We start from the raw sequence: 56,475 nt of genomic DNA, 5'->3' as shown, positions 1-56,475 counted from the left end.
GGCGAAACCCGTATCCGGGTTCGCAAGCGGGGGAGGGTGGCGATTTGTTGATGACACAGACGATGCGGTGGTTCGGGCCGTCCGACCCCGTGACGCTGGCCGCCATTCGCCAGGCGGGGGCGACCGGGGTCGTCACCGCGCTGCACGACATTCCCAACGGGTCGGTCTGGCCGCGCGAGGCGATCGCCGCGCGCCGGGCGATGATCGCGGATGCCGGTCTCGACTGGAGCGTGGTGGAAAGCCTGCCGGTCCATGACGACCTGAAGACGCGCGGCCCCGGCTGGGACCGGTATATCGACGCTTATCGCCAGAGCCTGACCCATCTCGCGGCGGAAGGCATCACCGTCGTCACCTATAATTTCATGCCGTTGCTCGACTGGACGCGCACCGATCTGGCGTGGCCGCTGCCCGATGGTGCGCGGGCGCTGCGCTTCGAATGGGAGGCGGTCGCGGCATATGACATCCATATCCTGCAACGCCCCGGTGCCGCGCAGGACTATCGGCCGGCACTGGTCGACGCCGCCGCGCGGCGGTTCGCGGCGATGGACGATGCGGCGCGCCGCGCGCTGGAGGCGACGATCCTCGCCGGCCTGCCGGGGGCGGAGGAAAGCTTCACCTCGGCGCAATTCCGCGACGCCATCGCCGGCTATGCCGGGATCGATGCCGGCGTGCTGCGCGACAATCTGATCGCGTTTCTCAAGGCCGTGTGTCCGCATGCCGACGAGCTCGGCATCCGGCTGGTCGTCCATCCCGACGATCCGCCGTTCCCGATCTTCGGCCTGCCCCGCGTCGTCAGCACCGAGCGCGATGTCGCGGCGCTGTTCGATGCGGTACCCAATGCCTCGAACGGTCTGTGCCTGTGTACCGGATCGTTCGGGGTGCGCGCCGACAACGACCTGCCCGGCATGGTCCGGCGACTGGGCGAGCGCATCGGCTTCCTCCATCTGCGTTCGGTCGATCGCGAAGGCGGTGACAGCGCGTTTCACGAGGCCGAGCATCTGCGCGGCGATGCCGATATGGCCGCCGTGGTGGCGGCGGTGCATGACGTGTCGCGCCGCGAAGGGCGCAGCATCCCGATGCGCCCCGATCACGGTCACCAGATGCTCGACGATCTCGGACGCCGGACCAATCCGGGCTATTCGCTGCTCGGGCGGATGCGGGGGCTGGCGGAGTTGCGCGGGCTGGAACTGGGCATCGCCCATGCCGCCGCCGGCTGAGCGCCGCCTATTGTAACGGACGGACGGCTATGGGATCGGTCGCGGTATGAAGCAGCGCGGTGAAAATCGCCATCAGCGGGTCTCGACCGCCATCGCCGCGATCAAGGTCGAGGTGCTGCGCCGGGCGCGGACCGGGATCGAGGCGCAGCGCGGGCTGGTCGCACGGCGGCTCCGCGTCTGACGCCGGTGACCGGTCCGCCTGCCGGCACCACCATCGCCGATGTTGCCGCGCGCGCGGGGGTGTCGATCCGCACCGTGTCGCGGGTGCTCAACCGGTCGCCGCTGGTCAATGCCGCTACCCGCGAAGCGGTCGAGGCGGTGATCGCCGGGCTGAATTTCCGCCCCAGCGCGCGGGCGCGCGGGTTGGCGACCGGGCGCTCCTATCTGCTCGGGCTGGTCCATAACGATCGCAATGCGCTGGTGCTCGATCCCCTGCAACGCGGCATGGTCGGTACGGCGGCGGCGCGCGGCTATGAACTGGTCGTCCATCCGGTCGCCATCGCGGGCGATCCGGCGGCCGACGTCCTCGATTTCGTGCGCCGCTCGCGGGTCGATGGCGTGGTCGTCGTGCCGCCGGTGTCGGGACTGGCCGGGCTGGCCGATGCGCTGGCCGGCGTCCCGGCGGTGGCGTTATCCTCGGTCGCGCTGTCGGGATATGACGCGGTGCTGGTGTCCGACGAACGCGGCGCGGCACGCACCGTCGCCGACCATCTGGTCGCGCTCGGCCATCGCCGCATCGCGCTGTTGTCCGGCCCCGCTTCCGCCCATTCGGCCTGCGAACGGCGGGCGGGGTTCGTCGATGGCCTCGCCGCGCACGGCATCGCGCTGTCGGGCGAGGCGGAGGGCGATTACGGGTTCGATGCCGGGGCGGCGGCGGCGCAGGCGCTGCTCACCGCCCGGCCGCGCCCGACCGCGATCTTCGCCGCCAACGACGTGATGGCGGCGGCGGTGCTGAAGGTCGCGGCGGGCTTGGGCGTGTCGGTGCCGGGCGACCTGTCGGTGATCGGCTTCGACGGCAGCATCCTCGCGCGGATGCTCACCCCGGCGTTGACGACCGTCCATCGCCCGATCGCCGACATGGCCGGCGCGGTGACCGAACGGCTGATCGACCGGATCGAAGGTATCGCTGCCGATGCCGCGCTCACCGCCACCCTGTCGCTCAGGATCGGCGGGTCGTGCGGTCCGGTCCGCGACGGATGAGGTCGAGGAACCGCACCGCCGCGCGATACTCCGCCGCGCGGACCGCGCGGGTTTCGGCGGCCAGCGCATCCTCGCCCCATTGCTCGGCCTGCCAATCCTCGTCGACATGCGCCGCCGCCCATGCGCTATCGGCATCGATCGCGCGCTCGACCAGTGCCAGCCCCAGCAGCATCGAGCCGGTCAGGCCGACGATCGGCGACAGCGGCGCCAGCACCCATGGCGACAAGGCCACCACCGCCTCGCGCAACCGCGCCAGCGTGCGCGGCGGCTGTTCGACCGGCATCATCCCGTCGGTGACGACGAAGGTCACGTCGAACCGCTCGCGCGCCCAGTCGAGCACCGGATTCCAAGCCGCTGCCTGTCGTTCGGCCAGCGGCTCCTCACCGCGATAGCAGAGCAGGTCGCTGCCACCATAGACCGCCAGTCCGCCGGCGAACCCCGCCGGATCGGCCGCGACCCGTTCGATCGCGGCGTTGGCAAGGCCGGTCAGCGGCATCGCGCGTGGATCGACCGTCTCGCCGACATCGCGCCATTCCTGCGCGATCGCCGCCGCCAGTTCCGGATAGGGCACGATCAGCGGCAATCGCCCCGGCGTCCGCACCGGCCGTCCGTCGAGCGCGATCTCGCCCTCGGGCGAAACCGCGACGGTCTTCCAGAACCGCCTCACCGGCTGCGCCATTTCGCGGCCAGCCCGCGCGGCACCACCGCCATCGCGTACAGCGCCGATAGTACGATCGCGACGCCCAGCACGCGCATGCCGGTATCGGGTGCCCGCGCCAGCACGATCACCCCGAACACCGCCCCCATCGCGGTGACGATGCGGATGACGACCAGCGTCAGCCAGCGATTGCGCGCGACAGGATCAGGGGTCATGGCAGGTCCAGCAGGGCGGGGAGGAGCGACGCATCGTCGCACAGCCGGTCGGCCCCGGCGACGGTCAGTTCGTGCGGGGGATGATAGCCCCATTCGACGCCGATCGCACGCACGCCGGCGGTCCGTGCCATCGCCATGTCGTACCCGGTGTCGCCGATCATCACGGTCGTCGCCGGTGCCGCGCCGACCTCGGCCATTGCCGCCTGTAGCATCGCCGGATGCGGTTTGGACGGGTGGCGATCGGCGGTCTGGAGGGTCACGAAATACTGGTCGATCCGGTGATGCGCCAGCAGCAGTCGCAAGCCGCGATCCGATTTGCCGGTCGCGACGCCCAGCTGCCAGCCACCGTCCAGCAACGTCACCAGCGTTTCGGCGATGCCCGGGAACAGCGGCTCCTCCTGCAATCGCCCGTCGGTGCGCATCGCCCGAAAGTGTCGCTTATACCCTTCCGCCACCGCCGCGTGCAGGTCGGACGAGCGATAGGGTACCAGCCGCGCCACCGCCTGCGGCAGGCTCAGCCCGACGATGCGGCGCACCTCGCGCGGGTCGGGCGGGGCCAGCCCCGCATCGGCAAAGGCCAGCGCCATGGCGGTACAGATGTTCGCCTGCCCATCGGCCAGCGTCCCGTCGCAATCGAAGACCGCCAGCCGGGTCATGCCGCCTGAATCCAAGGTGCCAGCGGATGGTCGCCCAGCGCGGCCGTCACGCGGGCGCGGACCTCGGCCGGCTTGTTCTGGTTCAGCTTCGCCGTGCCCCGCAATGCGGTCGGTACCAGTTCGAACCCGGCGATCGCGTCGAGCATCGCTTCGGCCTTGTGCGGATCGATCTGGTCGATCGACCATTGCGGCGCGCGTTCATAGGTCGCGGCGAGCGCGTCGATCTGTTCGCGCAACGCGGCACGATCGATCCCGTGCGCCGCGCCCTCGACCTCGACCGACAGATAGTTCCAGGTCGGCACCTCGTCCGGCCCGGCTTCGCACCAGCGTGGCGAGATATAGGCGTGCGGCCCCTGCACGACGAACAGCACGGTCGCCCCCTCCAGATGCGCCGTCACCGCATTGGTCCGCGCGACATGAAACCGCAGCGCGCCGTCCGCGGTCGTTACCACCGGCACCTGCGCCGCGCGCGGTCCATCGGGCGTGCCGACGAACAGCACGCCGAACCCTTCGTCTCGCACGAACGTCCGTGCGGCATCGTCGGCCATCCGAAAGACCCGGTCGGGATGCATCAGTCGCGCGATCCCCGGGCGCGACGCTCACCCCGCCGTTCCTTGCGATAGGTCTTGGCATGCGCCTTCGCCTTCGCCTTCAGATCGGCCTTGGTGACGGGCGGCGGCGCATCGTCGATCATCGCATTGCCCAGGCTCATGTCGAACCCCAGCAAATCGATGCTCTCGGCGAAATGGTCGGGCAGTTCGGCGGTGACGTCGACCTTGCCGCCATCGGGATGATCGATGCGGATGCGCCGTGCGTGCAGGTGCATCTTGCGGCTGACCCCGCCGGTCAGGAACGCGGCCTGCCCGCCATATTTGCCGTCGCCGACGATCGGATGGCCGATCGCGGCCATATGCACGCGCAGCTGGTGGGTGCGCCCGGTAAAGGGTTGCAGTTCGACCCAGGCCGCGCGATTGCCGACCCGTTCGATCACGCGATAGCGCGACCGCGCCGGCTGGCCCTCCTCCTCGTCGACATGCATCTTCTCGCCGCCCGTGCCGGGCTGCTTGGCGAGCGGCAGGTCGACGATCCCGTCGGAGATGTCGGGGATGCCGACGATCAACGCCCAATATACCTTCTTCGCGGTCCGCCCGGAAAAGGATTTGGCGAAGAACGCCGCCGCCCGCGCCGTCCGCGCGATCAGCAGCGCGCCCGACGTATCCTTGTCCAGCCGGTGGACCAGCTTCGGCCGGCTCTCGCCGTCGAACTGCAATGCGTCGAGCAGCCCGTCGACATGGTCGTGGGTCTTCGTCCCGCCCTGCGTCGCCAGACCCGGCGGCTTGTTCAGGACGATCGCCTGCTTGTCGCGGTGGATCACCAGCGACTGCGCCAGTTCGATCTGTTCCGCGGACAGCGGCGGGCGCTCGGCCTTCGCCTTGGGCTGGGCGACGACCGCCGATTCGGGCGGCGGCACCCGCAGCACCTGTCCGGCCGCCAGCCGCGCGCCCGGCTGCGCCCGCCCGCCATCGATGCGAAGCTGCCCGGTCCGCGCCCAGCGCGACACGATGTTGAAACTGGTATCGGGCAGATGCCGCTTGAACCAGCGGTCGAGCCGGATGCCGTCGTCGTCGGCCCCGACCGTGAATTGCCGGACGTCGTTCTCGCTCATGCCGCACCCCGTGTCAGTTGCAGCCCGACGAACAGCGCGATGCCCGCGCCGATCACCGATACCAGTATATATCCCAGCGCGCTGACCATCGCGCCGCGTTCGATCATCGTCACCATGTCGAGCGAGAACGCCGAAAAGGTCGTGAAGCCGCCCAGCACGCCCACCCCGACCGCCAGCCGCACCGGCTCGCTGCCGCCGCTGCGCAGGAGCAGGCCGGTCAACAACCCCATCGCCAGCCCGCCGATCAGGTTCACGCCCAGCGTACCCCATGGATAGTCGGGGCCGAACGAAGCGGTAGCGAAGCGACCGAACAGATAGCGAAGGCCTGACCCCAGCGCGCCGCCGGCCATGACGATAAATATATTTCCCATTATTGATCCGCGCGTAGCCGATTGCGGCGCGGGAGGAAACCGGTGCTGATGATACGAAAGTATCGGCCTGCTCGCAAAACCGCAGAAAACTCGCGCCGTATTTCCGGTCGTTCCCGGAACCGTGCAAATGGTCCCACCGTCGCCCGATCGCCGGACGCTACGCTGTCGGTACGCGCCGGCTCACGCCTGATCCGTTGCGATCAGAACAACTGCCTGCCGACAGGGGGCCGGTGTCGGGCGAATGGATGATGCCATCCCCCTTGCTGCTGGCGGTTACGATCGCTACTAAATGCTGCGATGCACAACGATGCCGTATCCGAGTCGAAGATGGACACCGCGCCCGACACCGTGACGGAAGAACAGCGCGCAACGCTGAGCGATATCATCCGCTTCGCGCTGATGCAGCGCATTTGCCTGTCGGTGCGCTACAACAACATGGACATGCTGCTCGCGCCGCACATGCTGTGGACCAAGCATGGCGACCTCCATGTCGATGCGGTCACCGTCGAACGCGCCGGCAGCGCGCCGAAGGTCTTCAAGATCGGCACGTTCAAGCTCGCCGGGCTCGGCAATGTCGCGCTGACGTCGCGCACCTTCCTGCCGCAGCCCGAATTCGACCCCGCCGACCCCAAATATGTCGAGGCCCCGATCGCATCGGTCCAACGCTGAGCTGAGGGCGTCTCCGCGCACGCAATCGCTTGCACATCCCCGGTCGCCGGGCCATGGCTTTACCGAGCCGGGGACGCGATCGGGCGGCCAGCCGGACGCTAGCGGGCGGGGATCAGTGACCAGCATCGGTATCTTCGGTTGGCAGGGCCGGATGGGGCGCGCGATCGCGTTGGAGATCGAACGGCTGAGCGAAACCCTCGCCGGCGGTGTCGATCAGGGTGGCGATGCGGTCGCGCTGGCCGCGACTGCCGATGTGCTGGTCGATTTCTCCGCACCCGTCGCGCTGGAGGGCAATCTTGCCGCTGCCCGCGCCGCCGCGACACCCGTCGTGATCGGCACCACCGGCCTCGTCGAACGGCATCATGCGATGATCGACGATGCCGCGCGCGACATCGCGGTGCTGCAGACCGGCAATACCTCGCTCGGCATCGCGCTGCTGTCGCGGCTCGTCCGCGACGCCGCCAGCCGCCTCGGCCCCGACTGGGACATCGAAATCGTCGAGAGTCATCATCGGCTGAAGGTCGATGCCCCGTCGGGCACCGCGCTGATGCTCGGCGACGCCGCGGCGGAAGGGTTGGGGACGACGCTGGCCGATAGCGGCGTGATCGGCCGTGCCGGGCTGGTCGGGGCGCGGGCGGGCGGTACGATCGGTTTCGCCTCGCTGCGCGGTGGTACCATCGTCGGCGATCATCAGGTCGTCTTCGCGGGTGAGGGCGAGCGGATCGAGCTCGGCCACCGTGCCGACGACCGCGCGCTGTTCGCGCGCGGTGCGGTGCGCGCCGCGCTGTGGCTGGCGGGTGCGCCTCCCGGCCGCTACACGATGGATGCGGTGCTCGGCGTTTGAAGAAGGCGGATATCTTCGAATTCTTCCGCCGGTTGGCCGAGGATAACCCGCACCCCGAAACCGAACTCGAATCGGTCAACGACTATACGCTGCTGGTCGCGGTCGTGCTGTCGGCGCAGGCGACCGACGCCGGCGTGAACAAGGCGACGCGCGCACTGTTCGCGCAGGTCGACACGCCCGACAAGATGGTCGCGCTGGGGCTTGACGGCCTGAAACATCATATCCGCACCATCGGCCTGTTCAATACCAAGGCCAAGAACGTCATTGCTCTGAGCGAATCCCTGATCGCCGACCATGGCGGACAGGTTCCTGAAGACCGCGATGCGCTGGAAAAACTGCCCGGCGTCGGCCGGAAAACGGCGAACGTGGTGATGAACGTCGCCTTCGGGCACGAGACGTTCGCGGTCGACACCCACATCTTTCGCGTCGGCAACCGCACCGGCCTTGCGCGCGGCAAGACGCCGAACGCGGTCGAGGCGGTGCTGGAGCGGGTCGTCCCCGCACCGTTCCGCCTGCACGCGCATCACTGGCTGATCCTGCACGGTCGCTATGTCTGCAAGGCCCGCCGTCCCGAATGCTGGCGCTGCCCGGTCGCCGACCTCTGCGCCTTCCGCCCCAAAACCCCGCCGCCGGCGCAAAAGGCGACGCTCGCCTGAAAACGGCTGGCCATGCCGGCAAAGCTTTGCTAGTCGCTGCCCCCACGGCCAAGCACCCGTAGCTCAGCTGGATAGAGCGCTGCCCTCCGAAGGCAGAGGCCACTGGTTCGAATCCAGTCGGGTGCACCATTTCCCAAGGACCTGGTACGGAGCGCGGCAGGCAATCGTCCTGCCGATCATGCCGCTTCAGCCCGCCCCGATCCCCGCCACGAACGGATCGCTGCTGCTCGCGCGCCCCGCGCGGTCGTGCCGCCCGGCGATACAGCGGTGCCAGCCGGGGGCGGCGCTGCTCGACAGCGTCACGTCATACCAGCCGAGCGCGCCGTCGAGCGACCAGCGATGCCGCCCGGCGGGTAGCGCCTCCTCCGACGCACCGCCGCCCGGCGTCAGCCGACGGGCACGCAGCCCCGGCGCGGTGCCGACGCGCAGTGCCAGCCCGGCATCGGACAGGCTCCATGCGACTGCCATCGCCGGATCGCCGCGGTGCCCGACGAACTGGCGGTGAAATCCGTTCGGTCCCAGCACCCACAGGTCATAGCCGCCATCGGCGGTATAGGGCCAATGCCCGTCGATCCGGTCGCCGGCACCCACGCTGTAGCGGCGCGGCGGCTGGTCGAGCGCATGGCGGTCATAGACGTGGAAGACCGCGCCCGCGCCGTCGGCGGCAAAGCGCAGATTCAGGCCGGTCGCATCGCCGCGCTCGGTCACGTCCAGTCGATAGGGCAGGGCGCGCGACCGGCGGATGCCGCTTTCCTGCCACGGGGCGCTGGCCGCCGGCGCATCGGGGGTGACCTGCCCCTTGATCGCCGCCGCCCGCCGCGCATCGCCGGCGGGATCGGGCAGCACCGGCGTTGCCGCGTCGGTCGCCGTAAAGTCGAACGCGGAGGTCAGGTCACCACAGATCGCGCGTCGCCACGCGGAGATATTGGGTTCGTGGATGCCGAAGCGCGTCTCCAGAAAGCGGATCACCGACGTGTGGTCGAACGTCTGCGAATTGACCCAGCCACCCCGGCTCCATGGCGAGACGACATAGAGCGGCACGCGCGGCCCTAGGCCGTAAGGGCGACCGCGATAGGCGGGCAGGTCGATCGCGGCATCGCCGCTGCTCGGCACGTCGTGATATTCGCCGGTCAGGTCGATGCTGGATCCGCCGAACATAGTGCCGTCCGCGCCGCGCGCGGGCGGGGCGGGGGGCGGCATATGGTCGAAGAACCCGTCATTCTCGTCGAACATCACCAGCAACACGGTGCGCGCCCACACTTTCGGATCGGCGGTCAGCGCGTCGAGCACGCGGGCGGTATAATCCGCGCCCTGTGCCGGGCTGGACGGGCCGGGATGTTCGGAACCGGCGGCAGTGGCGATGACGTACGACACCTGCGGCAACCGCCCGGCGAGCACGTCGGCCTTCAGCAGGTCCGGTCCGCGCGTGGTCAGCGCGCGGTCCTTCAGCACCGCATCGCCGTGCCCGGCATGGGCGTCGCGGAACGCCGCGAAGCCGGCCAGCGGGTTGTCGGTGAAATTGTCGTCCATGTCCTGATAGATGCGCCAGTCGACGCCGGCCGCCTGCAACCGTTCGACCGTCGTCGTCCAGCGATAGGGATCGGCCGCGCCGCCCTGTTCGACGAAATTGTCGTGCGAATTGCCGATCGCCGGGCCGCCACGTTGGCCGGCGGGGTCGTTGGTGCCGCTCCACAGGAACAGGCGGTTGGTGTTGGTCCCGGTCTGAACCGCGCAGTGATAGGCGTCGCAGATCGTGAACGCCTCGGCCAGCGCGAACTGGAACGGGATGTCGCTGCGCCGGTAGTGCCCCATGGCGCGCGGATGCTTGGCCTCGGGCCAATGCGCCATGCGGCCCTCGTCCCATGCGCGCTGGGCATCGGGCCAGCTATGCGGCGTGCCCTCCATCCGCATCAGGTCGAACTGCCGCGCGGTGTCGAGGTGGAAGGGGCCGACGATCCGCGGGCCACCGGTGCCGGTCCGGTCGGTCTGTTGCCAGACGGTGCCGGCGGGCGTGGGAATGGGGAAGCGGTCGGCAAAGCCCCGCACGCCGCGCAACGACCCGAAATAATGGTCGAAGCCGCGATTTTCCTGGGCAAGGATCACGACGTGCTCGACGTCGGCGATGGTGCCGCTGCGCCGGTCGGGGCCGATCGCCGCCGCGCGCGCGATCGACGCGGGCAGTGCCGCCGCCCCGGCAAGGGCGGCACCGGTGGACAGGAGCGTGCGGCGCGACAGGTCGACCATTGGAAAGTCCTGTAAAGATGATCCTCCCCTCCCTGACAAGGGAGGGGCTGGGGGGTGGGTAGGCCGGTTGTGGAACGCTTCCGTTCCCTCGCAGGCCGACCCACCCCCAACCCCTCCCTTTCAGGGAGGGGAGTTTAGGTCAGAAATCGAACGTCAATGCCGCCGTCACCGTTCGCGGCGTGCCGAGGAACGCCGACCCGCCATCGGCCCCGGCCAGATACCGCCGATCGGCGAGGTTGGTCGCCTGTACCGTCAGCGCCATGCCCTTCATGACCGCGTTCACTTCGCCCAGATCGACGCCGGCATAGGCATCGACGGTGGTGAAGCTGGGTGCGGTGGCCGTCCCGTCGCTGCCGATGAAGCGATCGCCGACGAACTTGGCCGCCCCACCGATCTTGAACACGCCGCGCGCATAATCGGCCGCCGCGACCCACATGTTGCGCGGGGAATTGATGACCTGCCGCCCCGGCGTCACGCCGATATCGGCGTCCTGTGCTGCGTTGCCGGTGCCGATATAGGTCGCGTGGTTATAGGTATAGTTGCCTGACAGCGTCAGCCCCTGCGTCACGCGATAGGCGAGCGCCGCCTCGATCCCCCGGCTCTTGATGCCGCCGACGTTCAGATAGACGCTGTCCTGCTCCTCCAGATAATCGATACCGGTGACGAGGTTGGCCGAGATCGACTGGATGCGGTTGTCGAACTTGATGTCATAGGCGGTCAGCGATGCCTTGACGCGCGGCGTCGAATAGCGTGCGCCGATTTCGATGTTGTTGGCGGTTTCGGGCTTGATCCGGTCGATCACCTCGCGCGGTTCGCCGAGCGGCCCGTTGCCGATCGCGGCGAAATTCTGCGAATAGCCGGCGAACGCTTCCAGCCCGTCGATCGGCGCGTGATAGACGATGCCGGTCGAGATCAGCGGGCGGCTGTTCGAATTCAATTCGGTCACGGTGCGGCTGTTGAACAATTCGGCGCGACGCTGGTCGAGGAAGAACTGCTTGACGCCGAACCGCGCGGTCAACGGCCCGAAGGTCACCGCGTCCTCGACATAATACATGATCTCGTCGAGGCCATAGTCGGTGCTGAACTGCTGGTAATAGGGCTTGCCGTCGAACGCCGGGCCGACCAGCGCATTGGTGATCTTGTGCCAGTCGCGCAGCTGGTTGGCGCGGCCGCGTTCCCACCACAGGCCGCCACGCAGCGTGTTCTGAACCCCGCCGAAATCATGCGTCCATGCCGCATCGGCGGTCAGCCCGCCGCGATCGTTCTCATAATGGGTGTGGCGATAGGACATGACCGGGGTCGATCCCGCCGCATAGCAGCTCGGCGCATAGAGTGCCGGGATCGCCGCCGTGCCGGTGCAGCCGGTCAGGAACGTCGCCTTCGCACCGGTCGCGGTGACGAAATAATAGCGACCCAGATTGCCGCCGCCGATCACGGTCGGCAGGCTGCCGGTGAACTCGCTCTCGGGATTGCCAAGGCCGTCGTTGCGGACATCGACCAGATAGGGGGGCGCGAAATCGCCGCGCCCGCGCATCCGGTGGTAATAGGCGGTGCCCGACAGCTTCACGTCGCCCAGATCGGTCTCGCCGCGCAGATAGCCGAACAAATTGCGACGCAACGCCCGCGAGGTCGAGCGATAGCCCTGATCGATATAGGGGATGCCGGTCCAGTTGTCGGTATAGGCATCGTGGTTCGGATCATTGGCGAACATCTCCGGGCTGACCGATCCGAATTCGGCTTCGTCGGCGTCGTCATAGCTGACCCAGCCGGTCAGCTTCACCCGGTCGATGTTGCTCACGATCTTCGCATCGACATGGTCGCGGCGGGTTTCGCCCGATCCGCCGATCCAGTCCTTCACGCGGCTGGTCGAGGCGCTGACGAAGGCGCGGGTGTCGCCGGCGAACTGGCCGGTATCGACCCGACCATAGAGCTTGCGCGCACCGAAATCGCCGCCTGCCAGCGTGAAGCGATAGCGGGTGTCACGCGCCGGATCGGTCGTGACATAGTCGAGCGTCGCGCCCAGCGCCTCGTTCGACCGCGACGAGATGTCGGCGGTGCCCTGCGACACGATCACCGTCTTCAGGTTCAGCACGTCGAGATAACGGTTGGCGCGCGATCCGCCGCCATAGCCCGAGCCACCATTGGGCAGCCCGTCGATGGTCGATCCGATCTGCTGACCGCCGCCGCCGCCCGAGCTGAACCCGCGAATGCTGATCGAGGTCGCCCAGTCGGACGAACCGAAGGCGTCGCCCTCCGCCACGAACACGCCGGGCAGTTCCTTGATGACGTCGTTGACGCTGGTCAGCGCCGACTGGCGGTCGAGCATCGGCTCGGTCACCTGCGTGTTGGCGAAGGTCGTGGCGCGGCCGGTCACGACGATCTCGCCGCCGCTGCGCGCTTCGTCCTGCGTGCCGCCCGACATTTCGGTCGTCGTCGCATCGGCCGGGGCCGTCTGCGCATGGGCGTGCGTCGTCCCCGCCGCGATCGCGAGGATCGCCGCACCCGTGATGAACTTCATGATGTCTCCCTTGGCGGACGTGCCGCCGTGTCCCGGCCGGTTCCCGGCCCCCGCTGCGCCTTTGGCGGATCTTGATGACGGGTGTGTGACGGATGATGAAAATGACGTTCAGATCGGCGATACTTGTGGAGCGAGGGCCAAGATCAACGTGATATCATCACGTATCGGCCGAAAATCGCCGCGAGAACCACAGTCCCGACAGGCATGCGCCGCAAATTAACACCAGCGCGGTGGCCAGCGTCGCGCCGGTGAAGAACCCCAGCCACGGTGCGCGATCGTCGGCCAGTTCGCGCAGCAGCAGCAGCGCGACGCTGCCGGCATAGCCGAACGAATCGGCCAGATAGATCAGGAAGCCGGCATTGCCCGGCGACTGGCCCAGCGCCATCATCCGGTCGAACAGCACCGCACTGAACGGCGCATAGGCGCTGTAGATGCCGATCCCGATCCACACCGTCCATGCGACCGGCCCGATCCAGCCCAGCCGGAACAGCAGGGTCGCGCCGCCCAGCGCCACCGCGCCGAACAGGATCGCGCCATGGATCGCCAGCAGCGCGCGCAGATTGCTGCGGATCTTGGCCAGCAACGCCATGCCGATCAGCACGACGACCGTCACCGGCACTTCGGTGATCGAAAAGATCGTGGCCGGCGCACCGTTGCCAAGGTCGCCCCAGATCTCGGCGGCGAAATTGTCGCGGAAATCGCGCAGGCCCGTCAGCAGCGTATAGCCGAGAATCAGCAGCGTCAGCGGCAGGGCGTGGGCGCGGACATAGGCAAGGCGCGCCGCACCATCCATCGCCACCCGCGTGCCCCGCGCCGCGCGGTCGGCGGTGTCGGGCGGCGGGGTGCGGGCCAGCACGACCAGCGCGGCGATCAGGACGGGCGCGAACAGCAGCCCGGTCACCGCCGGCATCCAGAAGGGCGACAGTCCGCGCTGCACCAGCAGCGCCCCCGCCGTCTTGGTCGCGCCCGACGACAGGATGAAGCTGGCGGTCAGCATCGCCGCCAGCATTTCCGACACCCGCCGCCCCTCCAGATAGCTGAACACCAGCCCCCAGATCATGCCGAGCGGCAGCCCGTTCAGGAACAGGCAGATCGGCCCGAACCGTGGCGGCAGGATCGCGAAGCCCAGCAACGCCACCCATGCTGCCGCGACCAGCGCGAGGATCAGTCTGGCCCGTGCGCCGGTCGCATGTTCGGCGACGACCTTCACCCCCAGCATCTTCGACAGGGCATAGCCGATCGCCTGCGCAAGGATCAGCGTCGCCTTGTAATCGAGCGCGGGCCACAGCGCCGCCTGATCGGCGAAACCGACCGCCATCACCGGTTTGCGAAAGGCGTACATCGCGAAATAGACGCAGAACGCCGCCAGTCCCGCCGCGAACAGGCTGAAACGGGGTGGGGCAGGCGTCGGCAAGGTCGGGCAATCGTTGCGAATATCGTCGGTCTATCGCACGGATATGTCGGTTCGATGACCTTGGCAGGCCCGGCCATCCGCCCCATGTGTCGGTCATGGCTCTCGCGCGCTGGATCACGCCGCACCCGACCGGCATCCATATTCCGGCGATCGATATGTGGATCGACCCTTCCGAACCGGTCGCGCGCGCGCTGGTGACGCACGGTCATGCCGACCATGCGCGCGGCGGGCATCAGACGGTGTGGGCGACGCCCGAAACGCTGGCGATCATGGACGCGCGCTACGGACCGCAGAACGGCATCGGCGTCGCCTATGGCGAAAGCCTGACGGTCGGCGATGTCGGCATTTCGCTCGTTCCCGCCGGCCATGTGCTGGGATCGGCGCAGATCGTGCTCGACCACCGGGGCGAGCGGGTCGTGGTGTCGGGCGATTACAAGCGGCGCGCCGACCCGACCTGCGCAGCGTTCCAGCCGGTGCCCTGCGACGTGTTCGTGACCGAGGCGACGTTCGGCCTGCCGGTCTTTCGCCATCCCGAAACCCGTGACGAGATCGACAAGCTGCTGGCCGCGCTGCGTACCGAACCCGAACGCTGCGTCCTGGTCGGGGCCTATGCGCTGGGCAAGGCGCAGCGGGTGATCGCCGAGGCGCGGGCGATGGGGTTCGACGATCCGATCTACCTGCACGGTGCGCTGCAGCGGCTGTGCGACCTCTATGTCGAACTGGGCGTCGATCTGGGCGAACTGCGCCCGGCGACCGGCGCGACCAAGGCCGAGTTGCAGGGCCGGATCATCATCGCGCCGCCCTCCGCCTTGAACGATCGCTGGTCGCGCCGGCTGCCCGATCCGATCACGGCGATGGCCAGCGGCTGGATGCGCGTCCGCCAGCGCGCGCGCCAGCGCGGCGTCGAACTGCCGCTGATCCTGTCCGACCATGCCGATTGGGACGAACTGACCCGGACCCTGACCGAGATCGCGCCGAAGGAAGTCTGGGTCACGCACGGCCGCGAGGACGCGCTGGTCCATTGGTGCATGACCCGCCAGATCAAGGCACGCGCGCTCGATCTGGTCGGCTTCGACGACGAGGACGACTGACCGCGCGTCAGCGCACCGCGAACGTTCCCGTCACCTCGACGCCGTCGCCTGCATGAACCCACAGGTCGAACGCCCCCGGCTCGATCCGCCACGCGCCGTCGCCGGCGACCAGCGCCAGATCGTCGCCCGCGATCCTCAGATCGACCCGCGCCTCGGCTCCCGCCGCCAGCGTCACCCGTGCGAACGCCTTCATCTGCCGCACCGGTCGCGTCCGGCTCGCGACCCGGTCATGGACATCGACGCGGACCAGCGTCGTGCCCGCGCGTTCGCCGATATTGCGGACCAGCACCGACACCGGCACCGCCGCCCCGGCCGGGACCACCGCCGGCACCCGCAGGTCCGACACGGCGAACCGCGTATAGCCCATGCCCGACCCGAACGGGTACAGCGCCCGGTCCGGCGCATCGCGCCAGCGACTGCGCCCCGCCAGCATCGGGTCGGTGTCGGGCGCGGGCCGCCCGGTACTGCGCCGGTCGTACGACCAGGGCTGCTGCCCGCTCGCGATCGGAAAGCTGACTGGCAGTCGTCCGGTCGGTTCGACCACCCCGAACACGATGTCGGCGATCGCCGCCCCGGTCTGCTCCCCCAGAAACCACGTCGCGAGCAAGGCCGGCGCATCGCGCACCGCCCCGCTCAGTGCCAGCGCCCGGCCATGCCGCAACAGCACGACCACCGGCGTGCCCGTCGCCGCCACCGCCTCGGCCAGCGCCTGTTGCGCCGGCGGCACGGTGATCTCGGTCCGGCTGTTGCCCTCGCCCGACAGGTCGGCCCCCTCGCCGATCGCCAGCAGCACCACATCGGCCGCCCGCGCCGCCGCCACCGCACGTTCGATCCCGCCGACCAGCGGCTCGCCGATCCCCGACCCCGCCTCGACCGTCAGCACCGCCGGATCGCGCAGCATCGCCCGCAATCCGCTGGCGATATCGATCCCGTCCATCGCATCGCCCGCGAACGACCATGGCCCGTTGAGATTCGTCCGGTCCGCCCCGAACGGCCCGATCAGCGCGATGCGTTTTCCCGTCCGCGGCAGCGGCAACAACCCGCCGTCGTTGCGCAACAGCACGATCGACCGCGTCGCGACCTCGCGCGCGACCCGTTTGATCGCGGCGCTGCCGGTCTCGCGCCGCTTGGCTTTCGCATCGATCGACCGGAACGGATCGTCGAACAGCCCCAGCCGCTCCTTCAGCGTCAGCACCCGCCGCACCGCCCGATCGACCGCCGCCATCGGCACCCGGCCGGTTTCGACCAGCGCCGGCAGATGCCGGACATACAGCCCGCTCTGCATCGACATATCGATCCCGGCCAGCATCGCCAGCCGCGCCGCATCGGCCTCGTCGGCGGCGATCCCGTGCGCGATCAGCTCGCGATCGGCATCGTAATCCGACACGCACACCCCATCGAAGCGCAATTCCCCGCGCAGCAGATCGGTCAGCAGCGCGCGGTTGGCGCTGACCGGTATCCCGCCGAAATCGGTGAACGACGCCATCGTCGCGCCCGCGCCGGCGGTAAAGGCGGCGGCGAAGGGCGGCACGAACGTCTCGCGCAGCTCCGCCTCGCTCATGTCGACCGCGGCATATTCCATGCCGCCGCGCACCGCGCCATAGCCGACGAAATGTTTGGGCGTCGCCAGCAACGCATCGGGCCGCGTCAGGTCCGGTCCCTGAAACCCCTCGACCCGCGCCGTTGCCAGCACCCGGTTGAGCAGCACGTCCTCGCCCGCACCCTCCGCCACCCGGCCCCATCGCTGGTCGCGCGCGACGTCGACCATCGGCGCAAAGGTCCAGTGGATGCCGCCCGCCGTCGTCTCGCGCGCCACCGCCCGTGCGGCGCGCCGCGACAGGTCGGGGTCGAACGCCGCCGCCTCGCCCAGCGGGATCGGAAAGATCGTCCGGCACCCGTGCAGCACGTCGGCGGCGAAGGCGAGGGGGATGCGCAGCCGGCTCGACAATGCCGCTTCCTGCGCCCGCCGTGCCCCGGCCACGCCATAGCCGTTGAACACCATCCCGACGCGCCCGGCCCGGATATCGGCCAGCATCGCGCCCAGCCCGCGTGGATCGACCACCGGATTGAAGACTGCGCCGACCGGCCGGATCTCGTCGTTGAAACAGCTGAGCTGCCCGGCCTTTTCCGCCAGCGTCATGCGCGCCAGCAGCGCCTCGACCGGTGCCGACGCTGCCGGCGCCGCAGCGGCCCGTCCCGGCAGGACCGCCGCTGCCGTCGCGAGCAACGAAACCTCCAAAAGGGTACGACGGCGCAAGCGTATTTGTTCTACAAAATGTTGCCTGATCGCCACAGTCCGGCTCGCAAATACTTGGGTCCGTTAACCAACATTGCAGCCCTATCGGCCGGGGTCTAGTTGTAACCGGTTCCGGCAGCCCCGGAGCCAAAGAATATACCGTGGAGAGGATCATGCTGACATTCCATCGCTTCGGCGCGCGTGCGGCGTTGCTGGCTGGCGCGACGCTGCTGCCGGTCGCTGCCTTTGCACAGACGCCGCCCGCCGATCCGGCGGCCATGCAGGGCACCGATGCCGCGACGGCCGACGACGAACAGGACGTCATCGTCGTCACCGGCACGACCACCCGCGACCGTCCGCTCATCACCGCATCGGCCGACATCACGCTCGCCGACCGCGCCGATATCGACCGGCGCGCGCCGCGGTCGACCGCCGACATGCTCGAACTGGTCCCCGGCATCTTTGTCGAGGCGACGGCGGGTCAGGTGTCGAACAACTACTCGGTCCGCGGCCTTCAGGGCGGTGGCCAGCGGTTCGTGCAGTTGCAGGAGGACGGCATGCCGATCCTCTACGGCGGCGGCGGTGCCGACTTCTTCTTCGATCAGGATCTGACCATCGATCGCCTCGAAGCGGTCAAGGGCGGTTCGTCGGGTGTGCTGACCGTCAACGGCGCGGGTGCGACGATCAACTTCATCTCGCGCCGGCCGAACTTCAACGAAGCCGAAGGGGCGGCGCGCGTCACCGCCTATAATTACGGCATGAAGCGCGGCGACTTCTATTATTCGCAGCCGCTCAGCGACAAACTCGCCTTCAACATCGGTGGCTATGTCCAGTCGAGCCCCGGCGTGCGCGACAATCCGTTCGACTATGCCGGCTGGCGGATCAAGAGCATGCTCGAATATCGCTTCGACGGCGGCGGCTATGTCCGCCTGTCGGCAAAGGGCGGCGATGTCGAGAACGCCTATTACGCGACGATGCCCTACCGGCTCGACGATGGCGAGGTGAAGGGGATACCCGGCCTCGATACCCAGTTCGGCAATGTCGGCGGCGACGCGTTCGCCAACATCGCCGTGCCGGTATCGACGCTGGCGCACCCCAGCGGCTTCCGCGAATTTCGCTACCGCGACGGGATCAAGGCGAAGACCGCGCAAATCCGCTTCGATGTCGAAAAGCCGCTGACCGACACGATCGACCTGTTCGCCCACGCCCGATATCTGAAATATTCCTACGACTTCAACGGCCTGTTCCCCGGTTCGGGGACCGGTAACGGCGGCCTGACCAGCGCGCAAAACTATCTGACCCCCGGTGGCAATTCGCCGATCGACGGGCTGCTGACGCTGGGTGCTGCCGCCTTCCCCAACACGGTACGCTTCGGCATCAAGAATCTGCGCACCGGCGTGGTGCTCGGCTCGAACCAGACGGCGGACCTGAACGCGCTGAACGGCAACGGCTTCCTGCAACGTACCGTGCTCAACCACGACTATATCGACGGGCGCGATTTCGGCGCGAATGTCGGCGGCCGTTGGGAATTCGAGAACGATAATTTCAAGAACTCCCTGACCGCCGGCGTCATGTATTACAACGTCAAGCGGTCGCAGGATCAGTCGGCCACCGCCAGCGTCGTCAACGGCGTGCAGACCAACAGCGACATCTATGACATCGTCGCGCTCGACGCCGGCAACCGTGTCATCGGCACGCTGTCGGACAACGGCCTCGTTTCCTATGGCGACTGGGGTGCCGGCATCCGCGAGCGTCTGGATTCGACCGTCTCGCTCTACGCGAACGACGAAGTCGCGATCGGCGACCTGCGCATCGACGGCGGCGTACGCTGGGAAAGCGACGATGCGACCGCGCGCGACGGTGGCGAACTGGCGGGCAGCCAGCCGGTGCCGGCGGGGGTCGGCGGCGTGGTCCGCACCGTCGGGTCGGCGTATAACGGCGTGCTCGCGGTGCGCGAACGCACGCAGCGCAAGGCGTCGTGGACGGTCGGTGCCAACTATCTGCTTACGCCGAACTTCTCGGTCTATGCCCGCTATGCCAACGGCTTCCAGACGAACAACGTCGATCCGATCACCACGATCGAGCTGTACGAAGCGGGCGTCCGGTATCAGATGGGCCGTTTCTTCTCCGGTTCGGCCACCGTCTTCCGCACCAATTTCGACAATCAGAACTATAATTTCGCCAACCCCACCAACCCCTCCCAACAGCAGAATCTGAACGCCGACCTGAAGACGAAGGGCGTCGAGATCGATTTCGTCGTGCGTCCGACAACATGGTTCTCGGTCGATTTCCAGGGTGTGTTTCAGGATCCGCAGCTGCTCAACCTGCAACTCGACGGCGTCGATCAGGGCGCGTCGTTCGAGGGCAATCGCCCCGAACGCACGCCGGCGCAGCTGTTCACGATCCTGCCGACGCTCACGCTGCCCAATGGCGCGGGCGAGGTGTATGCCCGCTACAAGTTCGTCGGCAAGATCTTCGCCGACAACGGCAACGGCATCGCGCTGCCCAGCTATGGCGTCACCGGTTTCGGCGTGAACCTGAACCTGACCAAGCGAGTGCAGCTGAACCTGAACGCCGACAATGTGTTCGACGTGGTCGGCTTGACCGAGGGCAATCCGCGACAGGGGCAGACACAGGCGATCACCGACGGCTATTTCTACGCCCGCGGTATCGTCGGCCCGACCTATGGCGGATCGCTGACCTTCCGGTTCTGAAGGGGGGAACCGGTCATCCTTCCGTACCCCCGCGCAGGCGGGGGGCCAGGGTCACGGGCACCGGACGTCGTTCTGCTTGGCTCTGGACCCCCGCCTGCGCGGGGGTACGGTGAGGTACGAAATAACGCGGGCCTTCCTGAAGCCCCGCTCTTCGCGGAAGAGAGTAAGCGATGAAGACCGTGATGCGGTGGATGCTGGCGGGCGCGATGGTGGCGGGAACGGGACTGGCGGCGGCACAGCGCCCCGCGAAAACTCCCGAACTCGCCTTCCAGCTGACCGAGGGACAGAATCTCAACGCCTTCGTCCGCGAAGGGCCGGTCGCGGCGCATCTGCTCCTGCGCAACGGCACCGATCCGCGCATCCTCGTCGCGTTTCCGGCGGGCAATAGCGGCGTCGGCCTGTGGTTCGAACCGGTCGGGCGCGCGGCGACGTGGCGGCTCGAACAGGTGCCACGCCCGACCACCGCGCCGGGCATCGCCGGGCCGCAACCGGCGGTGCTGACGCTTGCCAGCATCGACGCGCCCGAACTGCGCATCAGGCAGGCGGTATTGTCGTCGATCCGCTTCCTGCGCGACTATCAGTCGGTCGGTCGGTTCCCGGCCGAAGTCGCGGTCGATCCGGTCGTCACCGGCAACACCATCCGCTGGAGCCGCCCGCGCCTCGACGGCAAGCCGGGCTATCTACTGCAGATAAGGTTGCTGTCCGGCGCGATCCGCAACGGCGCGCTGGTCGCCGAACCCGGCCGTCCGCTGCGCATGGAGATTTTGGCGTCGAGCGGGGAGAAGCCGTTGACCGGCCTTGCCCGCGACGAATTGCTGAACGCACGCGCCGCCGATGATCCCACTGCCCGTAACGCGCTCCGATTCCTAAGCTATCGTGAGAAATTCCTCGCGGGGTCGTGGCGGTTCCAGACCTATTTCGGCCGCGATACGCTGATGTCGGTGCGCCTGCTGATGCCGGTCTTGCAGCCGCAGGCGATCGAGGCGGGGTTGGGGTCGGTCCTTGCCCGGCTCGATGCGCGCGGCGATGTCGCGCATGAAGAGGGGATCGGCGAATTCGCCGTGGTCGATCGGCGTAAACTTCGGGAGCGCGGCGATGCGGCCGTGCTCGATTATGCGATGGTCGACGACGACTATATGCTCGCCCCCGTCGCCGCCGCCTATCTCCTCGACCACGCAAGCCCTTCTGCGGCAAAGATATTTCTCGCCCGCCCGCTGGCGAGCGAAGGCATCCCCGGCACCACCGCCCCCGCGGGAATGGCGCTAGTGCGTAACCTTCGTCACCTTATCACCACCGCCCAACCCTTCGCCGAAAATCCCGCTTTTTCCAGTCTGATAGCGATCCCGAAGGGCCGTCTGACCGGCCAATGGCGCGATAGCGAGGAGGGACTGGGTCGCGGTCGCTACGCCTATGACGTCAACGCGGTGTTCGTCCCCGCCGCGCTGGAATCCGCCGCCCGGTTGCTACGCGCCGGCCTGCTCGATCGCTATCTGACGCCCGCGGATCGCACCGCGCTGACCCGCGCCGGTGCGATGGCCGGCGTCTGGCGGACCCGCGCCCCGGCGCTGTTCCGCGTGTCGCTCCCCGCCGCGCAAGCCAAGCCTCGTATCGATGCCTATGCCCGGACGCTCGGCATCCCCGCTGCACCGGCGCTGGCGTCGATCGGGGCCGACCCGATGGTGTTCCACGCGATCGCGCTCGACGACAATGGCCGGCCAATCCCGATCGTGAACTCGGACGAAGGCTTCGCGCTGATGTTCGCCGAACCTTCGCCCGCCGATCTCGAAACCTATGTCACCGCCGCGATGCGGCCGTTCCCGGCCGGGTTGATGACCGATATCGGCATGCTGGTCGCCAACGCCGCGCAGACCGATGCGACGGTGCAGTCGCGCTTCACCCCTGCCGCCTATCACGGCGCGGTCGTGTGGTCGTGGCAGCAGGCGCTGTTCGCGGCCGGTCTGGAGCGACAGCTCGCCCGCCGCGACCTGCCCGCCGCGATCCGCGCGGTACTGACCCGCGCACAGGCGACGCTGTGGCGCGCGATCAGCGCCACCCGCGCTACGCAAAGCTCCGAACTATGGTCATGGGCTTATCGCGGTGGCCGATATCAGGTCGTGGCATTCGGTGCGGGCAAGCAGGACGTCGACGAATCCAACGCCGCCCAGCTGTGGAGCACCGTCTTTTTGGCGGTAAAGCCGCCGCGGGGGCTCAAGTAAGCAACAGGAACGCGGTGACCGTCAACCGCCCACGCGCCGGATCGTCGCTGAGCGTCGCGCCGGCCGGGATCGCGCCGCTATGCAGCAGGGCGCTGCGATAGATCACCGCACGATTGAACCGGGCATCGACCGCCGACACCTGCTCGAACCGCCCCGTCGACCCGTCGATATAGGCGGGCGCGGGCGGTTCCTCGCGCACCTCGGCCTGTACCGCCGCCAGATAGGCGGGTGCCCGCGCGGCATCGACCGTCTCATACCCCGTCGCGCGGTGGCGATAGAAGGCGGTGCCGCCGCTGTTCTCCGCACCCAGATAATGGACCAGCGCGATCCGCGCCGGATCGATGGCGTCGAAATGCGGTAGCCGCTGTTCTACGGTCAGTCGTTCGGGCGGCTTCGTCACCATCGAGAAACTGGCGTCGAGTAGCGAAACCCCGCCGCGATGACCGAAGACATGCGTCAGCACGCCCGTCAACGCTGGCCGGATCGCGTGAAAATACGTGTCCGGCAGGTCCGCGCGTACCCCCGGATATTGCCGTCGGGCCGGCTCGAAATGTGCCGCGCTGGCGAAGTCGCGCAGGCCGTCCGGATCGGGATAGAAATGATCGACGATCGCGATCGGCTGTCGCTCCCCCCCGATCCGTCGTGCGACGATGTCGGGTGCGGTCATGTCGCGCCCATCGCCTGCGCGAGCGCGACGTCGTGCAGGGGAAGGGTCGGTGCGGCGCGCGCGATGACGTCGGCGATCTGACGCACCTGCGCCCGGTTGCCATCGGCATCGATCGCGTCCGCCAGCGGGTTATACCCTTGCGCCACGATGCCCTGACCGTTCAGCACCGCCAGCCAGCTCGCGTCCCGGAACAGTTCGTCGCCGTCGAGGATCAGCCGGCCCGATCGGCGATATTGCGTCTCGCGCGCGACCAGCGTGGCGGGCAATTCCATCGTCCGGCAATGTTGCCATAGCGGTTCGCTGCGCCCACTGGTCGCATGATAATGGAGGATCAGGAAGTCCTTGATCCCGTCCATGTCGCGCGTGAACACGTCGTTGAACCGGTCGGCCAGTGCCGGATCGCAGTCGCGGTTAGGGAACAGCGTCAGCAGCTTGGTGATGCCGCTCTGGATCAGGTGGATACTGGTCGATTCAAGCGGTTCCAAAAACCCCGACGACAACCCGATCGCGACGACATTGTCGCGCCACGGCCGCCGCCGCGTGCCCGCCGTGAAGCGCAACAGTCGCGGTTCGGCAAGCGCTTCGCCATCCAGATTGGCCATCAGCGTCGCGGTCGCTTCGTCCTCCGACACATAGCGGCTCGCAAAGACATAGCCGTTGCCGGTGCGGTGTTGCAGCGGGATGCGCCATTGCCACCCGGCGGCCCGCGCGGTCGATCGGGTATAGGGCGTCGTTGCGGGGAGCCGGGCGCAGGGTACCGCCACGGCCCGGTCACAGGGAAGCCAGTGCGACCAGTCCTCGAACGGCTCACCCATCGCTTCGCCGATCAGCAGCGCGCGGAAGCCCGAGCAATCGATGAACAGATCGCCGTCGATCCGCTCGCCGCGTTCGGTGGTCAGCGCGGTGACGAAGCCGGTCTCGCCGTCGCGATCGACCGCCTGCAGCTTGCCTTCGACCCGCCGGACGCCGCCCGCCTCGCTCATTTGCCGCAGATAGGCGGCATAGAGTCCGGCATCGAAATGATAGGCATAGCCGAGCGTCGAGAGGATCGACCGCGCGTCGCCGACCGGTTTGGCGAAGCGCCCCTGCCTTGCCAGCTGCGCCGCCAGCGACAGCGCCGGCAACGGCACGTCCATCCCGTCCGCCCGCGCCTTCAGCCAGCGATGGTGAAAGGCGACGCCCGGCAACGCCGCGCCGAATTGGCCGAAGGGATGGAAATACCGGTGGCCCGGTGCCGTCCAGTCAACGAATTCGATGCCCAGCTTGAACGTCGCCTTGGTGGCGCGCAGGAATTCCCGTTCATCGAGACCGATTAGTTCGTTGAACCAGTGGATGGTCGGGATCGTCGCCTCACCGACGCCGACCGTCCCGATCGCTTCGGATTCGAGCAGCGTGACGTCCACCGCGCGGCCGAAACTGCGCGACAGCGCCGCTGCCGTCATCCATCCGGCGGTGCCCCCGCCGAGGATGACGACCCGCCGGATTCGATCCCGTGCTTCCATGGCGATGTCGTACCGCAGCGTCGCCTGCCGGAAAAGCCTGCCCTGCCACGATGATCGCTCACACCGGCAGTCGATAGGGTGCGCGGTAGCGCGGGGTGATCAGCGCATTGGCGTCGGCGTCGCCCGTGAATTGACCCGTCGCCGCGTCCCAATGGACCTTCCGGCCCGTCCGCCAGCCGATATTGCCCATCTGGCATACGATCGCGGTGTTGGCGGCGGATTCGATCGGGCAGGCGGGGGTTCGCGTGCGATCCTTGACGCAAGCGACGAAGTCGGCGGTATGGCGGTCGATGCCGTTGTCGGTCGATCGGGTGACCGGTACCTCGCGCGTCAGCGGCTTGCCGTCGCTGACCTCCGGAAATACCTGCCACTGGCTGCGATCCACGACCAGCGTGCCCGTTTCTCCGACGAATGCGACGCCATGATCGCGCCCGCCATAGGGGCCGTGGCTGATGCCGACCGCATGTTCCCATTCGACCGAATAGTCGCCGAAATCGAAGATGGCGGTCTGTGTGTCGGGCGTCTCCATCGCCGAGTCCGGATAGCCATAGGCACCGCCCAGCGCGCTGACCGATTTCGGCACCGACGCCTTCATGCCCAGCAATGCGATATCCATCAGATGGACGCCCCAATCGGTCATCAGCCCGCCGGCATAATCCCAATACCAGCGCCAGCTGAAATGAAAGCGATTGGGGTTGAATGCCCGCGCCGGTGCCGGCCCCAGCCAGCGGTCGTAATCGACGCCTGCCGGTGTGGCCTGATCGGGCTGCGGCGCGACCCGCTTCATCCAGCCCATATAGGCCCATGCCTTCACCTTGCGCACCCGGCCGATGCCGCCGCCCTGGACCAGCGCGATGGCGTCGGCCCAATGCTGGTTGCTGCGCTGCCATTGACCGACCTGTACCACGCGGTTGTGGCGCTGTTTGGCGGCGACCATCGCCCGGCACTCGGCGATCGAATTGCCCAGCGGCTTCTCGCAATAGGCATCCTTGCCGGCCGACATCGCATCGGTCAGTTGCAGCGCGTGCCAGTGATCGGGGGTGGCGATGATGACCGCATCGACCGAGCGGTCGTTGAGCATCCGGCGATAATCGTCGTACAGCCGTGGTGCCCGGCCCGTTGCCTTTTTCAACTCCGCGCCGCGTTCGGCCAAAACCCGCGCGTCGACGTCGCACAAGGCGACCGGCACGACGTCCGACCCCTTCAGCATCGCGTTCAGATTGGACCAGCCCATCCCCTTGCAACCGATCAGTCCGACCTGCAGCTTGTCGTTCGCCGAGATGCGGCGCCGCTGGGCAAAGACTTCGCCGTTCGGCAGGACACTTGCGGTCGAGGCGACGATGCCGCCGGCCAACAGGGTGCGGCGGTCGAAGCGCGCGGTCATTTCCATCTCTCCCAACTTATTATGGTCGGGATCGTAGCCGGAAACGATCGCGTCGCAAGGATACAAAGCGCGCGTCAGGCAGGGTGCTTCACGAACGCAGCAGCCGCTCGATTTCGTGCGCACGGATCAGCAACATGGTCGGGTCGAACGCCTCGGTGCGCGGCGTCCGGTCGGCGATGCACAGCGCCCCCAGCGCAAAACCGTTGCGATCGAGCACGGGAACGCCGGCATAGAAGCGCACGAATGGCTGTCCGGTCACGGTACGGAACTGGGCAAAGCGCGGATCGCGTGTCGCATCGGGGACGATCAGTGGTTCGTCGGGGCGCTGGACGGTGACCGCGCAGAACGAATCTTCCAGTGGAACTTCGTGGATATCGGTGCCGACGCCGCCCAGCAGGATCTGACACCGACCGGTCACGATCGATAGTCCGGCAATCGTTGCCTTATACTCGGCCGCGGTGAAGCCGACGATCGTCGCCAGTTCAGGGTCACGTACCCGCTTCATCACGCCGCTGCGATCGATGGCAAGGTCGCGCATGGCCCGATCGCCGTCGCGATACAACCGGTTCATGCCGGCCTGCGGCCAGTCCCGGATAGCGTCCTGCGCAGTAGGAAGATATGCCATTCGCTGCCTCCGCCCGATACTGTCCGCGGTACGTTGCCGGACCAAACCGGCGTCCTTGGTTGATGCTTAAAATAGGTGAACACTGGTTAACGAAACGTAAATTCGGGCCGACTGGTATCGATTGCGGCAAGACAGCTGCAAGTAAAATGCGAATTTATCGATCGAAATTCGAGTTACGATCAGCAGAATATGCCGCAAAATCCGATTTTTCGTATACCAGTTCAGTATCGCCAAGTATCGGGAGGCCGTGATGCGGCTGGGTTCCCGCGCGATTCGCTCACAGCAGGTCGGCTTCCCCGATCGTCACCCGTGCCATGGCCTGACCACGCGCCAGCGCTTTCCCGGCAGCGACGGACAGCAGGTCCAGATGCTCCTCCGCGACCGCCAACGGATCGTCGATCGCCGGCCGGCCGGCCAGCGCTTCGAGTGCGCTGTATCGGACGCCGAAGAGCTGCGGTTCGCCATCCACGTCCCCGGCAAACTCGACCTGATATTCCGCAGGATTGTCGGTGAAGGTCGTCGCGTCGATCGTCAGCCCCGTGTCGTTCATCGATTTGCTCCTGATTGCAGCACGCTGTCGGTCGGCGATAAGCGCGGGGAGCGTGCATCGTGCTCCGGCGAACGGTCGCAGCCGACATCGTCCGCAACGTACGGATATCAAAAACATTCGATTGTATAAATGATGCGATATCAGCAGCTTCGGGAAAAACCGCAGGAAAGCGCGGTTTTTCGAGGGTGTCGGATTAATTCTTCGTTGGTGAATGGAGCACAGGACGGCGGCCATCACCCATAAGCATTTTCAGGAGGATCCCGTGATCCACTGGTTCAAGTCCGACGCACCCATACGGGTGAAGTTCGTGGCGCTCGCTATTCTGAATGCGGCGCTGGCATCGCTGCCGCTGGCAACGGCGCTGCTGTTGCCGCCGGCGACCGACCCTGCCACGCCGTTCGTCGCTGCGGCGGTGGCGAGCATCGTTGCCATCGTGCTGGCGACGCTGATCGCGCGCAAGCTGATCTGCGATCCCTATGTCACGACGGTCGTGCGTATGGAGGCGCTGGCGGCGGGCGAATTCGCAGCACCGATCAACTTTTCGGAGTATCGCGATTGCGTCGGGCGCATGGCGCGGGCGATGGCGACGTTTCGCGACAATGGCATTCGACTAGGGGCGGCATCGGCGGCGCAGCAACAGATGGTCGCATCGCTCGGTGCCGGGCTGGACCGGCTGGCCGGCAACGACCTGAGCCATCGCATCGACACCGCATTTCCGGACGAGGCCGATCAGTTGCGTCGCGACTATAACCGGGCGATGGCCGCCGTTGCCGATGCGTTGCAGGCGGTTGCCGACGCCAGCGACAGCATCAACGAAGGCGCGCTCGACATCAGCCGCGCCTCCGACGCGCTGTCGCAACGGACCGAACAGCAGGCGGCCAGCCTCGAGCAAACCGCGGCAGCGATGGAGCAGATCACCAGCACCGTCCGCCAGACGGCAAGCGGCGCGGCACGCGCCAAGGCGGTCGTCAGTCAGGCGCGCGACGAGGCGAACCAGTCCGGCACGGTGGTCGATCGCGCGGTCGACGCCATGGGATCGATCGAACGGGCGTCGATCGAGATCAGCGATATCATCAGCGTGATCGACGGCATCGCGTTTCAGACGAACCTGCTGGCGTTGAACGCCGGGGTCGAAGCGGCACGCGCGGGCGATGCGGGCAAGGGCTTTGCGGTCGTCGCCAGCGAAGTTCGCGCACTGGCGCAGCGTTCGGCCGATGCCGCGCACGACGTGAAGACCCGCATCACCGCGTCGAGCGAGCAGGTCAGCACCGGCGTCGCGCTGGTCAACGAAACCGGCGACGCGTTGCGGCGGATCGTGGAGCGGATCGGTGAGGTCAGCACGCTGGTCCACGGGATCGCCGAATCGTCCGAACATCAGGCGATCGGCCTGCAGCAGGTCAATACCGCCGTTTCCGAAATGGACGGCGTGACCCAGCGCAATGCGGCGATGGTCGAACAGGCGACCGCCTCCGCACGGACGCTTGCCAACCATGCCGACCAGCTTGCCGGTCAGGTCGGGCGCTTCAACCTGCCGCGATCCACCGGTCGGTCGGACGCCGGCCATGGCGGCGGGACGTTGGTCCATGGCGATTTCCGGAGCAGCCGCGCAGCCTGATTGACATCCGCCGCCTGCGCCCGCCGGACCCGGTTGCTGCCGGATCGCGATGACCGACAAGCGACGCAGGAACGCGGGCAAGCCGGCAGATCAACCCGCCGGACGGGACGTTTCGGCAAGGCTGCGTTGCAGCCACCGGTCGAACAGGTCGACCCAATGGCCGGCGGGCAGGGCGGCGGGACCGACGCCGAAGCCGTGCCCGCCTTCGGCCACAAAATGCGCTTCGACCGGGCGACCGGCGCGGCGCAGCGCGGCCATCATCAACAGGCTGTTGTCGGGCACGACCGCACCGTCGTCCATCGCGTGCAGCAGGAACGTGGGCGGTGTCGTCGCCGTCACATGCTCCGCCGGGGATCGGCGCGCGATCGCTGCCGGATCGGGGTTCTTGCCCAGCAGCTGCGCGGCGGACTGGGCATGGGTGAAGGGCTCGGTGGCGGCGATCACCGGATAGATCAGCGCGGCGGCATCGGGCCGTGCGTCGATCCGGTCGATGGCGTCGCGCGGCGCATGAACGGCTTGCGCGAAGTCGGTCTCCAGTGTCGCGGCCAGATGCCCGCCCGCCGAAAAGCCGAGGACCGCGATCTTGTGCGGGTCCAGCCCGTCCTTCGTCGCGGCGGCACGGACCATGCGCAGCCCGCGCTGCGCATCCTGCAACGGCACGTCGGCACGATCGGCCCAGCCCTCGCCCGGCAGGCGATAGGTCAGGACATAGACGGTATAGCCGAGCGCGGTCAGCCGCCCGGCGATGTCGACGCCTTCGTTGCCGATCGACAGAAACGTATAGGCACCGCCCGGAATGACCAGCACCGATGCGCCGTTCGGCCGGGCAGGGGTGAAGCGGCGCAGCCCCGGTTGATCGATATTGCGCAGGAAGGTCGCGGGATCGTTCGCCGGCACCGCGACCGCTTTGAACCCGCCGCCCGGCGGCGCACCGGTCCACAACGGGACGAACGGGGCCGATGTCCATGCGGTGGGCGGGGCGGGGCGCGGTGTCTGTGCCGACCCGGCGGTGGAGAGCATCGCCAGCGTGAGCAATGATGCGGCACGTAGCGAAAACGAACGAACGGTCATGGTGGTCATCCTGTAGAAATCGCATGCGCCTGTGCGATCGGTGCCGAAAGCACCGCGACTTTGGCGGCAGCGGAGCGCTTCGCCAAGCCGGTTTCGGATGCGGCCGCAGCCCGCCGGCAGGTCCGACCGATCGGTCCGTGCGAATGCGGCGATTGCATCGGCCGTGCGTTCGACCGGCTTGCTCCCCAATCGAAGGATGGCCTTTGCTGCAATATCTTGTCGCGCAAAGTGAATTGCCCGAAGAACGCGAGGCGCGTCGTGAACGGGCAGGGAAAAGTGCGGGGGAAAGCTATGCCGCGACCCTCCGGCAGATTGCCCCGGCCGCGGACATCACCCTGATCGCGCCTGCCGATGCCGATGCGCCGATTGTTTCAGCGGAGATGGTGCGGCGGTTCGACGGGGTCTTTCTGACCGGATCGCCGATGCACGTGTATGACGAGACGCCGGAAGTCGCGCGGCAATTGGCGTTCATGCGCGCGGTGTTCGCATCGGGCGTACCGTCCTTCGGTTCCTGCGCAGGACTGCAGATCGCGGTCGCGGCGGCAGGCGGTCGGGTGCGAAAAATGCCACGGCGGATGGAAGCCGGCATCGCACGTGCGATCGTGGCGACCGACGCGGGGCGCGGGCATCCGCTGTTGGCCGGGCGACCGGCCGCGTGGGACGCCGCGGCGATCCATGGCGATGAGGTCGAGGCGTTGCCGCAGGATGCCGTCCTGTTGGCGGGTAACGACATGACCCGCGTTCAGGCCGCCGAGATCCGCCATGCCGGCGGGGTGTTCTGGGGCGTGCAATATCATCCCGAATTGTCGCTTGAGGAGCTCGCGGTCGCGTTGCGGGCGCAGGCCGATGATCTGGTCGAGGGCGGATTGGCGGAGAATAAGGCCGATGTCGCGGATCGTGCCGATTTGCTCGACCGGCTGCACGGTGAACCCGATCACGGGCCGACGCGGTGGAAACTGGGGGTCGGGGACGAGTTGGCCGTCGAGGCGAACCGCAGGCGCGAGATCGTCAATTTCCTCGGTCTTTTGAAGAAGCCGCGGGAGACGGTGGGATGAGGTGCTTCTTCGACGATCGTCAGCTTGCCCATGCGGGCATCGAAGGTGACGAAGGTGCCACGTAACGACCGTTGCCGGCAGTACCGCAATCGATTGTTGTCACGATCGACAAAGCTGGTATAACGGGCGGCAAGGCTCGCAAAGACGGGCGTCTGTCTTGAGGATGTCCGATGCGCCTGCCAGCTTCCAAGCCCCATTTGTCGCTTCCCCGCATATTGGAAATGAATCTCGGTTTCCTCGGCCTGCAATTCTCGTTCGGGTTGCAGCAGGGGAATATGGCCCCGATCTACAGCTATCTGGGCGCATCGGAGGCGACGATTCCGATGCTGCAACTGGCCGGGCCGATGACCGGCCTGCTGGTGCAACCGCTGATCGGCGCGCTGAGCGACCGGACCGACAGCCGCTGGGGCCGGCGCACCCCCTATTTCCTGCTGGGTGCAGTGCTGTGCGCGCTGGGGCTGTTCTTCATGCCGCTCAGTTCATCGCTGCTGATGGCGGTGTCGCTGTTGTGGATTCTCGATGCCGGCAACAACATCACGATGGAGCCGTATCGCGCCTATGTCAGCGATCGGCTGAACGAAAACCAGCACCAGATCGGGTTCCTGACGCAGAGCGCCTTTACCGGCGCGGCGCAGATGCTGGCGTTCCTGACCCCGTCGCTGCTGGTGTGGGCGGGGATGAACCAGGACTGGGTCGATACGCACAACATCCCCTATACCGCGCGGATCGCGTTCATGGTCGGGGCGGTGCTGAGCTTTTCGACGATCCTGTGGTCGATCCGGCGCGTGCCCGAATTGCCGCTGTCGGCGCAGGAACGCGCCCGCATCGCCGCCGAGCCCAAGGGGCTGGGCGCGATGTTCAGGGAGATCGGGTCGGCGATCCGCGACATGCCGCAGGCGATGCGCAAGCTGGCGTTGATGAGCCTGTTCCAATGGTATGCGATGGCGGCCTATTGGGCGTACGTCATCTATTCGATCGGGCGGTCGGTCTATGGCACCGCCGAGGCGACGTCGTCGGGTTTCCATTCGGCGGTGCTGACCAATGGCGAGATGGCGGCATTCTATAACGGGGTCGCGTTCCTCGCCGCGTTCGCGATGGTGCCGCTGGCCAAGCGACTGGGCGCGGCGAGCCTGCACGCGATCTGCCTCGTGCTGGCCGGGATCGGGATGCTGTGGCTGCCGCATGTCACCGAAAAGTGGATGCTGTTCCTGCCCGCGATCGGCATCGGCATCGGTTGGGCCAGCATCATGGGCAATCCCTATGTCATCCTCGCCGGATCGATCCCGCCCGAGCGGACCGGGGTCTATATGGGCATATTCAACATGATGATCGTGATCCCGATGCTGATCTTTTCGGGGACGATGTGGCTGTTCTACGATCGGCTGCTGGGCGGCGATCCGCGCAACGTGCTGACGCTATGCGGGGTGCTGATGTTCGCCGCCGCCGCCGCAGTGTGGACGGTGCGCGAACGCAACAGCGCCGGGTTGCCGGTCGGCGCGACGCCGGATGCGGCGGCGTGACCATCGCGCTGCATGGTCAGGTGTCGAGCCTGATCCTCGAAGCGCAGGACGGTGCCGCGCCGCTGTGGCGATGGTGGGGGCCGCGCGTCGATGCTGCCATGCTGCCGCCGCTCGCCGATATGCGGCCGCAGGCGTCGTTCTCGCTCGACCGCGATCAGCCGCTGACGCTGGTGCCGACCTATGGCACCGGTTGGTTCGGGCCGGCGGCGCTGCGGGCGCATCGCGGCGGGCGGGCGTTTGCGCAGTGGTTCGACGATGTTGCCATTGATGCGGCTGCCGACGGTGTCACCGTCACGCTGACCGACCGGACCGCGCGGGTAACTGCGGTGCAGCGGATCGCGATGGCAGGCGATATGCTGACCCTGTCGGCGAGTGTCACCAACGACGGCGACGATGTGCTGGATATCGAATGGCTGGCGGCGGGGACGCTGCCGCTGCCCGGTGACAGTGCGACGATCCGCAGCTTTACCGGGCGTCACAATGCCGAGTTCGTTTGCCATGACGAAGCGATGCCGGCGCATGGCTGGGTCCGCGAGAACCGGCGCGGGCTGACCGGCCATGCCGGGCCGCCGGGGCTGTTCGTGGTCGGACCGGAGGCGGGCTGGCACCATGGCCGGGTCCATGCCGCGCAACTGGCATGGTCGGGCAACCACCGGCTGTCGGTCGAGCGCGACGATGACGGGTTCTGGGTGTTGCAGATGGGCGAGGCGCTGGCCCCCGGCGAAATCCGGTTGGCCCCCGGCGAAACCTATGCGTCGCCCGAGATGCTGGCGACCTGTTCGAGCGCGGGGCTGAACGGCGCGGTGCAGGCCTTCCATGCCGCCGTCCGTGCGCGCGCACCATGGGCCGGGGCGATGCGCCCGCGCCCGGTGCATGTGAACAGCTGGGAAGGTTTCTATTTCGACCATGACGAGGCGGCGCTGATGGCGCTGGCCGATCGGTCGGCGGGGCTGGGCGTCGAGCGGTTCGTGCTGGACGATGGCTGGTTCAAGGGGCGGGGCGACGATACCGCCGCGCTGGGCGACTGGGTCGCCGATCCGGTCAAATATCCGCGTGGCCTCAAACCGCTGGCCGAGCATGTCGTTTCGCTCGGCATGGAGTTCGGGCTGTGGGTCGAACCCGAAATGGTCAATCCCGAAAGCGATCTGGCGCGCGCGCATCCCGACTGGGCATTGCAGCTGGACGGCGTGCCGATGCCGACGTCGCGCCACCAGCTGGTGCTCGACCTGGGGCGGGCCGAGGTTCGCACGTATCTGTTCGATGCGATCGATGCGCTGCTGCGCGATCTGCCGATCGCTTATTTGAAATGGGATCATAATCGCGATCTGGCCCCGGCAGGCGATGCGCGCGGGCGGGCGGGCTATCACCGCCAGGTCGTCGGTGCCTATGCGCTGATCGATCGGCTGCGTGGCGCGCATCCGGCGGTCGAGATCGAGGCGTGCGCCGGTGGCGGCGGGCGCAGCGATGCCGGCATCGCCACGCGGACGCACCGGATGTGGACCAGCGATTGCATCGACGCGGTCAGCCGGGTCGCGATGCAGCGCGGCTTCCTGCATTTCCTGCCGCCCGAGATGATGGGGTCGCATGTCGGGGCCAGCCCGGCGCATTCGACCGGGCGCAGCCAGGGCATGGCGTTCCGCGCCGCCGTGGCGCTGCCCGGCCATTTCGGCGTCGAGCTGGACCCGGCGGCGATCGCGCCCGCCGATGCGGTGACGCTGGCGGCGGCGATCGAGCGGTACAAGGGGCTGCGCGACCGGTTGCACCATGGCCGGCTGTGGATGGGCGAGGGCGGCGACGGGCTGGTCTGGCAGATGCATGGCGAGCCGGGTGATCTGTTGCTGAGCGTCAGCCAGGTGCAGCCGATGACGGTGCGCCATCCATTGCCGCTGCCCGTGCCGCCATTGGCCGGGGCTGGGCGGGTGCGGGTGCGTCTGCTCGACCTTGCCACCGTCACCGGCCACCCCTTGCCCGATGCGCCGGTCTTTGCCGCGATGCGCGCTGAGGGCGTCGTGCTGGATGGCGAATGGCTGGCCCATGCCGGCCTGCCGATCCCGGCGATGAAGGCGCAGAGCGTCGCGCTGTTCGCCATCACCGCCGCCTGAACCTTCGTTTCTTGTCGAGAGCCGCCCTTATGACCATGCCCGCCCGCCGTTCCGCCCCCGACCAGCCGCTGCCGACGCATTGGAGCATCGATGCCGCGCGGCTGGCCGCCGATCAGCCGGAACTGGCATTGCCGGTGTTCCAGTTGTCCGATCTGGCCCCGGTGGTGCCGGGGCATGACGTGTGGGACATGTGGCAGATCGCCACTGCCGATGGGCGGACGGCGTTTGTCGATGACCGTAGCTGGTGGTTTTTCCTCATCACGCCGCAATTCGCCGATCCCGACGACCGGCATGATGCGGCGCGTATCCGGCTGACCAGCCATGGCGCCGATGGCTGGCGCGATCATGGCGATGCGTTCCCGGACGGCTTTACGCCGGGCAGCCGCGAATGGTCGGGGTCGGCGGTGCTGGCCGAGGATGGCGTGACGCTGACCCTGTATTTCACCGCATCGGGCCGGCAGGGTCAGGCGCGGACGTTCGAACAGCGATTGTTCGAAAGCGTCGGGCGCTTTGCCGATGGCGCGGTCGGCGACTGGTCGACGCCGGTGGAATCGATCGCCGCCGATGGTGCGACCTATCTGCGCGCCGATCAGGTCGAGGCGGTCGATGGCCGGATCAAGGGCTTTCGTGATCCCGGCTATTTCCGCGATCCCGCCGATGGCGCGGAATATCTGTTGTTCGTCGGATCGGCCGGATGGGTCGACGACGTGCATGACGGGGTGATCGGCGTGGCGAAGCGCGACACGCCCGACCAGCCGTGGCGACTGGCGGCACCGTTGCTGGAGTCGATCGGGGTCAATAGCGAGCTGGAACGGCCGCATATCGTGGTGGTCGAGGGGCGCTATTATCTGTTCTGGTCGACGCAGGCGAAGCGGTTCGTCGACGGCACCGGCGCGCCGACCGGGCTGTACGGCGCAGTGGCCGAGAGTATGGCCGGGCCCTGGGTGCCGCTCAACGGATCGGGGCTGGTCGCGGGCAATCCCCGCCAAGAGCCGTATCAGGCCTATTGCTGGTGGGTGACCGGTGAACTGGACGTCATCAGCTTTGCCGATTCGGTTGGGCTGAACGGGGCGGAGCCGAGCGATGGCGCGACGCGGCGCAGGCATTTCGGGGGGACGGCGGCACCGTGGTTCCGGCTGATGCTGGACGGGGACAAGGCGCGCTGGATGATGTGAGCGGACGGGGTTCGGGCTGTTACCGCCCCGGAAGCCGGGCGTGTCGGACAGGTTGTTGCCGTTCGGCCCCAGTTCGGTGCGGTTGCCGATCAGTGGCGGCGTGACGCTGCTGATGATCTTCGAATAGGTCGCATCGGCGGCAGGGTGGATCGAGGGAGTTGCCGATCGCGGATGGTCTACGCTGTGCTCGCCGTTGGTCCGCATTTGACGCGGTTCGGAACGGTGTCGGGAGCGGCGGACGGTACTGCAATCCATGGCTCGTGACCGGCGGACCGTTCGCCCGCAACCGGACCGGAATTGCCGACACATCCTCATTTTCGGTTTGGTAGCGGATCGTACATTGGCGACGGCCGAAGACGCATCCGGCCGTCGACCTGTGCAGCATTCGGCCGGTTTTCGATTTGCCGCTGACACGCGCTTCCGGTCATGCCAAAAGCAATAAAATTACACGCGGGTGAGTCGGCGACAGACCGGCCTCCGCGATCGGCAGGAGAGTGTATGCGGGTCATCGATCATGTGATCGCGGGCGGTTCAGGCAGTGCGGACGGGGCGACCGGTGCCGTGTTCGATCCCAATCGTGGCGAAGTGCAGGCGCATGTCCGGCTGGGCACCGCCGCCGATATCGATCGCGCCGTCGCCGCCGCGCAGGCGGCGCAGTCCGGCTGGGCCGCGACCAATCCGCAAAAGCGCGCCCGCGTGCTGTTCGCGTTCAAGCAACTGGTCGAAGCGAACATGGACGCGCTCGCCGAACTGTTGTCGAGCGAACATGGCAAGGTCATCGCCGATGCCAAGGGCGATATCCAGCGGGGTCTGGACGTCATCGAATTCGCGTGCGGCGTGCCGCATCTGCTGAAGGGCGATTATACGCAGGGGGCGGGCCCCGGCATCGACGTCTATTCGATGCGGTTGCCCGTCGGCATCGGCGCGGGCATCACCCCGTTCAACTTTCCGGCGATGATCCCGATGTGGATGTTCGGGGTCGCCATCGCCTGCGGCAATGCGTTCATCCTGAAACCCAGCGAACGCGATCCGTCGGTCCCGGTGCGGCTGGCCGAACTGATGCTGGAGGCCGGCGCGCCCGAAGGCATCCTGCAGGTCGTGCATGGCGACAAGACGGTGGTCGATGCGATCCTCGACCATCCCGCGATCGGCGCGGTCAGCTTCGTCGGGTCGAGCGACATCGCGCATTATGTCTACAAACGCGGCGTCGCGGCGGGCAAGCGCGTGCAGGCGATGGGCGGGGCCAAGAATCACGGCATCGTCATGCCCGATGCCGACCTCGATCAGGTCGTCGCCGACCTCGCCGGGGCGGCGTTCGGGTCGGCGGGCGAGCGGTGCATGGCGCTGCCGGTCGTCGTGCCGGTCGGCGAGAAGACCGCCGTAGCGTTGCGCGAGAAACTGATCCCCGCGATCGATGCGCTGCGGGTCGGGGTATCGACCGACGCGGACGCCCATTACGGCCCGGTGGTCAACGCGCAGCACAAGGCGCGGGTCGAAGGCTGGATCGCCAAGGGGGTCGAGGAAGGCGCCGAGCTGGTCGTCGACGGCCGCGGATTCCGGTTGCAGGGGCATGAACGCGGCTTCTTCATCGGTCCGACGCTGTTCGATCATGTGACGTCGGCGATGGAATCCTATCGCGAGGAAATCTTCGGCCCGGTCCTGCAAATCGTCCGCGCGAACGATTTCGAAAGCGCCGTCCGCCTGCCGAGCGAGCATCAATATGGCAACGGCGTCGCGATCTTCACCCGCAACGGCCATGCCGCCCGCGAGTTCGCCGCGCGGGTGAACGTCGGCATGGTCGGCATCAACGTGCCGATCCCGGTGCCGGTGGCCTATCACAGCTTCGGCGGATGGAAGCGCAGCGCGTTCGGCGACGTGAACCAGCATGGCGAGGAGGGTGTGCGCTTCTGGACGAAGGTCAAGACGATCACCCAGCGCTGGCCCGACGGATCGGTGGCGGGCACGCAGGCCGAGGATGACGCGGCGGCGCGGACGCAGGATGCGTTCGTCATTCCGACAATGGGGTGAGGCGGGATATGCCGGGCCGATGCGATCCTTGTTCAGTCGGACAAAAACTCGCGGTACCCCCGCGCAGGCGGGGGTCCAGAGCCAAGCAGAACAACGGCTTGCGCCTGGAACCCTGGACCCCCGCCTGCGCGGGGGTACGGCAGGGGGGCAGGAATCGCTACTTTCGCACAGGTTCGATCACGTCCGGGGTTACGATGTGATGGACGGGATAGTCGATGCTCGATAGCCGGCATCTGCGAGGAGGAATTGCCGTGATGATGCGATGCCTGATGGCGGCGATCCTGTTGTTGCTGGCGATGGCGTCGCCCGCCGTCGCGCAGAAGCGGATCGCGTTGACCTTCGACGACGCGCCGCGTGCGCGCGGGCCGTTCCTGACGCCTGACGAGCGTGCCGCGCGGATCATCGCCGGGTTGCGCAGGGCGGGAGTGCGACAGGCGGCGTTCTTCGTCGTGCCGGGCAATCTGGCCGCGCCCGATGGGGCAGGGGGCGAACGGCGGGTCGCGGCCTATGTCGCGGCGGGGCATGTCATCGCCAATCACAGCTTCAGCCATCCGGCGCTCAAGGCGATGACCGCCGATGCCTATCTGGCCGATATCGATCGCGCCGGCGCGTGGTTGCAGGGGCGCAAGGGGTTACGGCCATGGTATCGCTACCCGTTCCTTGACGAAGGCGGCACCGACAAGGCGAAGCGGGATGCGGTGCGGGCGGGCCTTGCCGCGCGGGGCCTGTCGAACGGCTATGTCACCGTCGACGGGTCCGACTGGAACATCGAAAACCTTGCCGGCGCGGCGCGCAGGGCGGGCAAGCCGATCGACATGGACGCCCTGCGCGACTTGTATGTCGAGACGCATGTCGAGGCCGCCGAGTTCGCCGATCGTCTCGGCCGACAAGCGCTGGGGCGGCAGCCGGTGCAGGTGATGTTGCTGCACGAAACAGACCTTGCCGCCTATTGGATCGCCGATCTGGTCGCCGGATTGCGCAAGAAGGGCTGGACGATCGTCAAAGCCGATGTCGCCCATCGCGATCCGATCGCGAAGCTGCGGCCCGATACGCCGTCGGCGCAGGGCAATCTGCTGGAGGCGATCGCGTGGGAAAAGGGTGTACCGGCACCGCGCTGGTACGAACGCAATACCCTGTCGATCGCCGACCCGCTGTTCCGGGCGCGGGTGTTGCACGAGGGGCCATGATGGCGCGCCGGCATACCGCCTCCACCTCGCCCTATGAAGCGACGATCGGCTTTCCGCGGGCGGTGCGGGTGGGCACACGCATCCTCGTGTCGGGCACCGCGCCGGTCGAGCCGGACGGCAGCAGCACGCCGGGCGACGCGGCGGCGCAGGCGGAACGGTGCTTCGCGATCATTGCAGATGCGATCGGGCAACTGGGCGGGCGGATCGACGATGTCGTCCGCACGCGCATGTACCTGACCGATCCAAGCGACGCCGATGCGGTCGGCCGGGTGCATGGAGGGATATTCGGCAGCGTGCGGCCCGCCGCGACGATGCTGGTAGTGGCCGCGCTGCTCCGTCCCGAATGGCGGGTGGAGATCGAGGCCGAAGCGATAGTGGAGAGTGACGCGTGAACCCCTTTGACCTTACCGACGACCAGCGTGACATTCAGGAATTGGCGCGACGGTTCACGGCGGATGCGATCACCCCGCACGCCGCCGAATGGGACGAGCAGCACATCTTCCCACGCGATACGATCAAGCAGGCGGCCGACCTCGGCTTCGCCGCGATCTATGTGTCCGAAGAGTCGGGCGGCATCGGCCTTGGCCGGATGGAATCGGCGCTGATCATGGAGGCGATGGCCTATGGCTGTCCGTCGACCAGCGCGTTCATTTCGATCCACAACATGGCGGCGTGGATGCTCGACGCGTTCGGGTCGCCGGAGCTGAAGGCGCGCTTCCTCCCCGACCTCGTCACCATGGACAGACTGGCCAGCTATTGCCTGACCGAACCGTCCTCGGGATCGGACGCGGCGGCGCTGAAGACCCGGGCGGTGCGCGACGGCGACGACTATATCGTCACCGGCACCAAGCAGTTCATCTCCGGCGCGGGCGACAACGACGTCTATCTGGTCATGGTCCGGACCGGTGGCGAGGGGCCGAAGGGCATTTCGTGCCTGCTGGTCGAGAAGGACATGCCCGGCGTCTCGTTCGGCGCGAACGAACGCAAGCTGGGCTGGCATTCGCAGCCGACGCGGGCGGTCATTCTGGATCAGGTGCGGGTGCCCGCCGCCAATCTGGTCGGGGTCGAGGGGCAGGGTTTTTCGATCGCGATGCAGGGGCTGGACGGCGGGCGGCTCAATATCGGGGCGTGTTCGCTGGGCGGGGCGCAACGCTGTCTGGACGAAGCCATCGCCTATACCAAGGCGCGGCAGCAGTTCGGCAAGCCCATCGCGGATTTTCAGAACACGCAATTCACGCTGGCCGACATGGCGACCGAGCTGGAGGCGGCACGCGCGCTGCTCTACACCGCCGCTGCCAAGGTGACCGCGAATGCGCCCGACAAGACGCGCTTCGCCGCGATGGCGAAACGCTTCGCCACCGATACGGGATCGAAGGTGGTCGATCAGGCGCTGCAACTGCATGGCGGCTATGGCTATCTGATGGACTATCCGATCGAACGCTTCTGGCGCGATCTGCGCGTGCATTCGATCCTTGAGGGCACGAATCAGGTGATGCGGATGATTATCGGGCGGGAGCTGGTGCGATGAAGATCCTCCCCGGCACGGGGAGGGGGACCGCCGCGCAGCGGTGGTGGAGGGGGCTGTCCTCTACCACGACGGTTGCGGGTGGGGATGCCCCCCTCCACCATCCTTTGGATGGTCCCCCTCCCCGTGCCGGGGAGGATTTGTGGTGATCCTGACCTCTATCGACGGCCATCTCGGCCGCATCCGGTTGAATCGGCCCAAGGCACTGCACGCGCTGAACCACGCCATGTGCGAGGCGATGCTCGCCGCGCTCGAGCAATGGCGCGACGATCCGGCGGTTCACGCTATTTTGATCGACCACGCCGAGGGGCGTGGTTTCTGTGCCGGCGGCGATATCCGCATGATCGCCGACAGCAGCGCGAGCGACGGTGCCGCCGCCCGCGCCTTCTTCGCGGTCGAATATCGGCTCAACCACCGGCTGTTCACCTATGCCAAGCCCACCGTCGCGGTGATGGACGGGGTGACGATGGGCGGTGGCGTCGGCATTTCGCAGCCATGCAAGGTCCGCATCGCGACCGAGCATACGCGCTTCGCCATGCCGGAAACCGCGATCGGCCTGTTCCCCGATGTCGGCGGCGGCTGGTATCTGTCGCGCCTGCCCGGACGGATCGGCCAGTATCTGGCGCTGACCGGGGCGCGGCTGGACGGGAGCGAGATGCTGGCGCTGGGGCTGGCGACGCATCTGGTGCCGGCGGCGGCGCTCGACACGATCAAGGCGGCGATCGCGGCCGATCCGCTGGCGATCGAGGCGATCCTGTCCGATCACGCCGTCCTGCCCGGCGAAGCGGCGATCCTGACGCAGCGCGAGGCGATCGACCGCCTGTTCGCCAGCGACGATTTCGAGGAGATTCTGGCTGCGCTGGAGGCCGACGGCTCCGACTGGGCACAGGCGCAGCTGGCGACGCTGCGCCAGCGGTCGCCGCTGTCGTGCAAGGTGTCGCTGAAGCTGCTGCTCGACGGGGCGACCATGCCGACCTTCGAGGACGAGATGCGGCAGGAATATGCGGTCGTCACCCGGATCGTCCAGCGGCCGGACATCGTCGAGGGCGTCCGCGCGGTGATCGTCGACAAGGATCACGCGCCGAAATGGGACCCGGCGACGCCCGAAGCGGTCAGCGACCATATGATCGACCGCATCTTCGCACCGCTGTCCCCCGCCGACGAATGGCAGCCGCAATGATGCTCGTGCGTCATTCCCAGCATATCCCTTCGTCATTCCGGCGGAGGCCGGAATCCATTGTTTCGGGCGTGCGCGGCTCTATCGCCGACGCCCCGTATCCATGGATTCCGGCCTCCGCCGGAATGACGTATCGTTGGAGGAACCCCGATGTCCGACTATGAAACCATTCTGGTCGAGCGCCGCGACGCGGTGACGCTGGTCACGCTCAACCGGCCGCAGGCGCTGAACGCGCTCAATGCGCAGATCCTGTCCGAACTGCTCGACGCGATGCGCGCGTTCGACGCGGACCCGAGCCAAGGCTGCGCGGTCATCACCGGATCGGCCAAGGCGTTCGCCGCCGGGGCGGATATCAAGGAAATGCAGGAAATGGATTTCGCCGCCATGTATGGCGGCGACCATTTCAGTGGCTGGGACGCGTTCACCCGCACCCGCAAGCCGATCATCGCCGCCGTCGCCGGCTTCGCGCTGGGCGGCGGGTGCGAGCTGGCGATGATGTGCGACTTCATCCTTGCCGCCGATACCGCGAAATTCGGCCAGCCCGAGATCAAGCTGGGCGTCACCCCCGGCATGGGCGGGTCGCAGCGGCTCGCGCGCGCGGTGGGCAAGGCCAAGGCGATGGAGATGTGCCTGACCGGCCGGATGATCGGCGCGGAGGAAGCGGAGCGTTGCGGTCTGGTCGCGCGGATCGTGCCCGCCGACGATCTGGTCGAGGACGCGGTGAAGACCGCACAGGCCATTGCCGCCATGGCACCACTGGCGGTCAAGGCGAACAAGGAAATGGTCAACGCCGCGTTCGACACGACACTGACGCAGGGGGTCCAGTTCGAACGCCGCCTGTTCCACGGCCTGTTCGGGACGGCCGACCAGAAGGAAGGCATGACCGCCTTTGTCGAGAAGCGTCCCGGCAACTGGACGGGGCGGTAGGAGGAACCAGCATGGCACGGATCGGATTCATCGGCCTCGGCAATATGGGCGGCGGCATGGCGGCCAATCTGGCGAGGGCGGGGCATGACGTCCGTGCGTTCGACCTGTCCGCCGATGCGCTGGCCCGGGCGAAGGCGGCCGGTTGCCTGCCGGTCGGCGATGCGGTCGAGGCGGCGACCGGTGCGCAGGCGGTGGTGACGATGCTGCCGGCGGGGACGCATGTCGCGCACATCTATGCCGACGGGCTGTTCGATGCGGTCGATACCGGCGCGGTGCTGATCGATTGTTCAACGATCGACGTCGATACCGCCCGTCAGGTGGCCGAGGCGGCCCGCGCGAAGGGCTTGCAGGCGGTCGACGCGCCGGTATCGGGCGGCATCGCCGCCGCGAATGCGGGCGCACTGACCTTCATGGTCGGCGGCACCCCGGCGGCCTTCGCCAAGGCTGCGCCGTTCTTGGAAGATATGGGCAAGGCGGTGATCCATGCCGGCGCGAACGGCGCGGGGCAGGCGGCGAAGATGTGCAACAACATGCTGCTCGGCGCATCGATGATCGCGACGTGCGAAGCGTTTGCGCTGGCCGGGAAGCTGGGGCTGGATGCGCAGACCTTCTACAACATTTCCTCGGTCAGTTCGGGCCAGTGCTGGTCGATGACCAGCTATTGCCCGGTGGCGGGCGTCGGTCCCGAAACGCCCGCCGACCGGGGATTTCAGGGCGGGTTCGCCGCCGCGCTGATGCTGAAGGACCTGCGCCTCGCCATGCAGGCAGCGGCAGGGGCGGGGGCCGACACGCCGATGGGCGCGCGCGCCGCCGAACTCTACGCCCGCTTCGTCGAGGACGGCCATGCTGCGACCGATTTCTCCGGCATCATCCAGATGCTGCGGTAGCGGCGGCTTGACGGGCGCGCGCCGATCCGCTTGGAACGCAGCCTCCTCCACGCGGACGTGGCGAAATCGGTAGACGCAGCGGACTTAAAATCCGCTTCCCATCGGGAGTGCGGGTTCAAGTCCCGCCGTCCGTACCACGGGCTGGCCGCCGCCACGCCTTTCATGGCATGGAGCGACGCATGACCCGTTTGCTGTTTCTTGGCCCCCTGTTGCTGACGCTGGCCGCATGCGACCGGGGGGCGGACGAGCGGCCGGTGGTGGTCGATGCGATCGAGCAGGACGGCAACGGCAATACCGAACGCGTCCTGCTGCGCAGTGCGCTGGCACAGGGGCTGGTACGGTTCGACGCGGCAGGACAGGTCGAACCGGCGATCGCCGAACGTTGGAACATGGTCGATGACGGGCGCAGCTATATCTTTCGGCTGGGCACGGCGACGTGGAGCGACGGGCGGCCGGTCACCGCCGATCAGGTCGTCCCCGCGCTGCGTCGTGCGGCGCGGACCGGGGCCGGGCACCGGCTGACCCCGTTCCTGCGCTCGATCGACGAGATCGTGGCGATGACGCCGCAGGTTATCGAGATCCGGTTGAAACGGCCGAATACCGAGCTGCTGACCCTGCTGGCGCAACCCGAACTGGCGGTGATGCACGGTGCGCAGGGCAGTGGACCGATGCGGCGGCTGCGGGGGCAGGGCGTGCGGCTGCGCGCGCCGGTCGATTCGGACGCGCCGGCCCCGGTTCCCGCCGACGAGGTGCGGCTGAACGGTGCGCGTGCGGCACTGGCCGTGGCGCGGTTCGGGGCGAAGCGAAGCGATCTCGTGCTGGGGGGCGCGCTGGCCGACTGGCCGATCGTCGCCGCGGCCGGGCTGCGGACGACGGACATTCGCGTCGATCCGGCGCGCGGGCTGTTCGGTTTCGCCTTTGTCGGGCGCGACGGGTTTCTTGCCGCGCCGCTGAACCGGGCAGCGGTAGCCATGGCGATCCAGACCGCCAATCTGCCTGCCGCGATCGATGGCGGCTGGGCCGGCATCGACACCATCCTGCCCGAAGCGTTCGATTCGGCGAGCGATCCGGCGCTGCCGCCATGGCGCAAGCTGACCGAGGACCAGCGCTGGCAGACCGCGCGGGCGCAGGTCGCGGCGTGGGGCCGACCGGTGACGGTGCGGGTCGCGCTGCCCGACGGTCCCGGCGCGACGCTGTTGTGGGGTCGGATGGCTGCGGCACTGGCGCGGACCGGGATACACGGGCAGCGGGTCGGGATCGATGCGCCGGCCGACCTGCTGCTGATCGACCGGGTCGCCCCCTATGACAGTGCGCGCTGGTATCTGGCGACGGCGTGCCGGGGTTGCGCGATGGATGCGATGACGCTGATCGCGGCGGCACGCGATGCCACGTCGTTGCCCGAACGGGCGCAGCGGCTGGCGGCGGCGGATGCGGCGCTGGCCGCCGATGTCGCGTTCGTGGCCGTCGCGCGACCGTGGCGCTGGTCGCTGGTCGCGCCGCGCCTGCGCGGGTTCCAGACCAATCCGCGTGGCGTCCATCCGTTGAACCACCTGCGTGGCGATACCAAATAGGAGGCATGGCAAAGCCGACCCGCATCTCCCCCGAATTGTTCGAGCAGATCGCCGGACATCTCGACCGTGATCCCGCCGCCGTGCGCCGCCGCGTGGTGGCGATCGAGCGACTGATGGAACGGTCGATGACCATTCCCGGCATCAACCGTCCGATGGGCCTCGATTTCCTGCTGAACTTCATCCCCGTGGTCGGCAGCTTCATCGGCGCGGCGATGGGCAGTTACATGCTGTGGGAAGCGCGCAACCTCGGCATGTCGCGGTGGCAGATGGCGCGGATGGCCGGAAATGTCGGCACCGACTGGGCGTTGGGGCTGATCCCGGTCGTCGGGGCGGTGCCCGATTTCTTCTTCCGGTCGAACACTCGCAATCTGCGGATCATTCGCAAGCATCTCGACCGCCACCATCCCGCGACGGCGACGGTCGAGCTCTGATTACGCCGCCTGCCGCCCGCCGCGCCAGATCTTGATCCGGGTGCCGGGCGTCACGCCACCCTGATGTGCCGGGCAGGCGGTGTAACGACGACGCTTGTCGAGGCAGAGCCAGACCTCGTCCAGCCAGCCGCGCTTGTTGGTGGTGATCCGCATTGATTGCGGGGTGACGCCCGGATTGACGCGGGCGATCGCGGCGGCAAGCTGTCCGGCGGTCAGACTGGGGCGACGTGACAGCGCCATCATGTCCGGGAAGCGCAGTTTCCCGAACAGGGTGCGGGATTCGTCGAAATAGCCCGCCGGCGACACGCCCATGCAGGTGCCATGCTTGGCATATTCGTGCTGGAGCAATTGCGCCGAGGGGGTGACACACAGGTTTTTGGCGATCACCGCCGGCGGCAGGATCGGCGTCGAGGTGCAATATTGCGGCCAGTCCTTGCCCTCGCCATCGGGCCACAGGCCGTGCAGCGTGAATCCGAAGCGATTGCTGCCGTCGCACTGGAACGCGTTGCGCGGGTCGTCGGCGCGCGTCCGGCAAAATTCGGGGCTCCACGTGATCGCCAGCGTATAGCTGCCGATCGGGAGCACGCGGCGCGGCTGCGACGGGCTGGGCAGGTCGGGGCGCGGGCGTTGAATCTGCGCCGGGGCCGAACATTTCAGCGTCTGCGCCTGGACGGCGGCGGGAAGGAGCAGGGCGGCGAGCGTCAGGGCACGTCGCATCATGCTTCGTCCTCCACGGGTTCGAACGGCGCGAACCATGCGGCGGCGTCGGGGCGGAACAGGAAGAAGGTCGCTGCCGCCTGCAACGCGACCGCGACGAGGCGGATGATCCCGCCAGCGTCGAGGATGACCGCACCGCCGGCGAGCCCGAGGAGCAGGCTGCCGACCGAGAAGGCGGTGAAGACCGCCACGATCCAGCGTGCGACGTTGCTGGCGCGCTTTGCCGCGAAGAACCACAACACCAGCGCGATCAGCACGCCGGCCGCGATCATGCCGCCGGCGGCGACCGCGGCGCCCGAGCCAAGCGCGGCGGTTTGCGCGTTTTCGGTCAGGCGGGCCATGGTCACCGGCCATTCGATGACATTGCCGATCAGCCCGACGACGATCGAGGCGAGGTAGAGCCGGTCGAACCGGACGATCGAGCTTGGACGCATGGAGTTCCCTCTGTGGAGCGCTGTCCGGTGGTTATGCGGCGTCGAAGGTGAAATCCAGCCCGATATCGGCGGCGGGGGCCGACTGGGTCAGGCGGCCGACGCTGATATAGGTCACGCCGGTTTCGGCGATGGCGCGGATCGTGTCGAGATTGACCCCGCCCGATGCCTCTGCGGGGACGCGACCGGCGATCATCGCCGCCGCTTCGCGCAGGGTCGGCGGGGTCATGTTGTCGAGCAGCAGGTGCGTCGCGCCCGCCGCCAGCGCGGGTTCGATCTGGTCGAGCGAATCGATCTCGACGATGATGCGGTCGATGCCGGCCGCCTTGGCGCGGGCGGTGGCTTCGCCGACCGATCCGGCGACGGCGACGTGATTGTCCTTGATCATCGCCGCATCCCACAGGCCCATGCGGTGATTGGTCGCGCCGCCCATGCGGGTCGCGTATTTTTCGAGGATGCGCAGGCCGGGAATCGTCTTGCGCGTGTCGAGCAGCGTCGCGCCGGTGTCCGCGATTGCGGCGACATAGCAGGCGGTGAGGGTGGCGATGCCCGACAGGTGCTGGACGGTGTTCAGCGCCGAGCGTTCGGCCGTCAGCAGCGCGCGGGCATTGCCGCGCAGGCGGAGCAGGGCGGTGCCGGCCGCGACGCGGTCGCCATCGGCGACCAGCGGTTCCAGAACGACGTGGGGGTCGAGATGGCGGAAGAAGGCGGCGGCGAGGTCGAGGCCGGCTACGGTGATCGCGTCGCGGCTGTCCATCACGCCGGTGAAGACCGCATCGGCCGGGATGACGGCGGCGGCGGTGATGTCGCCGAGGTCGCCCATATCCTCGGACAGGGTGGCGGCGACGAAGGCGGGGAGGTCGAAACCGGGGAGCATGGCGTTGTCCGATATGGGGAAAGTGAAGCGGCTATAGGGCGGGGGGCGAAGTTGGTGAAGGTGACACGTAGTCGACGTCGCGGCACCTCACCCCCGAATCGCGGATAGCGTCGGCGGCTCGCCAGCATGACGTCGTCCGAAGGTGTAGGAAAGTTCATGAAGCCAAGCCGCACGCGGTTCGTTGCATCCCCCGAACGATAATGGAGGCGATGGTGACAGGCCGGACGGTGATAGTGACGGGGGCGGAGTCGGGGATCGGCGCGGCCTGTGCGGCGGCGTTCGGACGCGAAGGCGACCGGGTGGCGATCCTCTACCATTCGAACACGGAGGGCGCGGAAAACAGCGCGCAGGCGGTCCGCGAAGCGGGCGGCGAAGCGATCACCCTTCAGGCCGATGTGGACGGCGAAGCATCGGTCGACGCCGCGTTCGGCAAGGTCGAGGCGCTGTGGGGGCCGGCCGCGATACTGGTCAATTCGGCGGGCATGAACATGCGCGGGGTGAATGTCCGCGACATGGCGCTGGATCAGTGGCGGGGCATGATCGACACCGACCTGACCGGTGCGTTCCTGACGTCGCGCCGCTTCCTGACCGGGCGGGGCGACAACGGCGGCGACGCGGTGATCCTGCAAATCTCGTCGATCCATGCCTATGCCGTGCGCGCCGGCGGCGCGGATTATTGCGCGGCGAAGGGGGGGCTGACCAATCTGGTCGAGACGCTGGCGATCGAGGAAGCGCCGCGCGGCATCCGCGTCAACGCGATCGAGCCGGGCATGATCCTGACCCCGATGAACGCCCGCGCGCAGCAGGACGTCGCCTATCGCCAGTCGCTGGAGCGCAACATTCCGATGCAGCGCGCGGGGCAGCCCGAGGAGGTCGCCGATCTGGCGGTGTTCCTGGCGAGCGACCGGGCGCGCTATATCACCGGTGCGCGGATCGTGATCGATGGCGGATTGTCGCTGATGCAGGCGGTCGGCGCATGAGCGGCGGTGGCAACATCGGCGATCCGCATCGCAAGGACGTGGTGTCCGATTGCGAGATCGAACTGGATTTCAACGTTCGCCGGATCGAGGACGTGACGCTGGACGGCCCGCCCGCGCTGATGACGCGCGATCTGATGAGCCCCTATGTCTGGCAGGAGGCGGACGGCCGGTTCGGCATGATGGTCCGGGCGGTGACGCGGCCGGGCGAGCCGATGACCGATACCGGCGTGATCTGGGCCGGGTGGAGCGACGACGGGCGGCATTTCGCGATGCTGCCCGAACCGTCGATCGTGCCGGGGCCGGGCGAACAGGATGCGGGCGGCGTCGAGGACCCGACGGTGGTGCGCCGCGACGACGGCTATGTCGTCTATTATTCGGGCGTGCTGGGCGATCACGCGCATGGCGAACTGTCCTACGCCGCCGGGCCGTCGCTCGACCGGTTGACCAAGAGCGGCGTCGTCCTGGCGTCGTCCAAGTCGGAGGGCAATACCAAGGAAGCGACGATCGACCGCACCCCCGACGGGCGCTGGCGGCTCTTCTACGAATATGCCGCCGATGAAGCGTCGCGGATCGGGATGGCGATCGGCGCGGACGTGGCGGGACCGTGGGACGAACAGCCGACCCCGTTCATGCCGCGCGCCGACAGCTGGGACGACTGGCATCTGTCGACGGGTCCGCTGTTGACCGACGATCCGGCGATGCCGGTGATGTTCTATAACGGGGCGACGCGCGATGCGCGGTGGCGGATCGGCTGGGTCGCGTTCGACGCCGAGTTTCGCGGCGTCGTGGCGCGGGGGATCGAGCCGCTGATCACCCCGCCGCCGGTGGACGACCGGACTGCGACGGACATCGCGTTCGCGGCGTCGGTGGTCGTCGTGGAAGGGGCGATCTGGCTGTATTATTCGCTGGAGGATCGGAAACTGGCGCGGGCGTTGATCCGGCGGAGTTGAGGGAGCGCCCCAGTCCGTTTGCTTCGAGCGCAGGTTCGAGCTTGTCGAGAACCGTAGTCGAGAAGGGGGGCAAGCGGCCCGTTCTCGACGAGGGTTGGGTCGGATTGTCCCCCGGACAATCCTGAACCATGCGGGGCATGGTTCACCCAACCCTCTTCTCGACAGGCTCGAAGCTGCTCGAACCAAACGGGGTGGGTAGGGGGGAGTATCGATCCCCTACCCCTTGCGCTGGCCCTCGACGATCGCGATCGCGCGCTGCACCGATGCCTCGATCGACAGGAAGCTGGTGTCGAGCGGGGCGGCATCCGCGGCCATTACCAGCGGCGCGGTGGAGCGTGACGAATCGCGTTCGTCGCGGGCGCGGATGTCGGCGAGGACGCGGTCGTAGGTGACGGTCGAGCCGGCCCTGGCGAGTTCGGCGTGACGGCGGCGGGCGCGGATCGCGGGGGTGGCTTTCACGAACAGTTTCGCATCGGCGTCGGGGGCGATGACCGTGCCGATGTCGCGGCCGTCGAGGACCGCGCCGCCGGATTGTTGTGCGAATTTGCGCTGGCGGCGGAGCAGCGAGGAGCGGACCAGCGGGTGGGCGGAAACGATCGAGGCGGTCTGGCCCGCCTCGTCGGTGCGCAGCCATGGATCGGAAAGTAACGTGTCGGGAAAGTCGCAGGCGGCAACGCAATCGGCTTCGCGCGTGGGGTCCTGCCCCTCACGCAATACCAGCGTCGCGACCGCGCGATACAGCAGCCCGGTGTCGAGATGCGGCAGGCCGAAATGCTTCGCCAGCGCCCGCGCGATGGTGCCCTTGCCCGATGCTGCCGGGCCGTCGACCGCGATAATCACAGCGACGCACCAAGGCCACGCAGCAGCGTGGTGAAGGTCGGGAAGCTGGTCGCGATCGGGGCCATGTCGTCTATCGTCACCGGGGCCTTGCTGACCAGGCCGGCGACGACGAAGCTCATCGCGATACGGTGATCAAGTTTCGCGGCGATGGTGCCGCCACCGGGCAGCGGATCGCCGCCGGTGCCGTCGATGATGAGGCCGTCCCCGGTCTCCTCGACCCGTGCGCCGATCGCGCGCAGCCCTTCGGCCATGGTGGTGATGCGGTCGCTTTCTTTGACGCGCAGTTCTTCGAGACCGCGGGTGACGGTGCGGCCTTTCGCGAGCGCGGCGGCGACGAACAGGATCGGAAATTCGTCGATCATCGACGGGGCGACCGCCGGATCGACGTCGATGCCGGTCAGCGTCGAGGCGCGGACGACCAGATCGGCGACCGGCTCGCCGCCGACATCGCGGGGGTTTTCGAAGGCGATATCGCCGCCCATCGCGCGCAGCACGTCGAACAGCGCGGCGCGGGTCGGGTTGAGGCCGACATTGGTGATCGTGACATGGCTGCCCGGCACCAGCAGCGCGGCGACGACCGGGAAGGCGGCGGAGGACGGATCGCCGGGAACGGTGATCGTCTGCGGCCGCAACTCCGCCTCGCCATGCAGTTCGATGACGCGACCCGCCGACGTCTCCTCGACGGTCAGGTTAGCGCCGAAGCCGGTCAGCATCCGCTCGCTATGGTCACGGGTCGGGACGGGTTCGACGATGCGGGTGATGCCCGGTGTGTTGAGGCCGGCGAGCAGGATCGCCGACTTCACCTGTGCCGAGGCGACCGGCAGCGTATAGTCGATCGGCACGGCGGGCACGATCCCGCGCAGCATGAGCGGCAGGCGACCGCCGGGACTGGCGGTGATCTCCGCGCCCATTTGGCTGAGCGGTTCGATGACGCGGCCCATCGGTCGCTTGCTGAGCGAGGCGTCGCCGGTGAAGGTCGCGGTGATCGCGTGGGACGACACCAGCCCCATCAGCAGCCGGGTCGACGTGCCCGAATTGCCCATGTCGAGCGCGGTGGCGGGTTGCAGCAGCCCGCCGACGCCGACGCCGTCGATGGTCCAGATCCCGTCGTCGCCACGCACGATCACAGCGCCCATCGCCCGCATCGCGGCGGCGGTGGACAGGACGTCCTCCCCCTCCAGCAGGCCGGTCACCCGGCTCGTGCCGACCGCGAGCGCGGACAGCATCAGCGAACGGTGGCTGATCGACTTGTCGCCGGGAACCGGGGCGGTGCCGGTCAGCGGACCGCTGGCGGCGACGGACAGGGGCGTGGGGGCGGCGTGGTGCATGACCGGCGGCTTTGACAGCGCGTGCCCGCTATGGCAAGGCGCGCCCCATCCGGGGGTCTGCCCCGTTTTTCCACGACACCGAAAGGTTTGGCTACACATGGTGAAGCCGGAATGGGGTACGAAGCGTACCTGTCCGAAATGCGCGACGCGCTTCTACGATCTAGGCAATGACGAGCCGGTCACGTGCATCAATTGCGGCGTGCACTGGAATCCCGAACCGATCCTGAAATCGAAGCAGCCGCTGCCGTTCGAACAGGTGAAGGTCGAGAAGGAAGGCGCGAAGGACGCCGATCTGGGCGACGATCTGGACATCGAGGGCGACGACGAACCGTCGGCCGACGACGATGTCGATCTGGGTGGTGACGACGACCTGGGCGTCGACACGACCGACGAGGACAGCGACGCCGAGCGTTGATGTTTTTGGGGCGGTGGGCGCAAAAGGTGCTTGCCAAACCGGTGCCCTCCGCATAGAGGGCGCTCCTCCCCGCAAGGGGAAGCGGGGCTGCCACCAGCAGCGGCCCCAAAAAAATGGACGGGGCCGTAGCTCAGCTGGGAGAGCGCTGCAATGGCATTGCAGAGGTCAGGGGTTCGATCCCCCTCGGCTCCACCATTTCCAAACGACCCCGCGGCGACGCGGGGTTTTTTGTTGTCCCGACGCCGGATACCGGCCGGCGGCGGACCCGCGATCATCGGTACGGCCACATTCGCTGCAATTGCGTTGCAAAGTTGCCGGGAACGCCGATCGATTAAACCAGTATAGCGAAGCGCGGCGCAACAGCCGCTAGCTGAACTCCCCTATGAGAGGGGACCAAGCGCTGCCGTACCGTTTGCGATTACTCGCCTATTCCGGTTTGACCGATGCCGACCGCGCCCGGATCGAAGCCCTGCTGGACCAGCGGCAGCGCAGCATCGCGCCGCGCCGCGACGTGGTGTCGGAGGGGGAGGCCCCGCGCTTCGTGCATTTCGTGCTGGAGGGCTGGGGCTGTCGCTATCGCCAGATGTCCGACGGGCGGCGGCAGATGCTGTCGCTGCTGCTGCCGGGCGACCTGTTCGATCCGCATGTGCAGGTGGTGAGCCAGATGGACCATGCGGTCGGGGCGATCACCGCGATGACCGTCGCCGAAGTGGTGCCCGACACGTTTAGCGCGCTGGTCGAGGGGCATCCGGGAATCGCGCGGGCGCTGTGGTGGAACGACCATGTCGCGCTCGGCATGCATCGCGAATGGATCGCCAGCCTCGGGCTGCGGTCGGCGCGCGAGCGGATCGCGCTGCTGTTCTGCGAGGTCTATTTCCGGTTGCGGCTGGTCGGACGGTGTTCGGGACTGACCTGCGAATTTCCGCTGACCCAGGCCGATCTGGCCGAGGCGACCGGGCTGACGCCGGTCCACGTCAACCGGATGGTGCAGGAGTTGCGACGCGAGCGGCTGATCGAATGGGCGGGACGGACGCTGACCATCCTCGACCTCGACCGGCTGTGCGAGGTGGCGTCGTTCACGCCGGGCTATCTGCACCTCGACCGGACGGTCGCGGCGGCGGGGTAGGGCGTGTCCCGGCCGTCCCGGTTCAAGACGGACGGCACGGGCCTTGGCGTTGGGCGAATTGGTGAATGGTTCGTTAAGGCTGTCATGATGATACCGCAGCCGATTCCCCCGCGCCGCCACACCTTCCGCGCCCGCCTGCCCAAGGTGGCGAGCGTGCCGCTGTCGAACGACGACAGCGACCTGAAGCTGTTCGCGGTCAGCTTCACCGCCTTCTTCATCTGTTTCTATACGTTCTTGCTGTAGGCGCGGTACCGGCCCGCTCCCCCACCCAGCCCCCCATTCAGGATATGCGGTGGGTGGCCGGGTGGGGGAGCGGGCCGGTACCGCCGACCCTCAAGCCGGGCAGCCGTCCTCGCAGGCCTTGTGCAGGCGTGAGGCGAGCCAAGCCGAGATCAGGCACATGCCCGCGACGATCAGGAGCATGTCGGTCGGACCCAGCCCGGCCTTGGTCAGCAGGATCACGCTGATCGCGCCGACGGTCATCGACGCGCAGTTGACGACATTGTTCGCCGCCACCGTCCGCGCGGTCTGGTCCTTGGTCACGGTGGTGGTCAGGAACGCGTAGAGCGGCACCACGAACATCCCGCCGAAGATCGCGATCAGCGCCAGCGTGGCGAGCAGCAGCAGCGACTGCGGATGGGTCACGAAATCGACCACGCCGTAGAGGGTGTCGCCCGGTGCCGGCACCCAGTTGCGGGCCTCGAACGCGAAGGCCAGCACGAACACCGCCATCGCGATCACCGATGCCGGCGAATAGCGCGCGGAGATGCGGCCCTTCAACAGCGCGTTGATGATGACCGATCCGATCGCGACCCCGATCGAGAAGATGGCGATGGTCAGCGACGCGACCTGCTGGTCGGCGGTCAGGACGTTCTTCACCAGCACCGGAAAGATCACGATCAGCACCGATCCGATCGTCCAGAAGAAGCTGATCGACAGGATGGCGAGGAACAGGCGACGGATATGCATCGTCGCGGCGATCAGATGCCACGACGAGGTCAGCGGATTGAAATTGATCGTGAGTTCGGGGCCGCTGCGCGGGGCCGGCGGCACGAAGCGCGCGGTGAACCAGCCGATCAGCGACACGGCCACCACCAGCCCGGCGGCCCATTCGACACTGATCCAGCCGGCGACGATCGTACCGGTCAGCACCGACAGATAGGTCGCCGCCTCGATCAGGCCGGTGCCGCCCAGCACCTGATCGTCATCGAGATGCTGAGGCAGGATCGCGTATTTGATCGGCCCGAAGAACGTCGAATGGACGCCGAGCATCACCACCGCGCTGAGCATCATCACCACGCCGGTCGTCACATAGCCGGTCCGCGCGATCAGCATTCCCGCCGCGCCATAGAGCATGATGCCGATTTCCGCCGTCTTGACGATGCGGATGATCCGCGCCTTGTCATGCGTATCGGCGAGCTGGCCCGACAGGGCGGAGAGCAGGACGAACGGCAGGATGGCGAGGCCGGTGGCCAGCGCGTTGAAATTCTGTTCGCTCGCCGGATCGCGGAACAGTTGGTAGGTCGCGAACAGCACCATCGCGTGTTTGAACAGGTTGTCGTTGAACGCCCCCAGAAACTGGGTGACGAACAGCGGCAGGAAACGGCGCTGCTTCAGCAACCCCAGCGCATTCATCATTCGAAAAACGACCTAGTCAGTGTCCCCGCAGGGTGTGGCGGCGGTGTAGCCGAGCCGAGCCGCCCGCTTCAATCGCCGATTGCCGCTTTCGCGTGAGGGTGCCGGGATGCTAGACGACCCGTCGTGTTGACGCTTCCCAATATCCTGACGCTGTCGCGTATCCTGGCGGTGCCGCTGCTGGTCGCGTTCCTGTGGTGGCCGATGTGGGAGGCGGGCTATGCGATCGCCTTCGCGCTGTATTCGCTGATGGGCATCACCGATTATTTCGACGGTTACCTTGCGCGGGCGCAGGGGACGGTGTCGAAGCTGGGCGTGTTCCTCGACCCCATCGCCGACAAGATCATGGTGGCGGCGGTCATCCTGATGCTGGTCGGCACGCGGCATGACGTGGCGATCATCACCGGCATCCACCTGATCGCGGCGCTCGTCATCCTGCTGCGCGAGATCGCGGTGTCGGGACTGCGCGAGTTCCTAGCCGGCATTCAGGTATCGTTGCCGGTGTCGAAGCTTGCCAAGTGGAAGACGACGTTGCAACTGGTCGCGTTCGGCGCGCTGATCCTCGCCGGAGCGGTGCCCGCCTATGCGTTCGTCCATGTCACCGGGCTGGTGTGTCTATGGGGCGCGGCGGTGCTGACCGCGATCACCGGCTGGGACTATCTGCGCGTCGGCCTGAAGCACATGGACAGCTGATGCCGGTCGACATCCTCTATTTCGCATGGGTGCGCGAGGCGATCGGGCAGGGCGGCGAACGGGTCGACCCGCCCGCCGACGTGACCACCGTCGCCGGTCTGATCGACTGGCTGGCAGCGCGCGGCGGCGGCTATGCGGTCGCGTTCGAGCATCGCGACCGGCTGCGCGCGGCGGTCGATCAGGCGTTCGTGGCGCTCGACACCCGAATCGCGGGCGCGCGCGAAGTGGCGATCTTTCCCCCGGTAACCGGCGGATGATCCGCGTCGTCATCCAGGATGCGCCGATCGATCTGGTGGCGGAATTCGCCGCAGCCGAGGCCGAGGATGCCGGGGCGGTGGCGACCTTTACCGGGCTGGTACGCGGCGACGACGGTGTGACCGAACTGGCGCTCGAACATTATCCTGGGGCCACCGAGCGCGCGCTGGAGGCGCTGTGCGAACAGGCGGTGGCGCGCTGGGATCTGGCGAGGGCGGTGGTGGTCCACCGCATCGGGCCGATGGTGCCCGGCGACCGGGTGGTATTCGTCGCCACGACCGCGCGGCATCGCGGCGCGGCACTGGAGGCGTGTGCGTTCCTGATCGACCGATTGAAGACCGGTGCGCCGTTCTGGAAGCGGGAGCGCCGTGGCGGCGACGCGCGCTGGGTCGAGGCGCGGGCGAGTGACGATGCCGCGGCGGCGCGGTGGGGGTGACGCCTTTCGGTTGTGCGGGTGCGTCGATACGGGAATTCGACTTCATGCAGCCGCTACTCCGCAGGAACGGGCAGCAGTCCTGTCCTCACGCTCCACCCGTACCCCGGCGGAGGCGGGAGTGTTCACTTCGGACTCTGTAGACGTTTTCTGGCGAGGAAGATGTCGAGGGTGATCTCGAGCATCTGTTGGGTCTTGGAGGCGCGTTTGG

General features: G+C 67.6%; 53 protein-coding genes and 3 tRNA genes. 34 read left to right on the top strand and 22 right to left on the bottom strand.

Annotated elements, in window-relative coordinates:
* Positions 1 to 50 precede the first annotated feature (50 nt).
* The 3 genes from uxuA to ASE70_RS16950 are packed head-to-tail and all read left to right on the top strand — an operon-like array spanning position 51 to position 2,417.
* Positions 51 to 1,217 (top strand): mannonate dehydratase, encoded by a 1,167-nt coding sequence (uxuA, locus tag ASE70_RS16955; RefSeq protein WP_056507394.1) that lies wholly within the window; start codon positions 51 to 53, stop codon positions 1,215 to 1,217.
* A gap of 46 nt (positions 1,218 to 1,263) precedes the next feature.
* Positions 1,264 to 1,398 (top strand): hypothetical protein, encoded by a 135-nt coding sequence (locus tag ASE70_RS20930; protein WP_268795560.1) that lies wholly within the window; start codon positions 1,264 to 1,266, stop codon positions 1,396 to 1,398.
* A 5-nt stretch (positions 1,399 to 1,403) separates the two neighbouring features.
* Positions 1,404 to 2,417: a LacI family DNA-binding transcriptional regulator gene (locus tag ASE70_RS16950; RefSeq protein ID WP_235520022.1), complete on the top strand. Its 1,014-nt coding sequence runs from the start codon at positions 1,404 to 1,406 to the stop codon at positions 2,415 to 2,417.
* Here the strand turns inward: ASE70_RS16950 and ASE70_RS16945 are convergent.
* Genes ASE70_RS16945 through crcB form a run of 6 tightly spaced genes read right to left on the bottom strand, consistent with a single transcriptional unit; the run spans position 2,377 to position 5,983 of the window.
* A complete protein-coding gene (locus ASE70_RS16945; protein WP_056507566.1) occupies positions 2,377 to 3,084 on the bottom strand; it encodes an ATP12 family chaperone protein in 708 nt (235 codons plus the stop codon). The two genes, ASE70_RS16950 and ASE70_RS16945, sit on opposite strands and share 41 nt — an antisense overlap.
* The gene (locus tag ASE70_RS16940; RefSeq protein WP_056402662.1) at positions 3,081 to 3,290 is read right to left on the bottom strand and encodes a hypothetical protein; all 210 of its coding nucleotides are present in this window, start codon (positions 3,288 to 3,290) and stop codon (positions 3,081 to 3,083) included. The genes ASE70_RS16945 and ASE70_RS16940 overlap by 4 nt, the downstream gene beginning before the upstream one ends.
* Complete coding sequence (locus ASE70_RS16935; RefSeq protein WP_056507387.1) at positions 3,287 to 3,946, bottom strand: HAD-IA family hydrolase; 660 nt, start codon at positions 3,944 to 3,946, stop codon at positions 3,287 to 3,289. The genes ASE70_RS16940 and ASE70_RS16935 overlap by 4 nt, the downstream gene beginning before the upstream one ends.
* Positions 3,943 to 4,518: an FMN-binding negative transcriptional regulator gene (locus ASE70_RS16930; RefSeq protein ID WP_056507384.1), complete on the bottom strand. Its 576-nt coding sequence runs from the start codon at positions 4,516 to 4,518 to the stop codon at positions 3,943 to 3,945. Before ASE70_RS16930 ends, ASE70_RS16935 begins: the two co-directional genes overlap by 4 nt.
* Positions 4,518 to 5,612, bottom strand: coding sequence for an RluA family pseudouridine synthase (locus ASE70_RS16925; RefSeq protein ID WP_056402653.1), 1,095 nt, complete (start codon positions 5,610 to 5,612; stop codon positions 4,518 to 4,520). The genes ASE70_RS16930 and ASE70_RS16925 overlap by 1 nt, the downstream gene beginning before the upstream one ends.
* Entirely contained in the window at positions 5,609 to 5,983 is a 375-nt protein-coding gene (crcB, locus tag ASE70_RS16920) for a fluoride efflux transporter CrcB (RefSeq protein ID WP_056402650.1), read from the bottom strand. The genes ASE70_RS16925 and crcB overlap by 4 nt, the downstream gene beginning before the upstream one ends.
* 327 nt (positions 5,984 to 6,310) lie before the next feature.
* On the opposite strand from crcB, the gene ASE70_RS16915 reads away from it, so the two are divergent.
* The 4 genes from ASE70_RS16915 (at position 6,311) to ASE70_RS16900 (ending at position 8,281) form a co-directional block, all read left to right on the top strand.
* Positions 6,311 to 6,652, top strand: coding sequence for a hypothetical protein (locus tag ASE70_RS16915; RefSeq protein ID WP_235512395.1), 342 nt, complete (start codon positions 6,311 to 6,313; stop codon positions 6,650 to 6,652).
* Between the two features lie 115 nt (positions 6,653 to 6,767).
* On the top strand, positions 6,768 to 7,496 hold the full coding sequence (dapB, locus tag ASE70_RS16910) for a 4-hydroxy-tetrahydrodipicolinate reductase (protein ID WP_056402647.1): 729 nt from the start codon (positions 6,768 to 6,770) through the stop codon (positions 7,494 to 7,496).
* The gene (gene nth, locus ASE70_RS16905) at positions 7,493 to 8,152 is read left to right on the top strand and encodes an endonuclease III (RefSeq protein WP_056402646.1); all 660 of its coding nucleotides are present in this window, start codon (positions 7,493 to 7,495) and stop codon (positions 8,150 to 8,152) included. The genes dapB and nth overlap by 4 nt, the downstream gene beginning before the upstream one ends.
* A 52-nt stretch (positions 8,153 to 8,204) precedes the next feature.
* Positions 8,205 to 8,281, top strand: a tRNA-Arg gene (locus tag ASE70_RS16900).
* A gap of 57 nt (positions 8,282 to 8,338) precedes the next feature.
* Here the strand turns inward: ASE70_RS16900 and ASE70_RS16895 are convergent.
* From ASE70_RS16895 to ASE70_RS16885, 3 genes are all read right to left on the bottom strand, one after another.
* Entirely contained in the window at positions 8,339 to 10,396 is a 2,058-nt protein-coding gene (locus ASE70_RS16895; protein ID WP_056507381.1) for a phosphocholine-specific phospholipase C, read from the bottom strand.
* Positions 10,397 to 10,535: 139 nt separating this feature from the next.
* Positions 10,536 to 12,914, bottom strand: coding sequence for a TonB-dependent receptor domain-containing protein (locus ASE70_RS16890; RefSeq protein WP_056507380.1), 2,379 nt, complete (start codon positions 12,912 to 12,914; stop codon positions 10,536 to 10,538).
* Positions 12,915 to 13,071: 157 nt separating this feature from the next.
* Positions 13,072 to 14,328, bottom strand: coding sequence for a DUF5690 family protein (locus ASE70_RS16885; protein WP_235520020.1), 1,257 nt, complete (start codon positions 14,326 to 14,328; stop codon positions 13,072 to 13,074).
* A 95-nt stretch (positions 14,329 to 14,423) separates the two neighbouring features.
* On the opposite strand from ASE70_RS16885, the gene ASE70_RS16880 reads away from it, so the two are divergent.
* Positions 14,424 to 15,419, top strand: coding sequence for a ligase-associated DNA damage response exonuclease (locus tag ASE70_RS16880; RefSeq protein ID WP_056507375.1), 996 nt, complete (start codon positions 14,424 to 14,426; stop codon positions 15,417 to 15,419).
* A 7-nt stretch (positions 15,420 to 15,426) separates the two neighbouring features.
* Here ASE70_RS16880 and ASE70_RS16875 read toward each other — a convergent pair whose 3' ends face one another.
* Positions 15,427 to 17,682 carry a glycoside hydrolase family 3 N-terminal domain-containing protein gene (locus ASE70_RS16875; RefSeq protein ID WP_443024910.1) on the bottom strand — a complete coding sequence of 752 codons (2,256 nt, stop codon included), beginning with the start codon at positions 17,680 to 17,682 and terminating at the stop codon, positions 15,427 to 15,429.
* Positions 17,683 to 17,828: 146 nt separating this feature from the next.
* Between ASE70_RS16875 and ASE70_RS16870 the strand changes: the two genes are divergently transcribed.
* Positions 17,829 to 20,369, top strand: coding sequence for a TonB-dependent receptor domain-containing protein (locus tag ASE70_RS16870; protein WP_082451097.1), 2,541 nt, complete (start codon positions 17,829 to 17,831; stop codon positions 20,367 to 20,369).
* A 170-nt stretch (positions 20,370 to 20,539) separates the two neighbouring features.
* Entirely contained in the window at positions 20,540 to 22,585 is a 2,046-nt protein-coding gene (locus tag ASE70_RS16865) for a hypothetical protein (RefSeq protein ID WP_056507373.1), read from the top strand.
* Here ASE70_RS16865 and ASE70_RS16860 read toward each other — a convergent pair.
* From ASE70_RS16860 to ASE70_RS16840, 5 genes are all read right to left on the bottom strand, one after another.
* Positions 22,578 to 23,252: a DUF6445 family protein gene (locus tag ASE70_RS16860; protein WP_056507370.1), complete on the bottom strand. Its 675-nt coding sequence runs from the start codon at positions 23,250 to 23,252 to the stop codon at positions 22,578 to 22,580. The genes ASE70_RS16865 and ASE70_RS16860 overlap by 8 nt on opposite strands.
* The gene (locus ASE70_RS16855; protein ID WP_056507367.1) at positions 23,249 to 24,754 is read right to left on the bottom strand and encodes a tryptophan halogenase family protein; all 1,506 of its coding nucleotides are present in this window, start codon (positions 24,752 to 24,754) and stop codon (positions 23,249 to 23,251) included. Before ASE70_RS16855 ends, ASE70_RS16860 begins: the two co-directional genes overlap by 4 nt.
* 58 nt (positions 24,755 to 24,812) lie before the next feature.
* Complete coding sequence (locus tag ASE70_RS16850; RefSeq protein WP_082451105.1) at positions 24,813 to 26,138, bottom strand: Gfo/Idh/MocA family protein; 1,326 nt, start codon at positions 26,136 to 26,138, stop codon at positions 24,813 to 24,815.
* 88 nt (positions 26,139 to 26,226) lie between these two features.
* Positions 26,227 to 26,763 carry a GAF domain-containing protein gene (locus ASE70_RS16845; protein ID WP_056507361.1) on the bottom strand — a complete coding sequence of 179 codons (537 nt, stop codon included), beginning with the start codon at positions 26,761 to 26,763 and terminating at the stop codon, positions 26,227 to 26,229.
* 277 nt (positions 26,764 to 27,040) lie between these two features.
* Complete coding sequence (locus tag ASE70_RS16840) at positions 27,041 to 27,313, bottom strand: hypothetical protein (RefSeq protein ID WP_056507359.1); 273 nt, start codon at positions 27,311 to 27,313, stop codon at positions 27,041 to 27,043.
* 262 nt (positions 27,314 to 27,575) lie between these two features.
* Between ASE70_RS16840 and ASE70_RS16835 the strand changes: the two genes are divergently transcribed.
* Positions 27,576 to 28,928 carry a methyl-accepting chemotaxis protein gene (locus tag ASE70_RS16835; protein ID WP_235520016.1) on the top strand — a complete coding sequence of 451 codons (1,353 nt, stop codon included), beginning with the start codon at positions 27,576 to 27,578 and terminating at the stop codon, positions 28,926 to 28,928.
* Between the two features lie 90 nt (positions 28,929 to 29,018).
* On the opposite strand, the gene ASE70_RS16830 is transcribed toward ASE70_RS16835, so the two are convergent.
* The gene (locus tag ASE70_RS16830) at positions 29,019 to 29,999 is read right to left on the bottom strand and encodes an alpha/beta hydrolase (protein ID WP_235520014.1); all 981 of its coding nucleotides are present in this window, start codon (positions 29,997 to 29,999) and stop codon (positions 29,019 to 29,021) included.
* Positions 30,000 to 30,202: 203 nt separating this feature from the next.
* Between ASE70_RS16830 and ASE70_RS16825 the strand changes: the two genes are divergently transcribed.
* From ASE70_RS16825 to ASE70_RS16760, 14 genes are all read left to right on the top strand, one after another.
* Positions 30,203 to 31,054: a type 1 glutamine amidotransferase gene (locus ASE70_RS16825; RefSeq protein WP_056507353.1), complete on the top strand. Its 852-nt coding sequence runs from the start codon at positions 30,203 to 30,205 to the stop codon at positions 31,052 to 31,054.
* Positions 31,055 to 31,275: 221 nt separating this feature from the next.
* Positions 31,276 to 32,574: an MFS transporter gene (locus ASE70_RS16820; RefSeq protein WP_414882320.1), complete on the top strand. Its 1,299-nt coding sequence runs from the start codon at positions 31,276 to 31,278 to the stop codon at positions 32,572 to 32,574.
* Positions 32,571 to 34,676, top strand: coding sequence for an alpha-galactosidase (locus ASE70_RS16815; RefSeq protein WP_056507557.1), 2,106 nt, complete (start codon positions 32,571 to 32,573; stop codon positions 34,674 to 34,676). The genes ASE70_RS16820 and ASE70_RS16815 overlap by 4 nt, the downstream gene beginning before the upstream one ends.
* Before the next feature lie 29 nt (positions 34,677 to 34,705).
* On the top strand, positions 34,706 to 35,851 hold the full coding sequence (locus ASE70_RS16810) for a glycoside hydrolase family 68 protein (RefSeq protein ID WP_235520013.1): 1,146 nt from the start codon (positions 34,706 to 34,708) through the stop codon (positions 35,849 to 35,851).
* 498 nt (positions 35,852 to 36,349) lie between these two features.
* The gene (locus ASE70_RS16805) at positions 36,350 to 37,879 is read left to right on the top strand and encodes a CoA-acylating methylmalonate-semialdehyde dehydrogenase (protein WP_056507349.1); all 1,530 of its coding nucleotides are present in this window, start codon (positions 36,350 to 36,352) and stop codon (positions 37,877 to 37,879) included.
* A gap of 254 nt (positions 37,880 to 38,133) precedes the next feature.
* On the top strand, positions 38,134 to 39,066 hold the full coding sequence (locus ASE70_RS16800; RefSeq protein WP_235520012.1) for a polysaccharide deacetylase family protein: 933 nt from the start codon (positions 38,134 to 38,136) through the stop codon (positions 39,064 to 39,066).
* On the top strand, positions 39,066 to 39,458 hold the full coding sequence (locus ASE70_RS16795) for a RidA family protein (protein WP_156356326.1): 393 nt from the start codon (positions 39,066 to 39,068) through the stop codon (positions 39,456 to 39,458). Before ASE70_RS16800 ends, ASE70_RS16795 begins: the two co-directional genes overlap by 1 nt.
* Positions 39,455 to 40,594: an acyl-CoA dehydrogenase family protein gene (locus ASE70_RS16790; protein WP_056507344.1), complete on the top strand. Its 1,140-nt coding sequence runs from the start codon at positions 39,455 to 39,457 to the stop codon at positions 40,592 to 40,594. Before ASE70_RS16795 ends, ASE70_RS16790 begins: the two co-directional genes overlap by 4 nt.
* Before the next feature lie 142 nt (positions 40,595 to 40,736).
* On the top strand, positions 40,737 to 41,771 hold the full coding sequence (locus ASE70_RS16785; RefSeq protein ID WP_235520011.1) for an enoyl-CoA hydratase/isomerase family protein: 1,035 nt from the start codon (positions 40,737 to 40,739) through the stop codon (positions 41,769 to 41,771).
* A gap of 147 nt (positions 41,772 to 41,918) precedes the next feature.
* Positions 41,919 to 42,695, top strand: coding sequence for an enoyl-CoA hydratase (locus ASE70_RS16780; RefSeq protein ID WP_056507338.1), 777 nt, complete (start codon positions 41,919 to 41,921; stop codon positions 42,693 to 42,695).
* Between the two features lie 11 nt (positions 42,696 to 42,706).
* Positions 42,707 to 43,582, top strand: a complete 876-nt coding sequence (gene mmsB, locus ASE70_RS16775) for a 3-hydroxyisobutyrate dehydrogenase (protein ID WP_056507334.1) — start codon at positions 42,707 to 42,709, stop codon at positions 43,580 to 43,582.
* A gap of 51 nt (positions 43,583 to 43,633) precedes the next feature.
* Positions 43,634 to 43,719: transfer RNA gene (locus ASE70_RS16770), tRNA-Leu, on the top strand.
* Positions 43,720 to 43,761: 42 nt separating this feature from the next.
* The gene (locus ASE70_RS16765; protein ID WP_056507331.1) at positions 43,762 to 45,153 is read left to right on the top strand and encodes an ABC transporter substrate-binding protein; all 1,392 of its coding nucleotides are present in this window, start codon (positions 43,762 to 43,764) and stop codon (positions 45,151 to 45,153) included.
* 5 nt (positions 45,154 to 45,158) lie between these two features.
* A complete protein-coding gene (locus ASE70_RS16760; RefSeq protein ID WP_056402590.1) occupies positions 45,159 to 45,584 on the top strand; it encodes a DUF4112 domain-containing protein in 426 nt (141 codons plus the stop codon).
* Here ASE70_RS16760 and ASE70_RS16755 read toward each other — a convergent pair whose 3' ends face one another.
* Genes ASE70_RS16755 through nadC form a run of 3 tightly spaced genes read right to left on the bottom strand, consistent with a single transcriptional unit; the run spans position 45,585 to position 47,609 of the window.
* On the bottom strand, positions 45,585 to 46,304 hold the full coding sequence (locus tag ASE70_RS16755; protein WP_200925667.1) for a ribonuclease T2 family protein: 720 nt from the start codon (positions 46,302 to 46,304) through the stop codon (positions 45,585 to 45,587).
* Positions 46,301 to 46,735, bottom strand: coding sequence for a hypothetical protein (locus tag ASE70_RS16750; RefSeq protein ID WP_056402588.1), 435 nt, complete (start codon positions 46,733 to 46,735; stop codon positions 46,301 to 46,303). The genes ASE70_RS16755 and ASE70_RS16750 overlap by 4 nt, the downstream gene beginning before the upstream one ends.
* Positions 46,736 to 46,766: 31 nt before the next feature.
* Positions 46,767 to 47,609 carry a carboxylating nicotinate-nucleotide diphosphorylase gene (nadC, locus tag ASE70_RS16745; RefSeq protein WP_056507327.1) on the bottom strand — a complete coding sequence of 281 codons (843 nt, stop codon included), beginning with the start codon at positions 47,607 to 47,609 and terminating at the stop codon, positions 46,767 to 46,769.
* A gap of 209 nt (positions 47,610 to 47,818) precedes the next feature.
* Here nadC and ASE70_RS16740 point away from each other — a divergent pair, with 209 nt between their 5' ends.
* Positions 47,819 to 48,589, top strand: coding sequence for an SDR family NAD(P)-dependent oxidoreductase (locus ASE70_RS16740; RefSeq protein WP_056507552.1), 771 nt, complete (start codon positions 47,819 to 47,821; stop codon positions 48,587 to 48,589).
* A 119-nt stretch (positions 48,590 to 48,708) separates the two neighbouring features.
* Positions 48,709 to 49,539, top strand: coding sequence for a glycosidase (locus ASE70_RS16735; RefSeq protein WP_056507550.1), 831 nt, complete (start codon positions 48,709 to 48,711; stop codon positions 49,537 to 49,539).
* A gap of 216 nt (positions 49,540 to 49,755) precedes the next feature.
* On the opposite strand, the gene ASE70_RS16730 is transcribed toward ASE70_RS16735, so the two are convergent.
* Together ASE70_RS16730 and aroA are read right to left on the bottom strand one after the other, a co-directional pair.
* The gene (locus ASE70_RS16730) at positions 49,756 to 50,379 is read right to left on the bottom strand and encodes a (d)CMP kinase (RefSeq protein ID WP_056507324.1); all 624 of its coding nucleotides are present in this window, start codon (positions 50,377 to 50,379) and stop codon (positions 49,756 to 49,758) included.
* On the bottom strand, positions 50,376 to 51,707 hold the full coding sequence (aroA, locus tag ASE70_RS16725) for a 3-phosphoshikimate 1-carboxyvinyltransferase (RefSeq protein WP_056507322.1): 1,332 nt from the start codon (positions 51,705 to 51,707) through the stop codon (positions 50,376 to 50,378). Before aroA ends, ASE70_RS16730 begins: the two co-directional genes overlap by 4 nt.
* Positions 51,708 to 51,804: 97 nt before the next feature.
* On the opposite strand from aroA, the gene ASE70_RS16720 reads away from it, so the two are divergent.
* The 4 genes from ASE70_RS16720 to ASE70_RS20045 all read left to right on the top strand — a co-directional run bounded on the left by ASE70_RS16720 (position 51,805) and on the right by ASE70_RS20045 (position 53,491).
* On the top strand, positions 51,805 to 52,122 hold the full coding sequence (locus ASE70_RS16720) for an FYDLN acid domain-containing protein (RefSeq protein ID WP_056002892.1): 318 nt from the start codon (positions 51,805 to 51,807) through the stop codon (positions 52,120 to 52,122).
* A 119-nt stretch (positions 52,123 to 52,241) separates the two neighbouring features.
* A tRNA-Ala gene (locus tag ASE70_RS16715) sits at positions 52,242 to 52,317 on the top strand.
* A 187-nt stretch (positions 52,318 to 52,504) separates the two neighbouring features.
* The gene (locus tag ASE70_RS16710) at positions 52,505 to 53,248 is read left to right on the top strand and encodes a Crp/Fnr family transcriptional regulator (RefSeq protein WP_082451095.1); all 744 of its coding nucleotides are present in this window, start codon (positions 52,505 to 52,507) and stop codon (positions 53,246 to 53,248) included.
* A gap of 84 nt (positions 53,249 to 53,332) precedes the next feature.
* Positions 53,333 to 53,491, top strand: a complete 159-nt coding sequence (locus tag ASE70_RS20045) for a hypothetical protein (RefSeq protein ID WP_156356321.1) — start codon at positions 53,333 to 53,335, stop codon at positions 53,489 to 53,491.
* Between the two features lie 90 nt (positions 53,492 to 53,581).
* Here the strand turns inward: ASE70_RS20045 and ASE70_RS16705 are convergent, their stop codons facing one another.
* Entirely contained in the window at positions 53,582 to 54,886 is a 1,305-nt protein-coding gene (locus ASE70_RS16705) for an MFS transporter (protein ID WP_056402575.1), read from the bottom strand.
* A 123-nt stretch (positions 54,887 to 55,009) separates the two neighbouring features.
* Between ASE70_RS16705 and pgsA the strand changes: the two genes are divergently transcribed.
* The 3 genes from pgsA to ASE70_RS16690 are packed head-to-tail and all read left to right on the top strand — an operon-like array spanning position 55,010 to position 56,267.
* Positions 55,010 to 55,576 (top strand): CDP-diacylglycerol--glycerol-3-phosphate 3-phosphatidyltransferase, encoded by a 567-nt coding sequence (pgsA, locus tag ASE70_RS16700; RefSeq protein WP_056402572.1) that lies wholly within the window; start codon positions 55,010 to 55,012, stop codon positions 55,574 to 55,576.
* A complete protein-coding gene (gene moaD, locus ASE70_RS16695; RefSeq protein WP_056507319.1) occupies positions 55,576 to 55,833 on the top strand; it encodes a molybdopterin converting factor subunit 1 in 258 nt (85 codons plus the stop codon). Before pgsA ends, moaD begins: the two co-directional genes overlap by 1 nt.
* Complete coding sequence (locus ASE70_RS16690; RefSeq protein WP_056507316.1) at positions 55,830 to 56,267, top strand: molybdenum cofactor biosynthesis protein MoaE; 438 nt, start codon at positions 55,830 to 55,832, stop codon at positions 56,265 to 56,267. The genes moaD and ASE70_RS16690 overlap by 4 nt, the downstream gene beginning before the upstream one ends.
* Positions 56,268 to 56,475 lie beyond the last annotated feature (208 nt).

It is taken from the genome of Sphingomonas sp. Leaf22 (genome assembly GCF_001421715.1).
Taxonomy (GTDB): Bacteria; Pseudomonadota; Alphaproteobacteria; order Sphingomonadales; family Sphingomonadaceae; genus Sphingomonas.
This window is presented reverse-complemented; position numbering and strand designations above follow the sequence as displayed.

Excerpts from the sequence above, each read along its gene's own strand:
- uxuA (WP_056507394.1), top strand. The coding sequence starts at position 51 with ATGACACAGACGATGCGGTGGTTCGGGCCGTCCGACCCCGTGACGCTG.
- ASE70_RS20930 (WP_268795560.1), top strand. The coding sequence starts at position 1,264 with ATGAAGCAGCGCGGTGAAAATCGCCATCAGCGGGTCTCGACCGCCATC.
- ASE70_RS16940 (WP_056402662.1), bottom strand. The coding sequence starts at position 3,290 with ATGACCCCTGATCCTGTCGCGCGCAATCGCTGGCTGACGCTGGTCGTC.
- ASE70_RS16935 (WP_056507387.1), bottom strand. The coding sequence starts at position 3,946 with ATGACCCGGCTGGCGGTCTTCGATTGCGACGGGACGCTGGCCGATGGG.
- ASE70_RS16930 (WP_056507384.1), bottom strand. The coding sequence starts at position 4,518 with ATGCATCCCGACCGGGTCTTTCGGATGGCCGACGATGCCGCACGGACG.
- ASE70_RS16925 (WP_056402653.1), bottom strand. The coding sequence starts at position 5,612 with ATGAGCGAGAACGACGTCCGGCAATTCACGGTCGGGGCCGACGACGAC.
- crcB (WP_056402650.1), bottom strand. The coding sequence starts at position 5,983 with ATGGGAAATATATTTATCGTCATGGCCGGCGGCGCGCTGGGGTCAGGC.
- ASE70_RS16915 (WP_235512395.1), top strand. The coding sequence starts at position 6,311 with ATGGACACCGCGCCCGACACCGTGACGGAAGAACAGCGCGCAACGCTG.
- ASE70_RS16895 (WP_056507381.1), bottom strand. The coding sequence starts at position 10,396 with ATGGTCGACCTGTCGCGCCGCACGCTCCTGTCCACCGGTGCCGCCCTT.
- ASE70_RS16890 (WP_056507380.1), bottom strand. The coding sequence starts at position 12,914 with ATGAAGTTCATCACGGGTGCGGCGATCCTCGCGATCGCGGCGGGGACG.
- ASE70_RS16880 (WP_056507375.1), top strand. The coding sequence starts at position 14,424 with ATGGCTCTCGCGCGCTGGATCACGCCGCACCCGACCGGCATCCATATT.
- ASE70_RS16870 (WP_082451097.1), top strand. The coding sequence starts at position 17,829 with ATGCTGACATTCCATCGCTTCGGCGCGCGTGCGGCGTTGCTGGCTGGC.
- ASE70_RS16865 (WP_056507373.1), top strand. The coding sequence starts at position 20,540 with ATGAAGACCGTGATGCGGTGGATGCTGGCGGGCGCGATGGTGGCGGGA.
- ASE70_RS16860 (WP_056507370.1), bottom strand. The coding sequence starts at position 23,252 with ATGACCGCACCCGACATCGTCGCACGACGGATCGGGGGGGAGCGACAG.
- ASE70_RS16855 (WP_056507367.1), bottom strand. The coding sequence starts at position 24,754 with ATGGAAGCACGGGATCGAATCCGGCGGGTCGTCATCCTCGGCGGGGGC.
- ASE70_RS16850 (WP_082451105.1), bottom strand. The coding sequence starts at position 26,138 with ATGACCGCGCGCTTCGACCGCCGCACCCTGTTGGCCGGCGGCATCGTC.
- ASE70_RS16845 (WP_056507361.1), bottom strand. The coding sequence starts at position 26,763 with ATGGCATATCTTCCTACTGCGCAGGACGCTATCCGGGACTGGCCGCAG.
- ASE70_RS16840 (WP_056507359.1), bottom strand. The coding sequence starts at position 27,313 with ATGAACGACACGGGGCTGACGATCGACGCGACGACCTTCACCGACAAT.
- ASE70_RS16830 (WP_235520014.1), bottom strand. The coding sequence starts at position 29,999 with ATGACCGTTCGTTCGTTTTCGCTACGTGCCGCATCATTGCTCACGCTG.
- ASE70_RS16820 (WP_414882320.1), top strand. The coding sequence starts at position 31,276 with ATGAATCTCGGTTTCCTCGGCCTGCAATTCTCGTTCGGGTTGCAGCAG.
- ASE70_RS16810 (WP_235520013.1), top strand. The coding sequence starts at position 34,706 with ATGACCATGCCCGCCCGCCGTTCCGCCCCCGACCAGCCGCTGCCGACG.
- ASE70_RS16805 (WP_056507349.1), top strand. The coding sequence starts at position 36,350 with ATGCGGGTCATCGATCATGTGATCGCGGGCGGTTCAGGCAGTGCGGAC.
- ASE70_RS16800 (WP_235520012.1), top strand. The coding sequence starts at position 38,134 with ATGATGCGATGCCTGATGGCGGCGATCCTGTTGTTGCTGGCGATGGCG.
- ASE70_RS16795 (WP_156356326.1), top strand. The coding sequence starts at position 39,066 with ATGGCGCGCCGGCATACCGCCTCCACCTCGCCCTATGAAGCGACGATC.
- ASE70_RS16780 (WP_056507338.1), top strand. The coding sequence starts at position 41,919 with ATGTCCGACTATGAAACCATTCTGGTCGAGCGCCGCGACGCGGTGACG.
- mmsB (WP_056507334.1), top strand. The coding sequence starts at position 42,707 with ATGGCACGGATCGGATTCATCGGCCTCGGCAATATGGGCGGCGGCATG.
- ASE70_RS16765 (WP_056507331.1), top strand. The coding sequence starts at position 43,762 with ATGACCCGTTTGCTGTTTCTTGGCCCCCTGTTGCTGACGCTGGCCGCA.
- ASE70_RS16760 (WP_056402590.1), top strand. The coding sequence starts at position 45,159 with ATGGCAAAGCCGACCCGCATCTCCCCCGAATTGTTCGAGCAGATCGCC.
- ASE70_RS16755 (WP_200925667.1), bottom strand. The coding sequence starts at position 46,304 with ATGATGCGACGTGCCCTGACGCTCGCCGCCCTGCTCCTTCCCGCCGCC.
- ASE70_RS16750 (WP_056402588.1), bottom strand. The coding sequence starts at position 46,735 with ATGCGTCCAAGCTCGATCGTCCGGTTCGACCGGCTCTACCTCGCCTCG.
- nadC (WP_056507327.1), bottom strand. The coding sequence starts at position 47,609 with ATGCTCCCCGGTTTCGACCTCCCCGCCTTCGTCGCCGCCACCCTGTCC.
- ASE70_RS16740 (WP_056507552.1), top strand. The coding sequence starts at position 47,819 with ATGGTGACAGGCCGGACGGTGATAGTGACGGGGGCGGAGTCGGGGATC.
- ASE70_RS16735 (WP_056507550.1), top strand. The coding sequence starts at position 48,709 with ATGACGCGCGATCTGATGAGCCCCTATGTCTGGCAGGAGGCGGACGGC.
- aroA (WP_056507322.1), bottom strand. The coding sequence starts at position 51,707 with ATGCACCACGCCGCCCCCACGCCCCTGTCCGTCGCCGCCAGCGGTCCG.
- ASE70_RS16720 (WP_056002892.1), top strand. The coding sequence starts at position 51,805 with ATGGTGAAGCCGGAATGGGGTACGAAGCGTACCTGTCCGAAATGCGCG.
- ASE70_RS16710 (WP_082451095.1), top strand. The coding sequence starts at position 52,505 with ATGAGAGGGGACCAAGCGCTGCCGTACCGTTTGCGATTACTCGCCTAT.
- ASE70_RS20045 (WP_156356321.1), top strand. The coding sequence starts at position 53,333 with ATGATGATACCGCAGCCGATTCCCCCGCGCCGCCACACCTTCCGCGCC.
- ASE70_RS16705 (WP_056402575.1), bottom strand. The coding sequence starts at position 54,886 with ATGATGAATGCGCTGGGGTTGCTGAAGCAGCGCCGTTTCCTGCCGCTG.
- moaD (WP_056507319.1), top strand. The coding sequence starts at position 55,576 with ATGCCGGTCGACATCCTCTATTTCGCATGGGTGCGCGAGGCGATCGGG.
- ASE70_RS16690 (WP_056507316.1), top strand. The coding sequence starts at position 55,830 with ATGATCCGCGTCGTCATCCAGGATGCGCCGATCGATCTGGTGGCGGAA.